The sequence below is a fragment of the Bermanella marisrubri genome, from assembly GCF_012295615.1.
Taxonomy (GTDB): domain Bacteria; phylum Pseudomonadota; class Gammaproteobacteria; order Pseudomonadales; family Oceanobacteraceae; genus Bermanella; species Bermanella marisrubri.
Genome location: NZ_CP051183.1, coordinates 577843 through 622500, shown reverse-complemented (window position 1 = coordinate 622500; position 44658 = coordinate 577843). Strand labels below are relative to the sequence as shown.

Here is a 44658-nt window from a genome sequence, read left to right as displayed (position 1 = left end):
CACTATCGGTCAACTAGGAGTATTTAGCCTTGGAGGATGGTCCCCCCATGTTCAGTCAAAGTTTCACGTGCTCCGACCTACTCGAATAATACTGGATAAGGTTTTAGATACGGGGCTATCACCCACTATGGCGGCACTTTCCAGAGCCTTCTCCTACCTACACCAGCACTTTAGGGCTGGTCCCCTTTCGCTCGCCGCTACTCAGGGAATCTCAATTGATTTCTTTTCCTCCGGTTACTTAGATGTTTCAGTTCACCGGGTTTGCCTCTTGTCACCTATGTATTCAGTGCAAGATACTCCCTAAGGAGTGGGTTTCCCCATTCAGAGATCTACGGATCAAAGTCTGTTTGCCGACTCCCCGTAGCTTATCGCAGGCTACAACGTCTTTCATCGCCTCTAGTTGCCAAGGCATCCACCGTGTACGCTTAGTCGCTTGACTATATAACCCAAAACCAACTCAGTTGATTCCAAGTTATTAAGATCATGCAACTGTTCGATATGTGCTTAATGCACACCGGATCGCTTGATTGCTACTTGGTTTGAAAACAAACAAGTCATCACAACTTATTTGATTTTCGAGAAAATTATCCAAATTTTTAAAGAACATAGAACTGAATCTTGCCTTCTCTTTCGAGAAACAATATTCAATTCAGACAATTCGTGTGAGCACTTAACCGAAAGCCAGTGCTATCGTTTAAGGAGGTGATCCAGCCCCAGGTTCCCCTAGGGCTACCTTGTTACGACTTCACCCCAGTCATGAATCACTCCGTGGTGACCGCTCTCCCGAAGGTTAAGCTAGCCACTTCTGGAGCAACCCACTCCCATGGTGTGACGGGCGGTGTGTACAAGGCCCGGGAACGTATTCACCGCGACATTCTGATTCGCGATTACTAGCGATTCCGACTTCATGGAGTCGAGTTGCAGACTCCAATCCGGACTACGACCAGCTTTCTCAGATTAGCTCCGTCTCGCGACTTGGCAACCGTTTGTACTGGCCATTGTAGCACGTGTGTAGCCCTACTCGTAAGGGCCATGATGACTTGACGTCGTCCCCGCCTTCCTCCGGTTTGTCACCGGCAGTCTCCTTAGAGTCCCCAACTAAATGATGGCAACTAAGGACAAGGGTTGCGCTCGTTACGGGACTTAACCCAACATTTCACAACACGAGCTGACGACAGCCATGCAGCACCTGTCTTAGAGTTCCCGAAGGCACCAAGGCATCTCTGCCAAGTTCTCTAGATGTCAAGAGTAGGTAAGGTTCTTCGCGTTGCTTCGAATTAAACCACATGCTCCACCGCTTGTGCGGGCCCCCGTCAATTCATTTGAGTTTTAATCTTGCGACCGTACTCCCCAGGCGGTCTACTTAGTGCGTTAGCTGCGCCACTAAGATCTCAAGGATCCCAACGGCTAGTAGACATCGTTTACGGCGTGGACTACCAGGGTATCTAATCCTGTTTGCTACCCACGCTTTCGCACCTCAGTGTCAGTATCAGTCCAGTGAGTCGCCTTCGCCACTGATGTTCCTTCCCATCTCTACGCATTTCACCGCTACACAGGAAATTCCACTCACCTCTACCGTACTCTAGCCTGCCAGTTTTGGATGCAGTTCCAAGGTTGAGCCCTGGGCTTTCACATCCAACTTAACAGACAACCTACGTGCGCTTTACGCCCAGTAATTCCGATTAACGCTTGCACCCTCCGTATTACCGCGGCTGCTGGCACGGAGTTAGCCGGTGCTTCTTCTGCAGTTAACGTCACACTTGATGGGTATTAACCAACAAGCTTTCCTCACTGCTGAAAGTGCTTTACAACCCTAGAGCCTTCTTCACACACGCGGCATGGCTGCATCAGGCTTGCGCCCATTGTGCAATATTCCCCACTGCTGCCTCCCGTAGGAGTCTGGGCCGTGTCTCAGTCCCAGTGTGGCTGATCATCCTCTCAGACCAGCTAGAGATCGTTGCCTTGGTGAGCTCTTACCTCACCAACAAGCTAATCTCACGCAGGCCCATCCAATAGCGAGAGCCGAAGCCCCCTTTCCCCCGTAGGGCGTATCCGGTATTAATCCAAATTTCTCTGGGCTATCCCGAACTACTGGGTAGGTTCCTACGCGTTACTCACCCGTCCGCCGCTCGACGCCTGATAGCAAGCTATCATCGTTTCCGCTCGACTTGCATGTGTTAAGCCTGCCGCCAGCGTTCAATCTGAGCCATGATCAAACTCTTCAGTTTAAAAATTTTACATCCTAAGATGTGCTCAAGTATTAAAACTACTGTTAAAATAAATTTGACAGTGTTTGACTTACTCGAAAAGTCTTTTGTTTGCACTAAGACTTTCGGTAAGCACCCACACGAATTGTCTGAATTCGTTTTTAAAGATCTCGACTTGCCGCTCGGGCTTGTCGTTGCTTCTCTCGAAGCGGGATGCGCATTTTAATGATTCGCATCCTTTTGTCAACCCTGAATTTAAACTTTTTTGTTTATTTTCAGGAGCTTAGCGAGACTGAAAAGTTTCTTTTCAAACCCTCTTTCAAAGGCCTCTCGTCCAAGCGAGGCGCGCATTTTACAGTGTTTCGTTTCAGCGTCAACCTCTTTTTGAAAGTTTTTATCAAGTTAACCAGTCGGTCAAAATCTTGAAGTTTTTACTTTCAAATCAACCGGTTACAAACCCTTTCGAACTCGCTTCCCGTTGAAGAGGTGGCGCATTCTACGCACTTTAAGATTCTTGTCAAACCTTTGTTGCAAAATAATTTCAAAAAGATTTCACAGCACGGATTAAGAAGATTAGACGGCTTTTATGGGGACGCAAGCCGTGAATAGAAAAAACGTAGAAATAATATCAATGCGAACAAAGCACTGGTTACCAGCGCCAATAGAAAGTCCGCTTTAACTTGCCACCATATATGAACAAGCACCAATCCACTGGCCGGATAGACTAAGAAATGCAGTTGTTTCCAGCGCTGCCTTAAACGACGCATCCACCCTTTGGTCGATGTTGCCGCTAGAGGTAGCAATAATAAGAGCGCCAAAGCGCCCGCTATAATGTAAGGACGCTTAAGCAAGTCCTCCCATAATTCTTGCCAGACGAACCCCTGGATGAAAGCGAAATAAGCAAAGACATGTACCAGTCCATAAAAGAACGCAGCCAGTCCAACGCGACGACTATAAGGACGTAGTTGAATAGCCGTTAGCTTATGGATGGGACGTATGGCGATCACTAATAATAAGAAAGCAATCGCCCACTCCCCGAGAAAATGAACGATAGCTTTGCCAGGCTCAGGCCCGTAATAGAAAATATTGCCCACAAATTGTACTTGGTAAAAACCATAGAAAGACATTAATAGGGGCAACAAAACCAGACCCCATATAGCAAAGTTAAATCCAGCTGTGCGGCTGTTGAGTTTAATATCCATTAATAGTACTTCGTCAGATCCATGCCTTTATATAAATGCGCCACCTGCTCTGCGTAGCCATTAAACATTTCTGTAGGTATGCGTTTGGGGTTAAAGAAGCTACTCGGAAGACGGCGCTCAGTAGCCTGACTCCAGCGCGGGTGATCGACTTTGGGATTCACATTGGCATAAAAGCCATATTCATTAGGGGCGATATCATTCCATGTTGTTTGCGGCATGCTTTCTACAAAGCGTATATTCACGATGGATTTAATGCTTTTAAAACCATATTTCCAAGGCACGACCAAACGTATAGGGGCGCCATTTTGATTAGGTAAGCTTTTGCCATACAAGCCAGTGGCCATAAAGCTCAACTCATTCATGGCTTCATCCATTCGCAAACCTTCTACATAAGGCCAATCAATAGTCGAAAAAACACTGCGCTGACCTGACAGGTTTTCAGGGTCATGAATCGAAACGAATTCGACATACTTGGCTTTGGATGTCGGTTTAAACTGTTTGAGCATGGCCGCAAGGGAAAAACCAACCCACGGAATCACCATGGACCAAGCTTCAACACAACGCAGACGATAAATTCGCTCTTCCAATTGTTGCTTCTTAATCAAGTCCTCTAAGGCAAATTTCCCGGTGACCTCTGCATGACCCTCTACCTCTATATGCCAATCGTCTGTCTTTAACTCATCGGCATTTCTAACCGGATCATTCTTTCCTGTGCCTAGCTCATAGAAATTGTTATAGCTGGTCACCACATCTTCTGGCGTTAAGGTTTCATTTTTACCAAAAGCCGTTTTCTGGAAATCCAGCGCTTTAGCAAGCAGTGCGCTAGGCATCGAAGCCATGGATAAGCCAAACAACCCGAGAGCGCTGGCTTTCATAAATTTACGACGGGCTAGATAAACAGATTCAGGCGTAACATCTGCTTCAGTGAGATCTGTATTGGACTTAATAAGCATGGGAACACCTAATCAAGGGGATACTGTTTAGACTAGGAGATAGGGGAAAGTTCGTCATCTGGACCACCACTTGGAGTTAAGGTAATACAGATGACGGTTAACACTAGGGAATTATTACACTGATTTAGCTTTACGCTCTTTCAGCCACAACCAGGCGGTCCAAACAGGTCCTGTCAATCCGTAAAGGAGGAATACCGCTAATAGGACCACTGGCGGGTCGATGGAGATCACAGCGAACACACCCACAACCGCAAGCATGGCGACAAATGGCACCTTACCTTTTAGGTCAAAGCCTTTGAAGCTGTGGTATTTCACATTACTCACCATAAGAATACCAGCAAGACCTACTAACACCGCCATGAGCGCAGCCACATCTATTCCAGCAATACCGTTGTCATTGAAGACCCAGACAGTGCCCGCTACGATCGCGGCCGCAGAAGGACTAGCAAGACCCGTAAAGTAATTTTTATCCGCTGTTTCAATTTGGGTATTGAAACGGGCAAGACGCAAGGCCGCACCAGCAACATATATAAATGCTGCTATCCAACCAGCTTGGCCTAAGGACTGCAAAGACCAACTAAAAGCCACCAGCGCCGGAGCCACGCCAAAGCTCACCATATCCGCTAAAGAGTCGTACTCAGCACCGAATTCACTTTGTGTATTGGTCATACGAGCAACACGGCCATCTAGTCCATCCAAAATCATTGCTACAAAAATTGCGATAGCCGCCTTGTCGAAGTGTCCATTCATGGAGGCAACTACGGCGTAGAAACCAGAGAATAATGCGCCTGTAGTAAATAGGTTTGGAAGCAAATAAATACCTTTGCTACGCAGTTTCGTTTTTCCTGGTACCGAATCGTTTTCTTGGTTCAAGGGAATAACCTTTTTCTCTTGTGGATCTGACATATATCACCTAAAAAATCATAGGCTGAGCATTCTAAAATAATTCTGATAAAAATGCTGCACGTCGTAAGGTAAACGTGAACATGTGCAAACTCAAATAAATTTAGCGATGACTGAGTTTTGCCACAGTATAGTCTATTGACCTGTCAGCCACTCCTCCGTCACCTGCCAAAACGCATCAACAAGCGGGTGATTAAGGTGGCTATTCAATGTGCAGAGCCCCACCGAAAACGGCTCTAGTTCTGGTTGTACAGGCAAAATCCGCACTTTTTCCATCATTGGACTATTGCTTAATACCAACTCTGGCACCACTCCGACACCAAAGCCTAGCGCCACCATGGCGACAATCGCCTCATGACCACTGACTTGACCATAAATCTGTGGTTTGATTTGTCGTTGCTTGAACCAGTTATCCACGCGAACCCTGCCGAGTCCGGTTTCAGACAGAATCATAGGGATTTTTTTCCAATCCACATCGATTTGACTCAAGGCATCACTGACTGGACCAGACTGGTTTGGAGCGATAAACGCAAGTGGCACTTGCTTAATAGGACGAAACGCCAAACGAGGGGAAAGTTGATCGGGGCGCGCAGCAATGGCGATATCCACCTCTCCGTTTTTTGCCATATCCACAGCCTGCGCAGCGTCCCCTGTACGCAAACGAATATCCACCAGCGGATGACGCTGTCGAAACAACGCCAGTAATTCTGATAAAAAGCTGTAGGTGGCCGTGACCGAACAATAAAGACTTAACTCCCCCTCTAGCTCACTGGTGCGGGTATGTAATTGATCTCGCAGCTGCTGGTATTGCTCAAGGGTGCGAATGGCATACTCTTTAAAACTCTCCCCAGCACGGGTCAGCTTCACGTCTTTACGCTCTCTATTAATGAGCTGCTGGCCAAGCTGCTCTTCTAAGCGCTGCACAACACGGCTTATAGTCGATGCAGAGGTATGACACTGCTGCGCAGCTCGTCCGTAATGCAACGTCTCACTCAATACCACAAACTGGTTTAAATCTTTGAAATCCATCGAGAAATCAACACCTGAATTGTCTCAGCTCAGTATATTGCATTTTCTGCAATGTTACATTTCAAATATCGCGTTTTACGCAACGTGCTTTTTTCCTTACACTGCACGGGTTTTGAATATCTATCGAATTGTGAGCGGATAGATAAAGCGTCAGCGGCGACGCCGTAGCAAGGCAAAATGAATTGAGGCTTGGGAGTTTACATGTAGTAAATGACTGAGCCGAGATTCATTTAACGCAGCTAGGGCGAGTAAGCTAGCTTTTATCTGTTCGCGACGAATATCGAACCCCAAATCCATTAGGAGAGTAAAGATGGGTCAGAATTACTTTAATACACTTAACCTACGTGAACAGCTAGACCAACTTGGTCAATGCCGTTTCATGAACCGTGATGAATTCTCTAACGGTTGTGAATTCCTTAAGGGCAAGAAAGTCGTGATCATCGGCTGTGGTGCTCAAGGTCTTAACCAAGGCCTTAACATGCGCGATTCTGGTCTGGACGTTTCTTACGCTCTACGTGAAGCGGCTATCGCTGAAAAGCGTCAATCTTGGAAAAACGCGACAGATAACGGTTTTACTGTTGGTACTTATGAAGAGCTAGTACCTACTGCAGACCTAGTATGTAACCTAACGCCAGACAAGCAACACACTGACGCCGTATCTACTGTTATGCCTCTAATGAAGCAAGGCGCAACTCTAGGTTACTCTCACGGCTTCAATATCGTTGAAGAAGGTATGCAAATCCGCGAAGACCTAACGGTTGTTATGGTTGCGCCTAAGTGCCCAGGTTCTGAAGTACGTGAAGAATATAAGCGTGGTTTCGGTGTACCAACGCTAATCGCTGTTCACCCAGAAAACGACCCTAAAGGCGAAGGCCTAGACATCGCTAAAGCGTGGGCGTCTGCTACTGGTGGCGACCGTGCTGGTGTCCTAGAAAGCTCTTTCGTTGCCGAAGTTAAATCTGACCTTATGGGTGAGCAAACTATCCTTTGCGGTATGTTACAAACTGGTGCCATCCTTGGTTACGAAAAAATGGTTGCTGACGGCATCGACGGCCCATACGCAGCTAAGCTGATTCAATTCGGTTGGGAAACAGTGACTGAAGCATTGAAGATTGGTGGTATCACCAACATGATGGACCGTCTATCAAACCCAGCCAAAATCAAAGCGTTTGATCTAGCTGACGAATTGAAAGGCCTAATGCGCCCTCTATTCCGTAAGCACCAAGACGACATCATGACTGGCGAATTCTCTCGCACCATGATGGAAGACTGGGCAAACGACGATGCGAACCTATTAAAATGGCGCGCAGAAACAGCCGAAACGGGTTTTGAAAAAGAAGGCCCATGTGATGTAGAAATCGACGAGCAAGAATTCTTCGACAAAGGCATTCTACTGGTTGCTATGGTTAAAGCCGGTGTTGAACTAGCATTCGAAACCATGGTTGAGTCTGGCATCATCGAAGAGTCTGCATACTACGAGTCTCTACACGAAACTCCACTTATTGCTAACACTATCGCTCGTAAGAAACTTTACGAAATGAACGTGGTTATTTCTGATACGGCAGAATACGGTTGCTACCTGTTCTCTCACGCTGCGGTACCTCTGCTACGTGAAGAGTTCATGCCTAACATCGGTACGGATGTAATCGGTAAAGGTTTAGAGCTTAAGTCTAACTCTGTAGACAACGCTCGCTTGGTAGACGTTAACGAAGAAATTCGCGAACACCCAGTTGAGTGGATCGGTCAAGAACTACGTGGTTATATGACTGACATGAAAAAGATCGTTGAAGCTTCTAAGTAATAATTAGAAGATTAAACGATTAAAGAAACCGCTGCGGAAACGTAGCGGTTTTTTTGTGCCCAGCACATTCGATCTTGAGCGAAAACGACTCGACATTGAATAAAAACCCTATCCAACTGCATGCGCCAAATAATCCCATAAAAACAATATTGCCAGAACCCAGAGAAGCGATTAGAGTAATAACTCTATTTATTGAAAATACAGGAATAGTCTCATGCTGGCCGACTCATTATCTCTTCCATGCGGGACAACAATAAAAAACCGTATGATCAAAGCGGCCATGACCGAAGGCATAGCGAATAAACACGATCAGGCCACCGAATCACATAGACAACTCTATAAAACTTGGGCTCAAGGCGGTGCAGCGGTGTTGATCACTGGCAACATTATGATCGACAGACGTTATTTGGAACGCGCAGGCAATGTGGTGGTTGAAAGCGAAGACTCATTAGGTGAGCTTTCACTGTGGGCAAAGACAGTTGAAAGCGAGGGCTGTCAACTTTGGGCTCAAATAAGTCACCCAGGTCGACAATGTCCAAGGCTGGTTAATACCAAACCTCTGTCTGCCAGCGATATTCAACTGAAACTCGCCAGTAATTTCGCAAAACCAAGAGCAGCGAGCCTTGAAGACATTAACGATATCATTCAACGCTTTGCAACTACCGCCGCCATTCTGCAAAAGTCTGGTTTTCACGGCGTGCAAATTCATAGCGCTCATGGCTACTTACTAAGCCAATTCTTAAGCCCTGTCACCAATCAACGAACCGACGATTACGGCGGCAGTTTAGAAAATCGTGCTCGGTTATTACTAGACGTTGTAAGGGCAGTCCGCGCTGCGGTAGGCAAAGAGTTTCCAATCTCCGTCAAGCTTAATAGTAGTGACTTTCAGAAAGGTGGTTTTACTTTAGAAGAAAGCAAACAAGTGGTCCTCTGGTTAAATGAGCTCAACGTCGACTTATTGGAAATATCAGGGGGTACTTATGAGCAATTGGAGTTCTTTAAAAAGAGCTTTGAACAAGGCGATTCCAGCGGAATGCGAAAAAGCACAATCAAACGAGAAGCCTTTTTCTTGGAATACGCCCGAGAAATACAAGCAATCGCTCAAATGCCGATTATGGTTACCGGGGGCTTTCGATCAGTGGAAGGTATGGAAAACGCTTTGCAGTCAGGAGATACAGACGCCATCGGTCTAGCACGCCCATTTTGTATTGATCCAAAGTTTCCGAAAAAAATGATGAATGGTGAGCTTAAAGAAATATCAGATATGGATAGCCAGCTCAAATTGGGTGACGGGTTCTGGGGACCGACAAGTCGGTCCAAATCCATTCAAGCCTTAAATAACCAAACCCAAGCAGGTTGGTATTATCATCAGATTGAATTGCTTGCTAAAGGCAAACCCAGCGACTCAGATTTTTTTCCACGCAAAGCCTTATTTTCTCATTTACGTAAAGACTTCACTCGAGCACTCAAGCGAAAATTTGCGTAACAAAAACGCTCAAGGATATCCTTGAGCGCCCTCTCCCACTCAACCTAAGTACTTACTATTCAAACAATCCCTTTACTGGCCAAACATCATCAAACTCAGCTTGAGTTTTAGTGGATTTTGCAGCGAAGGTTTTCATCATATCGTTAGGGCGAAACATACCTGATTGCCAAGTAGCCATATATTTCAAGCTGTCCTCAACCGAATGATCTCGGCTGTAGTTCAGCATCTCTTTGCAACCCACTACAGCAAGAGGAGAGTTTTTAGCAATACTGGCTGCGATCGCCATGACCCCCTCCAGCAGAGCCTCGTGACTTTCATAGATTTCATTTACGAAACCTAAGTTTTTTGCTTCTTGAGCCGTGAATTTTCGTCCAGTGTAGGCCAGCTCTCGCACAACGCCTTGTGGCATAAGTTTGGGCAAACGTTGCAGGGTGCCTACATCCGCAGTCATACCTAGCTCTGTTTCTTTAATTGTGAAATAGGCATCCGAGGTGCAATAACGACTATCACTGGCGCACACCATATCCAACGCACCTCCTATACAACCGCCTTGAACCGCACTTAATACAGGAATCCTTACTTCTTCTAATGAGCTTAAACTGGCTTGCAACTGCATGACCACTCGACGCAGATTTTCCCCCATACGACCGGGGTCGCCAGACATAGGTGCGGCTTTAGGGCTACTGAACACACTCAGATCCATGCCAGCACTAAAATGCTTACCTGTGGATGAAATCACGATAACTCGAGCCTCACCACTAGCATCAATGGATTTTACGCACTCTGGCAACTCTAACCAAAAGTCCATATTCATAGAGTTTATAGCTTCAGGACGACTGAGCTGCACGTGGGCAATTTGGTTTTTAATCTCAACGTTGAAGGACTTGTAATCCATATTATTCTCTCTAAACGCATTTTTATTTTAATTTAGACACCGTCAAGATAAGCCAGCATTTGGACATCGTCAAGATTAGGTTTAGAATCAATTCACTTTTACCCGTACGCTCACAAAAAGACCGTAAAAATGAAAGACACCTCACGGACAAGTAATCTCAAAGCAAGCGCTAACCAGCCATACCATCACGGCAACCTGCGCTTAGCTTTGTTGAACGCCAGTGTGGAGATCATTCGCTCCCAAGGTGTATCTGCTCTGTCTTTGCGCAAATTAGCAGATATGGTTGGAGTTTCCCGAACAGCGCCTTATCACCATTTTAAAGATAAAGGAGCACTACTGGCCGCCGTGGCAAGCCAAGGATTTGAGGAATTAAGTCTATTGTTGAGCAAAGTCGTCGATGATGATGAAGCGCCGCTTAATGCGAGGTTACAACAGGCAGTAATGGACTACTTAGATTTTGCTATCCAACACCCAACCCAATACGAACTTATGTTTGGCCAAGCACTGTGGCAAGACTCGGAAAACGCCCGCTTTCAGCGCAATGCAAAAGATTGCTTTCGACAATATGTCAGGTTATTCGAATTGTTTGCAGATCAAGGCTTGATTAAAACCCAAGAGCCTCCCCTACGTCTCGCTCAAATGACATGGGCCAGTTTGCACGGTCTAGCACGCCTAGCCAGCGACGGGATTTTCGCCAAGCAAAAAGACATCAAAGAAATTGCGCAAACCACCGTCCGCCATTTAGAAATCATCCTACAAAAATAATTTCTCTGCATTTTTCAGACTATGTTTCTGTCTGACATGTTACGCCACTGTTAACGGCATTTATGGCCATTGGAGATCTCAAGGTGCCTCATGTACTGTTAATTTCACAATGACGAAACTTGTCGACACCATTGATACAGTCAGATAACAATAAAAAGGTCCGATATGAGCAACCCAGCATATATATACGACGCCATACGTACTCCCCGTGGCAAAGGCAAAAAAGACGGCGCGCTGCACAGCACCAAACCCGTATCACTAGTTGTGGGCTTAATGAAGGCCCTTGAAGAACGAACAGGCCTAGATACCAGCAGAGTAGAGGACGTGGTTTTAGGTTGTGTGACCCCTGTTGGCGATCAAGGTGCAGATATCGCGAAAACCGCTGCGTTAGCGGCGGGTTGGAACGAACAAGTAGCAGGTATGCAGCTTAACCGCTTTTGCGCTTCCGGTTTAGAAGCCGTCAATACCGCCGCCATGAAAGTCGCCTCGGGCTGGGAAGATTTGATTGTTGCTGGTGGTGTGGAGTCCATGAGTCGTATCCCCATGGGTAGTGATGGCGGCGCTTGGGCCATGGACCCAGAAACCAATATGATGACGCACTTTGTTCCACAGGGTATTGGTGCTGACCTCATCGCCACCTTGGAAGGTTTTTCGCGCGAAGATGTCGATGCATATGCCGCCGAATCACAACGCAAAGCGGCCGCCGCGCAAAAAGCGGGTCGCTTTGATAAATCACGCATTCCTGTTAAAGATCAAAATGGTTTGACCATTTTGGATCATGATCAACTCATTCGTGAAGAGACCACTGTCGAATCTCTATCAGCCCTTAAGCCTTCATTTGAGATGATGGGCGCCATGGGCTTTGACGATACCGCCAAACTAAAATACCCGCAGGTCGAAAACATAAATCATATGCATCATGCCGGTAATAGTTCAGGCATTGTCGATGGCGCTGCCTTAGTACTCATTGGTAGTGAAGCCATTGGTAAAGAAATGGGTATGAAACCTCGCGCTAGAATTGTCAGCGTTGCACTGACCTCAACTGAACCCACGATCATGCTAACCGGCCCAGCCCCTGCCGCTCGTAAAGCACTCGCTAAGGCTGGTCTAACGGCAGAAGACATTGATCTATTCGAAGTAAACGAAGCCTTTGCTTCTGTTGTAATGAAATTCCAGAAAGAACTGAATGTGCCTTGGGAAAAGATTAACGTAAATGGCGGCTCTATTGCTATGGGGCATCCGCTAGGCGCAACCGGTGCCATGATATTAGGCACATTGCTAGATGAACTTGAGCGTCAAGAAAAACGCTACGGCCTAGCAACATTATGTGTTGGGGGTGGGATGGGGATTGCCACCATCATCGAACGACTATAAGCGAACCTAGTTACGTTGCTCTAGCGTCGTTATAAATTTTATCGGGATCGTTATTTAGGCTAGCTAAACGCCTCCCCTCAAAAATTTATGCCTTGCTAAATCTACCTCACTAACGGTTCTTGCAATTAAAATTCGTCACAAAAATAAAATGAGCAAATTAGGTAAGTTATAAAGCAGTTTTAAGCCTAATTTTTAATGACTAAAACAGAAATTTAAAAACGCAGCCGAGGCGGCTAAGACAAAGCATTACAATTTTACAAGTAACACCGCTTTAGCAACGCAGGTCGTTTTTAATCTTAGGAAGAAAGAATATGACAGACGCAATTCGATTCGAAAAAGACAGCGACAATATTGTCACGTTAACAATGGATATGCCGGGACAAAGCGCTAATACCATGAACGCGGATTTCCGTGAATCCATTTTGGCCATTGCTGACCGTTTAGAAAGTGAAAAAGATAGCATCAGCGGTGTGATATATGCCTCTGCAAAAGATACGTTTTTTGCTGGCGGTGATTTAAAAGAACTCATCGCAGTCACCAAGGACGATGCTGAAGAATTTTTCAATATGGTAGAAAAAATCAAAGCGCCTCTGCGTAAGATTGAAACATTAGGGGTTCCTGTTGTCGCAGCCATTAATGGTGCAGCGCTGGGCGGTGGTTTTGAAATTTGCTTGGCGAGTCATCATCGCATTGCATTAAATAATCCAAAGTTAAAAGTGGGACTACCCGAAGTTACCTTGGGTTTGTTGCCTGGTGGTGGCGGTGTTGCGCGTATGGTGCGCCTAATTGGTCTCGAAGCTGCTTTTCCTTTCTTAATGGAAGGTAAACAGGTTAACCCGCAAAAAGCATTGAAAGCAGGGTTAATCCACGAGATAGCAGAGAACCAAGACGATCTCATGGTAAAAGCCAAAGCATGGATTAAAGCGAACCCTAAATCCACACAGCCTTGGGATGTTAAAGGTTATAAATTGCCAGGAGGCGCTCCCAGTCATCCTGCGGTGGCACAAAAACTTGCCATTGCACCCAGTGTACTGCGACAGAAAACCAAGGGATGCTATCCAGCACCGGAAAAAATTCTGGCAGCAGCAGTTGAAGGCGCACAAGTCACATTCGATGAAGCTTGTACCATTGAAAGCCGCTACTTTACTGAATTAACCACTTCGCAGATTGCCAAAAACATGATTGGCACATTCTGGTTCCAACTTAATGAAATCAAAGCAGGTGGCTCTCGCCCTAGCGGCATAGATAAACAAGTCACGAAGAAAGTAGGTATTTTAGGCGCAGGTATGATGGGCGCAGGCATCGCTTATTCCACTGCCATGAGCGGTATTGATGTGGTTCTGAAAGACGTTTCTATGGAAGCGGCTGAAAAGGGTAAGTCCTATAGCGAAGGACTGTTAAAAAAACGTATCAGCCGCAAGCAGATGTCTGAAGAAAAAGCCAAAACCATTCTAGATCGCATTCTGCCTTCGGACAAAGCGGAAGATTTAGACGGTTGTGATCTCATCATTGAAGCCGTGTTTGAAAATCGTGAGTTAAAGGCCAAAGTAACACAAGAAGCAGAAGTATTTATGAGCAAAGACGGTGTATTCGCTTCGAACACGTCAACCCTGCCTATTTCAGGGTTGGCTATCGCCTCAAAGGCACAAGAAAAATTCATTGGTCTGCACTTCTTTAGCCCTGTGGATAAAATGCCATTAGTAGAAATCATTATGGGTGAAAAAACCAATGATGAAACTCTAGCTAAAGCCTTTGACTATGTATTACAAATCAATAAGACCCCTATCGTCGTAAATGATAGTCGCGGTTTCTTCACCAGCCGCACCTTTGGCACTTTTGTGAATGAAGGGTTGCGGATGTTGGCAGAAGGCATTGAACCACAATTCATTGAAAGCGCCGCACTACAAGCAGGTATGCCAGTTGGCCCACTGGCGGTGCAAGATGAAGTCAGCTTAACCCTAACCAGAAAAGTCACTCGACAAACTCGAGAAGACTTGCGAGCAGAAGGGTCTGATCTTGAAGTCACACCGGCAGAATCGTTAACTGATCGCATGATTGATGACTTCAAGCGTGAAGGCAAAGCAGCAGGTGCTGGGTTTTACGACTATCCTGCCAAAGGTAAAAAACAACTTTGGCCAGGGTTACGTGAACACTTTGTAAAAGCAGACGTCAGTATTGAGTTCGAAGAAGCTAAAGAACGTCTACTTTTTGTTCAAGCTATTGAAACCTTACGCTGCTATGAAGAAAAAGTGCTGACCAGTGTACGCGATGCAAATATTGGTTCGATTTTTGGAATTGGTTTTGCACCTTGGACCGGTGGCGCTATTCAATACGTTAATCAATATGGCGTTCGCAACTTCTATCAACGTGCGAAAGAGTTAGCCAATACGTATGGGGATCGTTTTACACCACCGAGTATATTAGAAGCGCAAGCAGAAAAGGATGAAGCGTTCGTTTAACTCTTAGAAGACTGACAATCAATAAAGCCCGTTCCGATGCATTCGGATATGAACTGCACCCCAAAAGTTGGACACCAATCCAGCCTTTGGGGTGTTTTTATGAGTAAATACAGTAAAGAGCAGAAGATCAAAGCAATTCAGCAGTTTCTTAAGAGTAATGAATCACTAAAGAGTGTTGCAGACAAACTAGAGATTGACCTTTCGTCGCTTAAGAAATGGGTAAGACATTACCAGCAGCACGGGCTAGCTGCATTTGAAAAGAAGTACACCGTTTATAATGCTGCTTTCAAATTAGATGTCTTGAAGTACGTTTATTCTCATAACGTGTCCCACCAACAAGCTGCAGCCATTTTCGATATACGAAATCACGGTATTATTGCGAAGTGGCGACATCAGTATCAAACTGGAGGCTTTAACGCATTAGCATCCAAGCCTAAAGGTAGACTACCCATGACACCCAAGAAACCCGCTAATAACCCCGATAGTAGTCTAACTCGTGAGGAGCTGATGAAAGAGTTAGAGTACCTGCGCGCGGAGAATGCCTTTCTAAAAAAGTACGATGCCTTACTCCAGAAAAAGGAAAGGGTGGCCAAGAAAAAGCCCTCACCATCCAAGGATTAAGGCATAAGTATCCGTTAGCGGCGTTATTAAAAGCAGCAAAACTGTCTCGTAGTACGTTTTACTATCACAATAAACCCAAAGCGGTAAACATAGATAAAGCTAAGCTAGAAGGTCAAATAAAGCGTATCTATCACAGACATAAGGGACGCTATGGCTATCGCAGGATTACTTTGGCTTTGAATGGAAAAGGGTATCGAGTAAACCATAAAAAGGTATTACGACTAATGCGTGACATGGGCTTGAAATCCAAAATACGAGTTAAGAAATACCGATCTTATAAAGGAGAAATCGGGCGTATAGCTCAGAACCATCTCCAGCGAGATTTTAAGGCGAGCAAGCCAAACGAAAAATGGGCAACAGATGTCACAGAGTTCAACGTTAAAGGGGAAAAGCTCTATCTATCACCAGTGATAGATCTTTATAACGGTGAAATAGTGTCTTATCAGGTCGCGAAAAGACCAACCCTACCGTTAGTGATGAATATGCTTCAAAAGGCATATAAACGCCTCTCAGGCCAACAAGCACCTCTCTTGCATTCAGATCAAGGCTGGCAGTATCAGCATGTATCTTATCGTGAAAAGCTAGCGGAGCGTGGGCTTACTCAAAGCATGTCCAGAAAAGGGAATTGTTTAGACAATGCAGCGATGGAGAGCTTTTTCGGTACGCTAAAAAGCGAGATGTATCACTTAAAGCGGTTTGAATCACTAGAAGAACTCGAACGAGATATTAAAAGTTATATTCGCTATTACAATCGCTATAGAATTAAGCTAAAACTAAAAGGCCTGAGTCCGGTAGACTACCGAAATCAGACCTTAAACCCGTAAAACAAACTGTCCAACTTATGGGGTTCAGTTCAATACGGGCTTTTTTATGTCAACAATCACTGAGTCTTAAATCGGTAAGGAATGGTAAATTCAAAGTCCGTTTGATTGTTAGCCAACAACACAGGCACCTTTGGATACGGCTGCGCTTTTTTCGCAGACATAACAGCCGCTGCATCAAGTATATTGATCTTTGATGATTGGATCATTACGGCGTTTTTAACATTGCCATCTTTATCGATATTGATACGAACTTTGACCAAACCTTCCTGACCACGCTCATAAGCCCTTCTTGGATAAACAACTGCATCCATGGCTTTACGTAGTACCTGCTTATAATATATATTTTCGGCAAGTTGGATCTCTTTAAGACGTTGGCGTTCTTCTTCTTGCTTTTCTTTCAAAGCAGCTAATCGCTGACGTCGTTTACGTTCATTTTCCTCACGTTTTTTCTCAAGCTGGCGCTCTCTTTCCTTTTGCATGGCCAGTTTTCGTTGTTTCTCAACTTTGTCAAGCGCCTGACTCTTGGCTTTTTTTTCTAGTTTTTCTACTGCTATTCGCGCTAGTGTTAGGGCTTCTTGTTCTTTTTCAAATTGTTGTTTTTCTAAACGTAGCTGTTCAGCCTCTAATGATTGAGAACGTATAGGAGTTTGCCATTTTTCAACCAAGGTTTTACGAGAGGAATCCCAATCTAAAGTTTCATATGCCAAAACATGAGGCCCGGTATCTCCGCTCAAAACATCTCTCTTGTATGAAGGTGTGGGAGGTAATAGGCCAATCCATCCTCGCAATAATACATTCAAGAATTCAGAGTTATCAGTAGTCATTACTGGAACACTATTGATAAAAAAAGTGACTCCCCCATTAATACGTTCCACCACAAGTCGATCACCATATATTAGATCATCTTGCACGATCTGAGTTAGATCTATAATTTCATCTGTATATTGATTTATGGTTTTAGTTGGATTGTTAATCGCAATCATGTCGTTAAAGAGCTTATTAAATCGACGAGGACTCACTTTTTCAGAGATGAATCGCATTTCCATGCGCATATCGCTTTTACTGTCTAAAAGCTTATTCTCATTAGTTGAGTTATATGTGCTGTATAATGCACCATAATAATACTTGGCACTCAAATCACTATATAAGCCAACTCCCATTCTAGTTAGGTTACTGGCTGATATTGATTGTGAGACCATACATATGATGATCGATGTGAGAAGAAACTTCATATCACTTTCCTAAAGCATTCGAGTATTGGTTAGGCCAATTTCTTATTCTTATCTCGCACACTCTTTTGGGTAGTCAATTGGAATCTCCAAATGACCCAAACGAACAGCTATATTGAATAAAAGCACACCAAATTACATCCTGATTTTGTCACTTTAATGAAACATTCTACGATTGCGTAAAACTTTTGTTGTCATTCAATCATCATCGACTTGCAATAGATATGTCATAATCACTGACTACCTTTATTGTTATGAAGATGCTCAGTGGATTATATGCATACGATCTTCGTATGCTTTTATGGTGCGGTCGTTACCGTGTATACCCGCTTTTCATGCGGCTGATTCGAATGATTTCACGGTCAGGCGACGGCTATACGCAGATAATCTTACCGCTAAGTTTATTCTTAGTAGCTCCTATACTCGCCCATCAGTTCATACTATTAGTATTAACAGCTTTTGCTATCGAGCGTCCGCTTTATTTTGTATTAAAGAACATACTTAAGCGTCGTCGTCCCCCTGAAGTCGTACCCGATTTCACAAGTATAATTCGTGCTTCCGACCAGTTTAGCTTTCCATCCGGTCATACTATGGCGGCATTCTTATTGGCTGGTTTATGTGTATCTCAGTTTGGCGCTGTCGCTTGGCCGATTTACATATGGGCAAGTTTAGTGGGATTCTCTCGAGTCATGCTGGGCGTGCATTTCCCCTCGGATATTCTTGCCGGCGCTTGTTTAGGCAGCAGCATTGCCTATCTTGTCGACACAGGAACCATTGCCCTATGAAGATACTGTACGCAATACAGGGTACTGGAAACGGGCACATATCACGCGCTAGACATTTGGCTCACCACCTAAATAAAAGCACTGCGGATATGACCTATATGTTAACAGGTCGGCCTCGGGAACATTTTTTCGAAATGGAAGTATTTGGCGATTTTTGGTATCGCCCTGGTTTAAGCTTTGTTAGCCAAGCAGGTCAGTTGAATTACTGGCAAACCTATCGCCAAAACCAGCTCGCTCAGTTTATGAAAGATGTTGCCACCCTGCCTGTACAGCAATTCGATTTAATCATCAGTGATTTTGAGCCCGTCAGTGCTTGGGCAGGTAAATTAAAAGGCGTACCGGTTTTAGGTTGTGGCCACCAATATGCGTTTAGCGAAAACACACCAGTCGCTGGCGATAACTGGTTAAGTCGAAAAATCATGCAGCATTTTGCACCCGCTGATTTTGCTGTCGGCCAGCATTGGTTCCCGTATGAATATAATGTGCTACCGCCCATTATTGACTCGACGCTCAAACCGAAAGAAAAAAGCGGTAAGTATTTAGTCTATTTACCATTTGAAGATCAGCAAAAGGTCCTAGCTATATTGAATCAGATTAAAGACCATCAATTTATTCAATACAGCAGTGAGCTAAAACCGCAAAGCCGAGGCAACGTAGAACAAAAAACCGCTTGTGTGCATGGCTTTAAGCAAGACTTGATGGCCGCCGAAGGGGTTATCTGTAATTCAGGATTTGAACTGAACAGCGAATGTATTCATTTAGGCCTGCCTATTTTAACCAAACCACTTAGTGGCCAAATGGAGCAAGCCTCTAACGCCCTCGCTCTTGAGCAGCTGGAATTGGGATCTATTTTAGAGACGTTAGAACCTCAAGCCATCACATCATGGTTAGACAACGAAAAAACAGGGTCAGCCAAACCCTGGCCTGATGTGGCAAAAGCCTTGAGTGAATGGATCCTCAATGGTCAGTGGCACGACGTGCAAGACCTGGCTCGGTCGCTTTGGTCCGCACAATACCTGCCACCCAATCCTCCCATATTATCTGATACCGTCGACACAGCTAACACTTCCCGAGCAATTTCGGCATAATTGGTTTAATAGTATCTAAATTGGTATCTGAAGTATGAACATCTGGGTCGATGCCGACGCCTGCCCTGTGGCTATCCGTGAAATCATCTGCAAAGCCGCGATCCGCACAGAGATTCCCGCTACCTTTGTCGCTAACCATAATGTACCTGTGCAAAAGTCGCCGCTGATCAAAAGCGTGCAAGTGCAAAGCGGCTTTGATATTGCCGATGATGAAATCGTGCAGCGCTGCAGCGAACAAGACTTGGTGATCACATCCGATATTCCACTAGCAAACGATGTATTAGATAAAGGCGCCATGGCCATCAACGTACGCGGTGAAAGCTATACCAAAGAAAACATCAAAGCCATGCTGGGTATGCGCGATTTCATGGATACCATGCGTGCCAGCGGTCATCAATCGAAAGGTCCTGCTCCATTGGACAACAACGATAAGCAGCGCTTTGCTAACGCGTTGGATCGCATACTGACGAAATACAAGCAACACAAAAAATAGGCTGCTTCCGATACCGTTAGCCTAAGCGTTTTGTGGCATAGGCAAAGCTCATCTGCGCTGGCATAGTAAGTGCCTCGGCTTGCTACACGTTGGACATTATGGATTCTCTAGACTCACAGCAAAATACGCAGTTCAATTCTCAATTGCATGGGAAACTACAAGCCAACTTTGGCTTTAATGAGTTTCGCCCTGGGCAAGCGCAAACCATTAATCAACTACTTAACGGCCATAGCTCGTTGGCAATCTTTCCGACCGGATCTGGCAAATCTCTGTGCTATCAATTCACCGCGCTGCAATTGCCAAACCTCACACTAGTAGTCTCTCCCCTACTGGCTTTAATGAAAGACCAAGTGGAATTTCTTAAACAGAAAAATATTGCTGCAGCCAGTTTAGATTCTAGTTTGAGTCAGGATGAATATCGCCAAGTGATGCAAGACGTGCGCAATGGTTCGATCAAGATTCTTATGATCAGTGTGGAGCGCTTTAAAAATGAACGCTTTCGCCAGTTCATTCAAACTGTACCTATTTCCATGCTGGTAGTGGATGAAGCTCACTGTATTTCCGAATGGGGGCATAACTTCCGCCCCGATTATTTAAAACTGCCCAGCTACCGTAAAGATCTGAATATTCCGTTAACGCTATTGCTTACCGCCACCGCAACCAAAGCGGTAAAGCGCGATATGGCTGAAAAGTTTGATATCCAGCCTGAACATATTGTGCAAACAGGATTCTATCGACCGAATCTGGACCTATCTGTATTGCCCGTAAAACAAGCTGAAAAACTTCCCACTCTCGTCAATCAAATAAGACAGCAACATGGTTCCGGTATTGTCTACGTGACTTTGCAGCACAGTGCAGAAACCGTTGCCTCGTATTTGCAACAATGCGGAATATCAGCGACGGCCTACCATGCCGGTTTTGATAGCGAAAAGCGCCAAGCCATCCAGAACGATTTTATGCAAGATAAGGTACAAGTCATTGTGGCAACGATTGCCTTTGGTATGGGCATTGATAAAAGCAATATTCGCTTTGTGATTCACTATGACTTACCTAAATCCATTGAAAATTACAGTCAAGAAATCGGCCGCGCTGGACGTGATGGGCAGCCATCAAACTGTATTACATTGGCCAATCTCGATGGCCTCAATACGGTTGAGAATTTTGTTTATGGAGATACACCTGAGCGATCTAATATTCAAACTCTGATCCAACACATACTCGATGCCGCCAACGGCAGCCAGTGGGAAATGCAAACCTTAGCACTTTCTAAGCTTTGTGATATTCGTGCATTACCACTAAAGACCTTACTCGTTCAATTGGAGATACTGGGCGCCATAGAACCTGCGTACAGCTACTACGCTGAATATCGATTTAAGCTGCTTGAAGAGCAAGCCAATATACTTCAACGCTTTGATGAGCGTCGCCAGCAGGTGTTGAAAAGTATCTTCAATCAGACGAAGTTCAATCGAACTTGGGCCGTACCAGACTTGCATGCTTGTTTTCAAAGCGAGCAACTAGAACGGGCGAAAGTATTGGCTGCCTTGGAATACCTGCATGACCAGCAACTTATTCAATTAGAAAGCAAGCAAATGACGGAGGTCTATCATATTAATACTCAAGCTTTGCAGGATGATGCGCTTGTTACGACACTTTTTAATTACTTTAAAGACAAAGAACAAAAAGAAATAAAACGTATTGCGGCGTTAGTACGCTTTTTCGAATTAGATCAGTGTCTTAGTCAGATGCTGGCTCGATATTTTGATCATCAAGATGTGCCACAGCAATGTGGACATTGCTCAGTGTGTCGCGGTCAAATAGCCAAGCTTGAATACTCCGAGCCTGTTCAACGGCCAACGGATAGTGACATTAACAATGCTGTATCAGAGCTCAAGCAATACCTGAACGAACAAGGACTAAATGACACCAGTGTCGATACTGTCTGCCGGTTTTTAGCAGGTATGACGACACCGCTTTTTACTCAACATAAAGTCAAACAATTAGACGGTTTCGGCTTATGCGAACAGCTTCGCTATCGAGATTTAAAAGAGACGATTTCTAGACTCGATCATCTATGAAGATCGTCTTATATACACTTAGAATATCGCATCATTAGTCATTGCTATTATGAAGATTTATGCAATGACCTTTTCGGACTTTAATACGTTGATGGATTCTTGATCAAAGCCTAGAGATTTCAACGTCAACTCTGTATCAGCTCCAATCTTTCCGCCAGTATGCTGAATGTCATGATCATGTAAAATTGGATTGCTCAACTGTTCAATACCATCTTCGCTTGCCGTAACCCAACCTCGATCTTTAGCGTGGCTCTGTTGAGCTGCCTCAGCAAAGGTTAAAACAGGTTCAACACAACAATCCAACTTGGCAAACACCTCACACCAATGCTCAAAGCTTTCTGATTTGAATGCATCAGATATTTTCCCTTTAACAAAGGCCACATCCTCAGGTTTTTGACTACCGGCTTTTGCCAAGACATCTGGTAACTCTAGCGCTTGGCACAATTGCATTAAAAAAGGTGGCTCCAGCGACCCTACAGACATATAGCGCCCATCATGCGTCTCATAGTAGTCGTAAAAACTGCCACCATTTAACATTGTGCTTTCAGCTTTAGGTTCAATGCCACCGCCTAAATAACCGGATGCAAACATAGCGTTCATACTGAATGCGCAGTCCGTCATACTGATATCTAGGTGACGACCCGCACCGGTTTGAGTTCGCTCATAAACCGCAGCCAGAATTCCCATGACGGCATGATGTGAGCCACCAGCAATATCAGCAATTTGCACACCTTGAGGAACAGGCTTCTCCCCCTTGCGACGGCTGTAATCTGCAATACCGGATAAAGCAAGGTAATTGATGTCATGACCAGCACGATCTTTCAAATCACCAGTTTGTCCATATCCCGTGATAGAACAATAAATAATGTTTGGATTGATTACTTTAAGGCTATCGTAATCCAATCCTAGTCGTGCCATTACACCAGGACGAAACTGTTCAATGACAATATCGTATTCTTGCAATAGGGCTTCGATAATGCCTTTTGCTTGTGGTTTTTTCAGATCCAACGCGATGGCTTTTTTATTACGGTTTAAGTAGCTATGGGCAGCACTTTGTCCGCTGCTATCTTTTGGTGGCAGGGCTCTTACTAAATCAGGACGTGTAGGGCTCTCAATACGCAATACTTCTGCTCCCATGTCCGCTAACATTAAGCTGGCATACGGACCCGGCAGCAAAGTCGAGAAATCTAAAATTTTAAGGCCTTCAAGCATGGGGAAATCCATTATTATTTTTGAATCATGGTAGCAAAGCCGAACTAAGCACTCTATTTCTACATCGTTCAAATTGGTTGGCCAATTACTCCAGCTTTCCCCAAAGACTGAATAGCATACATCAGACTATTATGTTCCAAATCCCATATTGCGCAGATTGCCCAATAGGTTATGATGTTGCATTACGTGAATTGGGATTCAGTCTTTCATGAGAACCTCGACCATTGCTAGCCACTACGTCAGCTGCGCCATCGCTGGTGCCAAGAGGCAAGGATTAGATGTCCATGACATCCTGCGTCGCGCAGATATAACACCCGATATTCTCAATGAACCCAAGGCCCGCATCTTTCCCGACAAAATGGCCAAGTTGCTTCGAATTCTAGTATCCGAGCTCAATGACGAATTTTTAGGCCTAGACGATAAACCCAGCCCACGGGGCAGCTTTGAAACCCTATGCCAGCTGATTGTGCCTTGCTCCACACTGCGAGAGGCGTTGCTACTGGGCACCCAGTTTTATGGGCTATTCGATATGGCATTGGAAACCCAATACGCCGATTCTCAATATGGCGGCATGCTCAGAGCCGTTGAAAAACGCCCCTGCCTAGACGAACACCACTATTTAACCGAATTTCAATTAGTGCTTTGGCATCGCCTTGCCTGCTGGTTGACGGGCAAGCGTATTCCTATTGAGTTGGCCGAGTTCAATTACGCTAAACCAGAACACAGTGACGAGTATCGCTTATTCTTTTATGGCGAACGCTTGTTTCAGCGCCCGCAAACTGCACTGCACTTCAAGTCTAGCTATCTAGATTTACCCATTGTGAGGACACGCAATGATCTGCCCGAGTTATTAAAAGAAGCACCCTACGTGTTTTTGGTTAAACCGAACAATACCACCAGTATTAACGCCCAGATTCGTCGAATTTTGCAGGGCAATATGGATGACAGTGAATTGCCCGACTTTGAGACCGTGGCCCATAAGCTCAATACTTCGACTCAAACCCTACGTCGTCGCTTAAAAGAAGAGAACACCTCATTCCAGGCCATCAAAGATCAGGTGCGCAGAGATATGGCCATCTATTATTTGGGCGACCCTAACATTAGCATTAACGAGATCGCTCTCAAGGTTGGTTTCACCGAGCCTAGCACCTTCCATCGAGCGTTTAAGAAATGGACTGGCATGACACCCGGTGATTATCGATCTGAACAAGCCCAGCCAGCTTAACTGGCGCTTTTTGGTCATTGCTTCTGGTCTATTTGACCATTGAGCGCAATTTGCACCACTGCCACACTGCCTCTATCAATCGTGCTTTTTTCTCATAAGCAACACAATAATAAAGACATAACCAGAGGTAGAGCTATGCTTCCACGTAAACTGTTTGATAGTGATTTAGAAGGCTTTCGCGACAGCGTAAGAAAGTTTCTCGATAAAGAAGCCGTGCCGTTTCATGAGCAGTGGGAAAAAGACGGGCAGGTAAGCCGTGAGCTCTGGTTAAAAGGCGGTGAAATGGGTTTCTTATGTCCCACCGCCCCTGAAGCTTATGGTGGTTTGGGCTGTGATTTCCGCTATAGCGCGGTAGTTATGGAAGAAATTTCGCGTACCGGTTGCTCAGGTATCGGCTGGCCTTTGCACAGTGATATTGTTATGCCCTATATCCAGAACTGGGGTAACGAAGAACAAAAGCAAAAATACATTCCAAAACTCATTACCGGTGAAATGATTGGCGCTATCGCCATGACAGAGCCAGGAGCAGGCTCCGATTTACAAGGCGTTAAATCCACTGCAGTGAAAAATGGCGACCATTATGTCTTAAATGGTTCGAAGACTTTTATTACTAATGGCCAAATGGCAGATTTGGTCATTGTCGTGGCTAAAACCGATCCGTCAAAAGGCGCCGCAGGTATCAGCCTATTCTTGGTAGAAACCCAGTGGGATGGTTTCGAAAAAGGCAGCAACCTGGATAAAATCGGTATGAAAGCTCAGGATACCTCAGAACTCTTTTTCAACGATGTAAAAGTACCTGCGGAAAATTTATTAGGTGGCCAAGAAGGCACAGGATTCATGGCACTGATGCAAGAGCTTCCACAAGAACGCCTTCTGGTCGCATTAACCGCAGTGGCTGCCTGTGAAGCGGCGCTTGATTGGACCAAAGATTATATTAAAGAGCGTAAAGCATTCGGTAAGCCAATTTGTAAGTTCCAGAATACGCGCTTTAAAATGGCGGAACTGATTACCGAAACCAATGCCATGCGAGCTTATACGGATTTTTGTCTTGAACTTCACTTGGATAAAAAACTTGATATACCAACCGCAGCAGGCTTAAAACAAATCACTACCGACTTGCAGTTTAAAGTTATGGATGAATGTGTGCAGCTGCATGGCGGTTATGGTTATATGACCGAATACCCAATCGCACGTGCGTGGGCCGATAGCCGAGTGCAAAAAATCTATGCTGGCACTAACGAAATCATGAAAGAAATCGTTGCCCGTGCAGAGCTTGGTTAACAGACTCTAGGATTCCAAAGATCCAAAGCAGTATTTGCAAAGCCTATAGGCATTAAAAAAGCCCTTCGAATTTTTTCGAAGGGCTTTTTTTGTTTGTGGCTTAGATGATGATTAAGACTGCTGGTTTTGCTGAGCCTGCATCATTTCCTGCATTAGCTCTTTATACTCAGAACGCAATTCTTGCAGCTCTGCGAATAGCTCTTCGCTGGTTTCATCTATTTCACTCATACCCGCTTTTACTGCCTCGCTTAGCTCTTGACCGGCTTCTTGAACGGTTTCGTTTTGCATTGCTTGCTGCTGCACACTACGCAATTGCTGACGCTTTTCTTGATACTCTTTTTGCAATGCTTGACGTTGCTCTTGCGTCAGCTCTTGTGCTTGCGTTTTTGCCTGCTGAGCGATTTCTTGCAAACGACCTTGTACCTGTTCGATGTCAGTGCCTAGCTCTTGCATCGTATCTTTCACAAGCTGGTCATATTCTTCCGCTTGCTTTTGCAGATCCGGATCAGCGTCTAAAGCTTGTTTTTGAATGGCCTGTAGTTCTTTGCCAATACTTTGCATGCGACTTTGAATCTCACCCAGCTCTTGGCGAGGGTTTGACGCTTGTTCTTCAGATTGTGCACTTTCTGCATGAGCAAAACTCATGGTCGCGAATGCACATACCAGTACCCATGTAACCTGTTTAGTAAACTGTAACACTGATGTCATCGTTTGCTTCCTAATGATGTATTCAGTTAATACGCTAACAGACACCCCCGGGGGGCTGTCAAACTAAGCAGCGTTCTCATCACTACGCACTTTGTGGAGTGTGTCACGATATTGGCCTAGTAAGCTTTGCTGGTTCACTACTCCCACTAATTTGTTATCACTACTCAGGACGGGAATACTCTTTTGAGGGCTTTGCTGCAAGATAGTCAAACCCTGTTCTACAGAAGCATTCTCTTCTAAAATTTTTGGCATAAATCGATTAACATCTTCAACATGAACGCCCTGTACTGAGCACGCCATCGCCATATCACTTAATAGTACAGCCCCTTGATACTCATCATTTTGGTCAACCACATGAGCAACGTTCGTATTGTTAGAGGTCATAAGATTTAATACATCACTGGGCTTATCTTTTAAACCCACTTTCACGAAAGCCTGATGTACCGACTCACTAATACTCGTATTTGCAATAAGTAATGCATCTCTTCCTTTGGTTAAATCTAATCCACGTTTTTCTAAAACATGATCAAAAAAGCTGCGACCAAATAATCGATAGGAAACCAGATTGGAGAACACCACACTCAATAACACCGCTGTGGTTAGCTCGTAATTTCGTGTTAGCTCTAAAATAATTAGAATAGTACTGATGGGAGCACCTATGACTGCCGTAGTCACCGCGGCCATTCCGCAGATAGCAAACACACCAAGGGAATCGGCAGCACCAGGCATAATCGGCGCTAACACCAAGCCCACCAAACTGCCAAATAAAACACCAATAACCAGCGACGGACTAAATACACCGCCAACAAAACCAAAACCTAAACACATAGCCGTTACGACCAGCTTGCCCACTAGCAACATGGCCATTTGTGGCGCTTCAATACTCTCTGGAATCATTGCGGATTGTAATAACGCTGTACCTAACCCAAGCAATTCAGGTAGCTGTAATGCCACTAAACCCAATGCAAACCCCGCTAATGCAGGTTTTAACGTATTTGGCATGTTGAGACCTTGAGCTATTTTCTGGCTTTTTAAAAGTGTACGCATAAACACAACGGCCAACATGGCACCTGTCACACCAATCAGCATGAAGGATGAATATTCCCATGCATTAAGATGACCAATTTGATCTATTTGAAATAAAGGTGGGCGCTCTAGAATAACGGCGGTCACAATATAGCCCATGGTGGCTGAAACCGTGATAGGAGCGAATGCGCGCAACGAATAATGGCGCAGCACCACTTCATGAGCGAAGAACATACCCGCTAGGGGCGCGTTAAATGCGGCAGCGATCGCTCCAGCAACACCACAACCGATACCGATATTGGCAATATGACCACCGCCGCCATAAGCGAACTTACGAAACGCTACACCAAGCGTCGCACCTAAATGAACAATAGGTCCATAACCACCAACCGAAGCGCCCGAGCCTAAAGACATAAAAGATGCGAGTGCAGTGGACATACCGCTTTTGAACGGCACTTGAGAATGACCCAACTGAGCTGCAGCAATGACATCAGGAGGACCTTGGGGTTTATCAGGATTAATATAGCGATTAAATAACCCTACCACTAAACCACCAATACATGGCACCAGCAGTATCCACCAAAAAGAAATACTTTCATGCTGAGAGGCAGCACTAATATTAAGAATCTGATTTAGATATTTAAAACCATAAACGAATAAGTCAGCAAAAATAGCGGAAACAACGCCGACCACGCTGCCAAATAAGACGACAAATAATGCGTTTTTAATAACCTTCATCATGCCTTTTTCAGCAACTTCCGACCGACTTGTCTCAAAGGGATGTTCGTTTTCTGTCGTTAATCCGTCCATGGAACCTCCTATTTTTTCAGCGCAATACTTTGGTGAAAATTTTATTGACTTAAAAGCATAGGATTAAATTTCAGGCAAAACTCAGCATTACGCATGAGTCGAAAACTGCATTTCTAATACTTTACTCTGTTTTTACATCAAGAATAATTGATCACTATATGTAAACTGTTATTTTTCACCGCCCCATTAATCAGGATGATGTGAAGGAACCCATGAAAAAAATCGTATTAACAATAGCTGCGAGTCTATTGGCTCTATCAATGGTTGGTTGCAGTTCTTCAATGGTAAAAAGGGATGCTAATCAGGAATTCCCATTAAATGTAAGCAAAAATCAACCTGCTTTCATTTTCCCAATAAGCTTACACGGTGTACCAGGTGACACAACACAGGTCGGCCTAGCTATTTCTTCAGGCGCAGTATCTGAATATGGCGCATCTGTTATTTCCGGTCAGCAGCTTTATAGCGTAGTTGGCAATCTTTCTTGGACACTCGGCGAAAATATGCGTCGCCAAGTAAATCGAGACGAAATGGCCATGACTGGTTCAGCTAAAAAATACGCTACTCAGCTTGATCAGAACATGAAGAAGCTGACCTCTAAACTAAAAAGCGCTGGCGTATTAAGTGATCCTAATTACGACTTCAAATATGTCATCGTATTGCACGTTGATTCAGCCGGTGGCATTCCTATTCCATTTGTGAAGAAAGTGACTGCTTTCGGTGGTGTGCTTGATTTAGAAACCAAGAAAATTGTTTCTTATATCGAGAAAGATCTAACTCTGTCTGAAGATGCTGTACTAGCGCAAATGCCAGCTGAGATGAATAAAATTATCGCTGAGCTTCTCAACAAGCCAGAAGACACAAAAGCTTAACCTGTGATTTAGGGTCAAATGACCTTCTAAAAGAGCCGCTTTTTAGCGGCTTTTTTATGTCTACTGCTCAAGGTTTTGAAGATGTTGATTAATACTTTTTACGTGTTGATCATCAAAGCCGAGTTCTTCAAGCGCTTGCGCTAACTTGATTGCATACTCTCGGTTAGGACCACTAGGACCTTTACTGTGGTGAATTTGGTTCGCAATTTCTTGAATAGACGCATCACCTAAAAAGGCTGCGTTATCCGGATCCGCTATATAAACTATCCCCTTTGTGCAACCAGCATCTGAATCTAGAAAATGTAAGTTTACTTCATAGCGGAGATAGCCGTTTTTCTCTCGATGATCTAGATGCTCGAACACGTCAGGCCTCACCCGATAGGCGACACCAAAACACTTTTTTGTTGATTGGGCCTCTACTAAAGTTACCACCCTGCCCGGTGATTGCGGTGTACCTCGATGATCATGGCTTCCTTGCCAAAACTTTCTATTCCAACCACGGATATACGCAGAGCGCTTTTGAATATAAGGAAAGTCCACTTTATAAATTAGTGACCCATAACCAAACAACCATACATCATCGTATGATGATAAATCTTGTCTCTGCTTGTTTATATCTATGGTATTGAAGCTCATTTTGTTAATCGAGTCTGAAACCGATTTTTAAGGTAACCTGCCAATGAGCAACTTGTCCATCCTTGATATGTCCGCGAGTTTCAACCACCTCAAACCAGTCCATATTGTGTACCGTCTCACTGGCCTTTTTGATGGCATTGCGAATAGCATCATCCGTACCCTGCGTTGAGCTCCCGGTTACTTCTAGTTTCTTATATACATGATCAGTCATGACTACCTCCTTTTATCAAGCGTGTATTCAGTGTAGTTAGAACCTACCTATGTTACGAGGTAAGTTAGGCAGCAGAGCCACCACTGATGAAACGTTTTAGACTCGATAACAAGCTGTTGTTGGGATTTTGTTGGGTTCTTACTTGCCCATTTTGACTTAGCAAAAGCATTAAATCTCTTACTAAATGCGGGGAAAACTCAAACGGTGTAAAGCGCTCAAAACCGTTTTGTGATAACAGAGATCGTATTTCGCTTTTGCTCGGAACAAGATGCATTGACCAATCCCCAAACAAGGCTTCGTCTATGGGTTCTTGGTAAATAATGCGGGCATTCGTGTGACGATCATCTCTAGATATGATGTCATAGAGAGTCCGCACGTCGGCCTCATCTCCCTCCAAAACTTGGAAAAAATGACCGTCTCCGTAATAAAGCACGCCTCCAATGTTTCGCTTGGGATTATTGCGTTTGGATTTACTCAAAATACGGCCAATCTCGATGCCGACACCAGATTCACCTAGCCGAATATTGGACTCACTGGCGTATATTAGCCGATACATCACATGCCCCTAGTTCAATTTCTTTATCCAATCGCTTACGCGATGCTAATTGAACTGGATCACAAATCGGTATTAGCGATACCGAGTACGTCTAATTCTTGTTGAGTTAAAGAGCGGTATTCGCCAGGCGCTAAATTAGGATCCAACTCAAGGGGCCCAATACGTTCTCTGTGCAGTCTTACCACGCGATTACCCATGGCAGCAAACATACGCTTAACTTGGTGATAACGACCCTCCGATATTGTGATCAACACCTCTGTGTCTGTTATCCGATTTAATTCAGCAGGTAATGTAGGCTTGGATTCAGATCGCAGTAGTAACCCTTGCTCACATTGAATCTCTGCATCCGCAACGAGTGGCTCATCTAACCAAACCCGGTAAGTTTTAGGGATATGATGTTTAGGAGAGGTCAAACGATGAGACCATTGGCCATCGTCAGTAATAAGCAATAGCCCGGTGGTATCCAGATCTAAGCGTCCCACTGTATGTAAAACGTAGGTACTCGCTTCGTCAATTAAATCAAAAACAAGGGCATGCTGTGGATCGGCGTTCGCACAAAGATAATTGGCCGGTTTATTCATCATGAAATACACGGCTGTGTTCATTTCAATCCGTCTACCATCAAGCCAAACTTGATCGTCATTAGCCACTTTGTGGGAGCCGGTTTTGACAAGATCGCCATTAACTAAAACGCGTTTCTGCTTTAGCGCCTTGGTAGCTTCAGTTCGGCTGAGGGATGAGTAGTTAGCAAGGAATTTGTCGAGTCGCATGCGGCTTTGGCGATACCTTTGATACACTGGCTTTGCAAGCCATAGTGTATCAAGTTATGGTCCGCTAACCTATCCTGCTTTTCGATTATAGAAAGCGTTGGGACCTGCTAGCATGGACTCTACATCACTTCGTAACTCAAGCAGGTGGTCCTCAGCAATTTTCCATTGCGGACCCAATTCCATACTTTTATAACGATCCCTTGCGAATGGCAGTAAATCACTCTTCACAAGCATGGTCAGCGCAAGTAGCGGACCAACCATTTGAGCATTGGGATTTTGCTCAGCAATATAGTGATTTTGCAGTTTTTGTAAGCGATTATATAATTCTTCTACATATTCATCGTATGATGGGTTGGCCATTGAAACTCCGTTTCCTATTCAACATTGGCAGACAATTTTAAGTGTAGAAGAGTTTTGTCTGCTTGCTATACCAACCCCTAAAATTTATCCCTCGGATAATAATCGGCGTAGATCAATAATCGCTGCGTTAGCCCGTGCAATGTAGGAGGCCATAACCAAAGAGTGATTTGCCGTCAAACCAAATCCACTGCCGTTAAGAATGACAGGAGACCAGATTTCTTCCTGTGTAGCCTCAAGCTCCCTAACAATTTGCTTAACACTGACCAGTGCATTTTTCTTATGCAAAATATCTGCAAAATCGACTTCCACTGCTTTGAGGAAGTGCATCAGTGCCCAAGTGGTTCCCCGTGCCTCATAGAAAACATCATCAATCTCTGTCCACGGGGTTTTTGCAACAAATTCATCATCGTTTTCTGTACTCTGATGATTGGCAGTATTTCCTGCTAAGTCGATGTTGATTCTCTTTTGTCCAACGCTTGCACTCAAACGCTGGCTTAGAGAGCCTAGTCGAGTTTCAACATCTTTAAGCCACTGCCGTAAATTATCGGCACGAGCAAAGAACTGAGCGCTTTGTTGATTATCGGCGAGATCGTGAGCATAACTCGCTAATTTATCTATACCACGCTGATACTCTCCCTCACTATCAGGTAAAGCCCAAGAATTGTTGTCAAAGTGGAATTGGGGCTCTGCAACGGCTAAATCTAGGTTCTCTGTGCTTTGACTTTGGCTTCGACTAAAATCTTTACGCAAAGCTCGACTCAAGTCTCGCACTTGAACCAATACTCCGTACTCCCAGTGGGGAATATTATCGAGCCACAACCCCGGGGGTAAAATATCATTCGTCAAGTAGCCGCCCGATTTTTGCAGCAGTGTTTCTGCTACTTTCATCAACGTAATCGATGTGGTGTAACCAGTAACCACTGATTGCTGTTCTTGTTCTGCGTAATCCGCTGTCACGTTTGTAACAGAAAACGGTTCAGGTTCATCCGACCAAATAAAACCGAGCACCACGGCGACCAAAAGATAAACGGCAATCGATCCTACGAATGCTCGTATCATCCAACTGGCGTCTAACCAATTCTCTAGACTTTGTTTATTCACAATAAACCTCTAATGGTGGTGATGATGTTGATGGTTCTGTTCGTCCATAGGACTTTTCACTGGCAAGGTAATTGGATATTCGGTTCCAGATTGTGACACTAGAGTTATGTTCACTTCATTACCGCTTTTCAGAGGCTTCGTTAACCCCATAAGCATAATGTGATAGCTACCAGGCTTAAAAACAAACTCCGCGCCGGGAGCAATAGTGATGCTTTTCTCTTGACGCATAGCCATCATACCTGATGCTTGTTTTTTGTGGCTATGATACTCAACTTTTTTAGCGGCCTCAGATCGAACATCGACAAGAACGATAGACTTTTCACCACTGTTACTAAGCGTTAAAAACGCCGCTGTATTAGGTTGTGTGGGCGGTAGTGCTCGTACCCAGCCGTCTTTTGCCGTTAAATCTGCTACAGCCTGATTCGTACCTAAAAGGGAAAAAAATACCAAACAAAAGGTAGCGATTCTTGAATATCGTTGATTCATAAAGCGTGCTCTCCAGTCTCAAGGAAGTGGCCCCACTATAGCAAACTTCTATTCAACTGAGCCAGCACATGGCATAAGCACTAGCGCCAGTGTTCAGGTTCGGCCAAACCGTACCCCATAACACCGTCAATTCCCAACTCGATCAACATGGATTTTTCTGCATGGGTTTCGACACCTTCGGCAAGACACAGAGCCTTCTGTCCATGGAGAATTTGAATCATACCCGTGACGAAAAAACGATGTTCAGTATGTTGGTTTATATTGTGTATATAGCGTCTCTGGATCTTGCCTTGAGTAATAGGAAAGCGCGAAAGGAAACTGAAATTCCTACCTGACGTGCCTAAGTGATCAACACTAATACGCAGACCTTGATCGGCCATTTTATGCAACCAATTCTCTGCACCACCCGATAGGTTAGCAAGTGTATACTCACTGAACTCCAACATGATTTTTTTGCGCAAGTCCGCCGTTAAGGTTTCTTCAACCCACGCCCTAAAAGAAAACTGATTAATGCTGGCGCCGCTAATGTTAATGACCCATGTATCAACTGATTGCCACTTGTCGAACTGTTTAATAAATAGCTCGATCACACGCTCATCGAACTCTCGAGTCATCTTCAAGCGCTCGACGAGGGGCCAGAATTCGCCCGCGGCCATGACGCGATCATCCATTTTAAGTCGGCTATGCAGCTCGTATTGGATGATCTCACCTTCAATGTTAAATAGAGGTTGACGATACAATTGCAAATGTTGTCCATTCAACGCCTCGACCAAAGCCTTTTGCCAATGAACCCAATTGGTAAAGGTGTGATCCGTCATTTCTCCAATCAGTAAAGTCTTATGCTCAGTTCTAGCTCGGTTAAAAAGCAGATCCAACTGATGTTTGAGACTCGCTGGAGCAATAACGCTCTGCACCGGTAACGCCGCGGCGTAAATTTCAGCGCAAAATTGTTCAACAAAACTGAGCCTGGTCAGCGATTCGACAAGTTCACTAATATGTTTAGTAAATTGTTTGTCTAATGGGTCTGGGCAGAATATCCAGAACTCACCACCACCAGTGCGGGCAATAGAAACATGCTCTTGATTAAGTGAACCATGGGTTTTGAGGAATATGGCAATTTGCAACAAAAGCTCATCGACTTTAGTTTGACCAAATTCACTGTTTAGGCTTTGCAAATTGTCTATACGGATAAGCATCGCCCATCCAGGACGAAAGCTATTTTCAGTCATCCATTCTTGTAAAAACTGCTCCCAACCTCGGCGATTTTTTAGTTGTGTTAGGGCGTCATCGAAGTTGGCCTGTTGTAATCGCCCAACGGTTTCACTATGGGCAACGAAACTCGCATTGAGACGATCACTCAAGCGATTCATCGCAGATACAAGGTCAACCAATTCTTTTGATTTGGGTTGCTTATGAATATGCACAAATTGATTACGGGCTAACTTGTCCACCAGCACCAAAATATCTTGTAAAGGCTGTAGCTGCCAATTAAGTAATAAGCGAATGCCATAGACGACAATTAACCCCATGATAGCAAACCATGCCAATTCGGCCTTAAACATTATCCACAATTGCTGATACATGGGTGCGGTATGCATTTTTACTGATAATATTCCGAGTTGTTGCCAGCCTTTGCTTACTTGTTCTTGCGCATACCCTGCTTGCATATCAATAACGGATTGAAACCAATACGGCACATCATGGACATCTTCTTCTGGAGCGTAGCGTGCAACAAATTTATCGCTATCAACATAATCAAAACGGACCTGCTTGAATTGGCCACGATCAAAGATTACGTCCACCATAGATCGTAAGCTCGCATCATCATACCGTTCTGCACTTTGCGTCATACTCAATGCCAGCGTGGTCGCTGTTTCATCTGCGCGCGCTTGCAATTGCGCTTCGTAATGCGCAACCAGTTGCTTCACATTAATAATGAAATTACCGCCCATAATCACAATCATGAGTAGGCCGATACCAATGGCCAGTTGCCGTCGAATACTCATAGTTATTCCTTGTTAATTACCTAACTGTGGTGGCTTAAACCACGCTTCCAAACCTTGAGATTTCATACGTACTAATAAATCCGTCCAGCGATTAAGTCGATTAGGGTTCCCCACCTTTATACTATTACCTCGCATACGCTCAAGCCAGAGACCTGATGCATTAAAACTATATACTGGGCTTAAATCACGACGTTTGCCTGCTGGCTTAATTTGATCGATCAAGTTATCCAAAATTAATGGCTGTGAGCGAGGTGTAGCGTAATAGGCTAGCACCATGTGTGCTTGATTTAACTCTAGGGCTTTGACATACATGATGCGTAGCTTTTCTTCAGCAATACCTGCTTGAACAAGGGAAAAGTATTTCGCAATGACATAGTCTTCACAATCAGCCGCCCCTTGTGCAAACGCTTCCAACGGAGTCGCCCAATAGTCCTCTTGTTTCCAAATATCGATGTCGTCCCGAAAACGTAGTTGCTCATTAAAAAAGACATTCAAGACTTGTAGCTTTTGTTGTTCTGAATTGGGCTGCTGTGCAACCACAGTTTCACCCCAAGTATGTAGTTTTTTTACAACTGAGTTGCCATAGCGGTCGCTGGCGTATTCGATCAATTTTTTATCAATTAGCTGCGAGACACTTTGCGCCAAGCAAACCCCTACGAGCAGCATTGCTATACAGGTCAAGCTTGTCATGCCATCCCTATGCCTAATCATGCTACTCACCTATCCACACTGCCTTTGGCTGAAAATTACAAATGACCATTTAATAACTATAGGCACCAAAATTGACTTTATGTGGATTTTTAGCGGATCAATACGCAAAACCTATATTGCGTTCAGGAAATTAGTCAGAAGCTTGCTATGGTTTAAGGAGTAGAGGATGCGAATATGAGTCACTTAGAACAAGAAAGTGCTTCTGAAGCCATGAAACGTCATTTTGCTAGCCGGGTATCCAATCAGGCTCGCATTATCTTTGACCGCTGGCGCAGTTTAGAAAACCAAGCTCTGGATGCACGAATGGTTCACGAGTTAATCCTAGGAGTCGAAAAGCTTCTGCGACATGCCCAACGATTTGATACACCTCAGTATGAAGAGCTAGCAAAGACTCTCATTACTCAACTTAAACTCTTACACAATAATAAAGGTAAAGGCACCCACGAACAGCTCAGTAAACTCAATACCCATATGCTTAAATTGGGTCAAAGCAGTCTGCGTCACGGAGATAATAACAGCCCTGATGCCATACCCAAGGTTAGACCAGTGGTCTTACTACTGAACCCTGAGCTGGGTGTTAAACTCACCGAGCAGCTTGAGCACTTCAGTATTAACAATATTTTGGTGACGTCTGAGAGTCACTTTTATCAAGTCTTAGGGCAAGAAGACATTGCTCTTTTTATCGCCGATGTCGATTTCGCACAAAGCAATCATGGCCTAGAACTGATGCAGGCATTGCATAATACTGATAACGCATTACTTCCCAAGATCTTTGTAAGTGAAAGCGGTAACGCCACGCTGCAACAGAGATTGGAAGCCAGTCGTGCCGGTGGCATACGCTTCTTAGCAAGGCCTCAGGTGCCGCAAATTATTCGTGCTGTTGAAAAGTTCTATAATCCGCAACCTGAAGCCCCTTACAAAGTACTCATTGTCGACGATTCCAAAAGCCAAGCACTCTTCACTGAAAAAGCGCTTAAATCTGCAGGTATGGAAACAGAAGTCATCATCGATCCTATGGTTATGCTGGACACCATGACTGCATTCCAACCTGAAATAATTGTCATGGACATGTATATGCCCGGCTGCACAGGTACAGAGCTTGCCTCAGTTATTCGCCAACAACCAGAATATGTGCGCATCCCCATCATCTTTTTATCCGGTGAAGAAGATATTGATATCCAGCTAAACGCCATGAGCCACGGCGGAGATGATTTTCTCACTAAACCTGTCGATCCCGGCCACTTAGCCACCACAGTGCAAAATCGCGGTCAGCGTGCGCGGGTATTAAATAATTTGATCGTAAAAGACAGCCTTACAGGACTGTACAATCACACCCATATACTTGAGCGTCTCTATCAAGCTTGTCAGCAGTCTTGTGAAAATGACGAGCCACTCAGCTTTGCTATGATCGACATCGACTTTTTCAAAAAGATCAACGACAACTATGGCCATCCAGTGGGCGACAAGGTTATCTCTGCACTGTCTCTTTTTCTTAAACAACGATTACGACGTAGTGATAGCATTGGTCGCTATGGCGGTGAAGAATTTGCCATCGTCATGCCCAACACCAAAGGCCATGATGCCCTCCACGTGATGAATGAAATTCGCAAAGTATTCAGCCAACTTGTTCACAGCACATGGGAAACGGAATTTACCGTCAGCTTCAGTGGCGGCGTATGTGAATTTACGGGAAGCAATAGTGAATTCATTATTGAGCATGCTGACGAAGCTTTATACGAAGCAAAAAAACAAGGGCGCAATAATGTTCAGCTCTATGTCGAGGACGACTAATACCCGCATTTTTCAGGACTTTACAGAGTGACAGGCATTAGGCAAACTCGTTTTATTTCTGAAGAGTATAATAATGGCGTCCATACTGGTACTAAACGGCCCCAATCTCAATTTACTCGGCACTCGAGAACCCGATATTTATGGTGCAGATACGCTGGACGATGTATCACAGCGCCTCATTCATCAGGGTCAAACCGCAGGCCATCATGTACTGACCTTTCAAAGCAATGCCGAATACGAATTGATTGAACGTATTCATGAAGCAAAGGGTGAAGATATTGATTTCATCATTATCAACCCGGCCGCTTTTACCCACACGAGTGTTGCGCTGAGAGATGCTCTACTTGGAGTGGCAATACCATTCATTGAACTGCATATATCCAACGTTCATCAACGCGAGGCGTTTCGTCATCACAGCTACTTTAGTGATGTCGCCGTGGGTGTCATTTGCGGATTGGGTGTTCAAGGCTATGATTTAGCGTTGCAAGCGGCCATACAGCAAGTAGAACGCGCCTAGCGCACCGTCGGTAAAGCCGCTATAGTGGCGCCCTTTTTAAGTTGAAGCAAAAGACACAAACATGCCGTGGATTCAAGCCATCGTTGATATCAACGCCCAACAAAGCCAAGAGATCGAAGATTTGCTCATGGCTATTGGTGCCGACGCCATCACTCTCAAAGATGGTGCAAATCAACCAATATATGAACCGCCATTGGGTACGACACCGCTTTGGGATCAATTGAAGTTAGTTGCCCTATTTGATGCGGAAAAACCACTGCAATTACAGATGCAACAGCTTAAAGCCTTGTACGAGCAAGAGACCCAGCAAACGTTTCCTAATTACAAACTCGAACTGGTTGAAGATAAAGACTGGGTTCGTGAGTGGATGGATACGTTTAAACCTATGCCGTTTGGACAACGTTTATGGATTTGCCCAAGCTGGTTAGAACCTGAAGATAAAAACGCTGTGAATCTTAAACTGGATCCAGGCTTAGCTTTTGGCACCGGCACACATGCTACAACTTCTCTATGCCTGAAATGGCTAGACGGACAGCAGCTGGATAATCGCTCCATTATCGACTTTGGTTGCGGCAGTGGTATCTTAGGCATCGCTGCGATGTTATTGGGGGCCCGTGATTTACTGGGTATCGATATCGACCCACAAGCGATCCTTGCCAGCAATGAAAACAGTGAGCGAAATGGGCTTAACCCAGACAGTTACCACTATTGTTTGCCAGAAGACGCCCCTCAACAACAAGCAGATTTGGTGCTCGCCAACATTTTAGCTGGCCCCCTTGTAGAATTAAAAGACAGCATTCTGAGTTATTTGAAACCAGGCGGCGACCTAGTACTCAGCGGTATTTTAGCCAGCCAAGGACAGACCGTTGCCACGGCCTACGACTCGGAATGCGACATATTATCCATTGATGAAGAAGATGGCTGGGTGCGCATTTGCGCAAAAAAACGAGTGTAATCAATAATTAGCGCTTTAAATCATAACAACAAGCCATAATAATAGCGCCCATGACAAATCAGGCCCACATTACAAAGTGTCCAAAATGTGACACCACATTTCGCGTCACCGATGCTCAGCTAAAAGTAGCCAAGGGTGCGGTGCGTTGTGGTGCCTGTTTACAAGTTTTCCGTGCGAGTGATCATTTTCAAGAAGAAAAACCATCTGATACGCCAGTAAGCAAAGATGATCGAACACAAGACATGTTTGCCGAGGAGAGCGAAAACCATCCAAGTGCCAGTGAAAACAAATCCAGTAACCATTTACTAGACAGCGATGACGATATTGTTTTTGCCGATGATCCAGATGAAGACCTTATTGATGATGGTGATGTGCTGATTCAAGACGAAGAAAAAGGCTTGGAAATCAGCGAAGACTTTCTATCTCTCAATCCTGAAGAAATCGAAGACCCATTCTTCTCTGACAGCGATAAACTGAAAGAAAGTGTCAAAGACGACAGCGATACCAGCAATGATGAAAGCTGGGCGGAAGCCTTATTAGATGACAGTGATAGCGACGCTAATGATTTCGCAATGCCTGTTAGTCAAACACCGAAGCAGCTCAAGCAAAACGCTCCAGATCCAGTGGCGAAGCAAAACTTTGCTTACATTGACAATGATCCTATTGATCTAAGCTTGCCGCAAAAAACCAGCAAGGCAAGGCTGATCGCCCTATTCTCTGGCTGCATCGTTTTAACCTTAGTCTTGATAGGCCAGGTTTTCTTTTTTAATTTTGATTCTTGGTCTCGCCAGGCTGAGTATCGACCTTTATACCAACAATCCTGCCAAGTGTTAGGTTGCGAGTTACCGTCCACGTACGATCTGAAAAAAATTCGCACTACCACGAGCCCACAGGTTAGCAGCCATAGTGATTACCAAAATGCTTTGGTAGTAGACATTCTGTTTATGAACCATGCAGATTACCCACAGGCGTTTCCCAAAGTGGAACTCAGTTTCACCGATAAAAATGGAAAAGTAATGGCTCAGCGACTTTTCCTACCCAGTGAATATTTAGCTGGCGAAGCGGCTGGCTTGGATCGCATGCCCTCTAACACACCGGTTCATATCGCATTAGATATTCAAGACCCCGGTCCTCAAGCAAGCAGTTATCGAGTGCGATTCGTCGCTCCGTAAGGCGACTGTTGTAAGAGCAACCGCGTTTGTAAGCACTCGCAAATAAAAATCAACTGTTGACTTTTTCATAACTACTGGCTGGAGAAAAAATCATCAATTTTTGATGAAAACAGGCCCTGTCAAGCCTTTCGCCTTCCCTACTTTGCGAGTATCATAGCCGCCTCTTAAAACGAGCAAAAAACAACCAACTTGTCACCCATGTTCCAGATCGGTCAATACACTATTCAACACCCTGTGGTGCTTGCACCAATGGCGGGTGTCACAGATCGACCTTTTCGACAGTTATGTCGTCAATTGGGGGCGGGATTGGTAGTCAGTGAAATGGTGACTAGCGACGTTAAACTGTGGAACAGTCGCAAGTCTCGGCAGCGCTTGGATCATGCAGGTGAAGCTGAACCCATTTCAGTACAAATTGCCGGTGGCGATCCTGAAATGATGGCGCAAGCGGCCATTATGTCGGCTGCTCATGGTGCTCAGATTATTGATATCAACATGGGTTGCCCTGCCAAGAAGGTGTGTAACAAAGCCGCAGGCAGTGCGTTAATGAAGGATGAAGTCTTGGTAAGAGACATCCTTCAGGCTGTTGTGGATAGCGTTGACATACCAGTAACGCTGAAAATGCGCACTGGTTGGGCGCCAGAGCATAAAAATGCGCCCGTTCTTGCAGGAATGGCAGAAGAAATAGGGATTGCCGCGTTGGCGATCCATGGACGCACCCGTAGCTGTGGCTACAAAGGTGAGGTGGAATACGACACCATTAAAACCATCAAGCAGAATGTAAACATTCCGGTTTTGGCCAATGGCGATATCACCAACGCCGAACAGGCCAAATTCGTATTAGATTACACAGGCGCAGATGGGGTAATGCTAGGTCGTGCTGCCCAAGGACGTCCTTGGATATTTAGAGAGATAAACCATTTTTTAACCACGGGTGAACCGCTAGCAGCACCTTCAATCAAAGAAGTAGAAGCCATTCTGATCGGGCATTTACACGCTCTATATGGGTTCTACGGTGATTACTTAGGTGTACGCATCGCGAGAAAACACGTGGGTTGGTATCTTCAAGCGCATGATCACGATCGTGCTGTACGGAAACAGTTTAACCAACTGGAATCCTGTGAAGACCAAATAGCATTAATAAAGACTTTTTTTAATCAACACCTGGGGAAGGAACAAGCGGCATGAGTACCCATGAAGCGCCAGAACTAAACAACCCTCTTGAGCAAAGCACGGTATCACCAGCAGGTAATACAGGCTTATCTACAGAGAACACTCAGACTTTGCGTGACAGCGTTGAACAAGCTCTAGAGAGTTATTTTGCTCAACTAGACGGACAGCCTGTAAGTGACGTCTATGAAATGGTTTTATCAGAAGTAGAGGCGCCTTTGTTGGAAGTGGTAATGCGCTACACTCGCGATAACCAAACAAAAGCATCGGTATTACTTGGCTTAAATCGCGGTACGCTGCGTAAGAAGCTAAAACAGTACGGTATGCTTTAAGCCCTATCACATCGACACACTGGACGCTGCTTTTGCAGCGTCTTTGCTTTTAACCTCTTGAAAAATTGACTAATTGATCAACTATGGCAAGTGCATCCGCAATTACTCCTGTTCGTCGCGCGCTTATCAGTGTTTCTGATAAAACCGGCATCGTAGAATTCGCTCAAGCCCTAGCGGCACAAAATGTAGAGATTCTCTCCACTGGTGGTACCTTCAAACTGTTACGCGAAAATGGTGTTGATGCCATTGAGGTAAGCGATTACACAGGTTTCCCTGAAATGATGGATGGCCGTGTCAAAACGCTTCATCCTAAAATCCACGGTGGTGTTTTAGGACGTCGCGGACAAGACGATGCCGTCATGAGCGAGCACGGAATCAACCCTATTGATCTAGTCGTAGTCAATCTATACCCGTTTGAAGCGACCACAGCGAATCCCGATTGCACGTTGGAAGATGCCATTGAAAACATTGATATCGGTGGTCCAACCATGGTTCGAAGTGCGGCGAAAAATAACGCCCACGTAGGTATTGTGGTGAATGCATCAGACTACGATGCTGTTCTAGCGGATATCGAGAATAAAAAAGGCCTAAGCTCGAAATTGCGTTTTGATCTAGCACTAAAAGCGTTTGAACACACTGCTGCGTACGACGGTATGATTGCTAACTATCTTGGTCGCATTAATCAACAAGCAGACGAGCTGACTACAGCAGATATGTCTGAATTCCCGCGTACGTTCAACACCCAATTTGTTAAGGCACAGGACATGCGCTATGGTGAGAACCCTCACCAAAATGCAGCGTTTTATGTGGAAGCCAATCCCAAAGAAGCCAGCATTGCAACGGCTCAACAAATTCAAGGTAAAGAGCTTTCATTCAATAACGTGGCTGATACAGATGCAGCGCTTGAGTGTGTAAAATCCTTTACTAAACCTGCCTGTGTCATCGTTAAACACGCCAACCCTTGTGGTGTAGCCGTCAGCGAAAATGGCATCAAAGAAGCCTACGACTTAGCCTTCGCCACCGATACTGAATCTGCATTCGGCGGCATCATTGCTTTCAACCGTGAATTAGATGGCGAAACGGCTGCTGCCATTGTTGAGCGTCAATTCGTAGAAGTCATCATTGCACCAAGTGTTTCCAGCGATGCTCGCTTAGCTGTTGCAAGCAAGAAAAACGTTCGCTTATTGGAAACCGGCGAGTGGTCAACCGAGCGCGTCAATGGCTTAGACTATAAACGCGTAAACGGCGGTCTATTGGTGCAAGAACGCGACAACGGCATGATTACAGAAGCCGACCTAAAAGTGGTTACTCAACGTCAGCCTTCTGAAAAAGAAATGCATGATCTTATCTTTGCATGGAAAGTGGCCAAATTTGTGAAATCGAATGCCATTGTTTATGCCAAGAATCGTCAAACTGTCGGAGTAGGCGCGGGTCAAATGAGCCGAGTTAATTCTGCTCGTATCGCTGCCATTAAAGCAGAGCATGCTGGTCTTGAAGTAAAAGGTTCAGTCATGGCATCGGATGCGTTCTTCCCATTCCGTGACGGTATCGATAATGCTGCAAAAGCGGGTATCGCAGCAGTCATTCAGCCAGGCGGTTCGATTCGTGATGAAGAAGTGATTGCCGCTGCAGATGAGGCGGGAATGGCAATGGTATTCACCGGGATGCGTCACTTCCGCCATTAATTAATTGGGGAGGCTCTTTTCCTCCCTGACTTTGTTGTAGAACCTTTCGCCCATGCTCATGTAGGTCCCCTACACTGCGCTGAGCAAAAGAACCTACGCCGAGTCAGGAAGAAAAATACCACTCCCCTAGAAGCGTTTGCGAATATTCAATGCCGCTTACGCTTTTTACGATTAACTATTTATAAAGGTCGTTTAGAGAAACAACCTTGTTATTTTTAAACGATTCATTTTAAGCTCTCTTTTAGTGTTAGGACGCAGAGATATTTGCTCCTAACGAGGCGCAAGAAAATTTAAAGAAGGCGTGTAGCTTGCCTACATAACTGATTTAAATTTTCTTGCAACAAAGTTAGGGGCAAAAAGATCAAGTCCGAAAGGTAAAGATGATGAATGTATTGGTGATAGGCAATGGCGGCCGCGAACACGCCCTAGCCTGGAAAGCCGCTCAAAACCCAAACGTAAAAACCGTTTTCGTTGCACCCGGCAACGCCGGCACGGCCATCGAGCCTAAACTGGAAAACGTCGACATCGGTGTTTTAGAGTTCGACAAACTTGCCAAGTTTGCCAAAGAAAACGGTTGTGAACTGACCATCGTTGGTCCAGAAGCACCCCTTGTTGAAGGGGTTGTCGATTTCTTCCACGAGCAAGGTCTAAAAGCATTTGGCCCAAGCAAAGGCGCGGCTCAACTTGAAGGATCGAAAGCCTTTACGAAAGATTTCTTGGCTCGTCATAAGATTCCAACCGCAGATTATCAAAACTTTACAGAAGTTGAGCCTGCTCTAGCGTACCTAGAAAAAATGGGCGCGCCGATTGTAGTCAAAGCCGATGGCCTAGCAGCCGGTAAAGGCGTGATCGTTGCAGAAACTCTTGAGCAAGCACAAGACG

The 44658-nt window shown here is 44.8% G+C and carries 39 protein-coding genes and 2 rRNA genes (2 of these 41 cut by a window edge); 21 read left to right on the top strand and 20 right to left on the bottom strand.

All coding sequences use genetic code 11. The annotated features are described in order from the left end of the window. The 6 genes from HF888_RS02820 to ilvY form a co-directional block, all read right to left on the bottom strand. Nucleotides 1–439: ribosomal RNA gene (locus HF888_RS02820) — 23S ribosomal RNA — on the bottom strand; it reaches 2445 nt to the left of the window's first position. A 256-nt stretch (nt 440–695) separates the two neighbouring features. Continuing rightward, a 16S ribosomal RNA gene (locus tag HF888_RS02815) occupies nt 696–2228 on the bottom strand. The 16S and 23S rRNA genes sit together here, the layout of an rRNA operon. Nucleotides 2229–2791: 563 nt before the next feature. Then, the gene (locus HF888_RS02810) at nt 2792–3409 is read right to left on the bottom strand and encodes a protein-methionine-sulfoxide reductase heme-binding subunit MsrQ (RefSeq protein WP_168367032.1); all 618 of its coding nucleotides are present in this window, start codon (nt 3407–3409) and stop codon (nt 2792–2794) included. Beyond that, nucleotides 3409–4362 carry a protein-methionine-sulfoxide reductase catalytic subunit MsrP gene (gene msrP / locus HF888_RS02805; protein ID WP_007018798.1) on the bottom strand — a complete coding sequence of 318 codons (954 nt, stop codon included), beginning with the start codon at nt 4360–4362 and terminating at the stop codon, nt 3409–3411. Before msrP ends, HF888_RS02810 begins: the two co-directional genes overlap by 1 nt. A 114-nt stretch (nt 4363–4476) precedes the next feature. After that, nucleotides 4477–5268, bottom strand: a complete 792-nt coding sequence (pssA, locus tag HF888_RS02800; protein ID WP_007018797.1) for a CDP-diacylglycerol--serine O-phosphatidyltransferase — start codon at nt 5266–5268, stop codon at nt 4477–4479. Nucleotides 5269–5400: 132 nt separating this feature from the next. Next, entirely contained in the window at nt 5401–6294 is an 894-nt protein-coding gene (ilvY, locus tag HF888_RS02795) for an HTH-type transcriptional activator IlvY (RefSeq protein ID WP_007018796.1), read from the bottom strand. Nucleotides 6295–6604: 310 nt separating this feature from the next. On the opposite strand from ilvY, the gene ilvC reads away from it, so the two are divergent. Both ilvC and HF888_RS02785 read left to right on the top strand, forming a co-directional pair. Continuing rightward, the gene (gene ilvC / locus HF888_RS02790) at nt 6605–8095 is read left to right on the top strand and encodes a ketol-acid reductoisomerase (RefSeq protein WP_007018795.1); all 1491 of its coding nucleotides are present in this window, start codon (nt 6605–6607) and stop codon (nt 8093–8095) included. Between the two features lie 214 nt (nt 8096–8309). Then, nucleotides 8310–9581 carry an NADH:flavin oxidoreductase/NADH oxidase family protein gene (locus HF888_RS02785; protein ID WP_040298129.1) on the top strand — a complete coding sequence of 424 codons (1272 nt, stop codon included), beginning with the start codon at nt 8310–8312 and terminating at the stop codon, nt 9579–9581. Nucleotides 9582–9636: 55 nt separating this feature from the next. On the opposite strand, the gene HF888_RS02780 is transcribed toward HF888_RS02785, so the two are convergent. Next, the gene (locus HF888_RS02780) at nt 9637–10476 is read right to left on the bottom strand and encodes a crotonase/enoyl-CoA hydratase family protein (protein ID WP_007018793.1); all 840 of its coding nucleotides are present in this window, start codon (nt 10474–10476) and stop codon (nt 9637–9639) included. Nucleotides 10477–10605: 129 nt separating this feature from the next. On the opposite strand from HF888_RS02780, the gene HF888_RS02775 reads away from it, so the two are divergent. The 4 genes from HF888_RS02775 to HF888_RS02760 all read left to right on the top strand — a co-directional run bounded on the left by HF888_RS02775 (nt 10606) and on the right by HF888_RS02760 (nt 16519). Then, the gene (locus HF888_RS02775; RefSeq protein WP_007018792.1) at nt 10606–11241 is read left to right on the top strand and encodes a TetR/AcrR family transcriptional regulator; all 636 of its coding nucleotides are present in this window, start codon (nt 10606–10608) and stop codon (nt 11239–11241) included. Nucleotides 11242–11406: 165 nt separating this feature from the next. Then, a complete protein-coding gene (locus HF888_RS02770; protein WP_007018791.1) occupies nt 11407–12615 on the top strand; it encodes an acetyl-CoA C-acetyltransferase in 1209 nt (402 codons plus the stop codon). 311 nt (nt 12616–12926) lie between these two features. Further along, entirely contained in the window at nt 12927–15074 is a 2148-nt protein-coding gene (locus HF888_RS02765; protein WP_007018790.1) for a 3-hydroxyacyl-CoA dehydrogenase NAD-binding domain-containing protein, read from the top strand. 99 nt (nt 15075–15173) lie between these two features. Further along, nucleotides 15174–16519 (top strand): IS3 family transposase gene (locus tag HF888_RS02760; RefSeq protein WP_133308514.1). Its coding sequence is split into 2 segments (ribosomal slippage): nt 15174–15630 and nt 15630–16519, totalling 1347 coding nucleotides; the frame shifts between segments, so codons are not numbered across the junction. Between the two features lie 56 nt (nt 16520–16575). On the opposite strand, the gene HF888_RS02755 is transcribed toward HF888_RS02760, so the two are convergent. Continuing rightward, on the bottom strand, nt 16576–17751 hold the full coding sequence (locus HF888_RS02755; RefSeq protein ID WP_083771939.1) for a TonB family protein: 1176 nt from the start codon (nt 17749–17751) through the stop codon (nt 16576–16578). Between the two features lie 347 nt (nt 17752–18098). Between HF888_RS02755 and HF888_RS02750 the strand changes: the two genes are divergently transcribed. The 4 genes from HF888_RS02750 to HF888_RS02735 all read left to right on the top strand — a co-directional run bounded on the left by HF888_RS02750 (nt 18099) and on the right by HF888_RS02735 (nt 22189). After that, nucleotides 18099–18533: a phosphatase PAP2 family protein gene (locus HF888_RS02750; RefSeq protein WP_007018787.1), complete on the top strand. Its 435-nt coding sequence runs from the start codon at nt 18099–18101 to the stop codon at nt 18531–18533. Continuing rightward, on the top strand, nt 18530–19621 hold the full coding sequence (locus tag HF888_RS02745) for an MJ1255/VC2487 family glycosyltransferase (protein WP_083771938.1): 1092 nt from the start codon (nt 18530–18532) through the stop codon (nt 19619–19621). The genes HF888_RS02750 and HF888_RS02745 overlap by 4 nt, the downstream gene beginning before the upstream one ends. Before the next feature lie 34 nt (nt 19622–19655). Next, nucleotides 19656–20114: a YaiI/YqxD family protein gene (locus tag HF888_RS02740; protein WP_007018785.1), complete on the top strand. Its 459-nt coding sequence runs from the start codon at nt 19656–19658 to the stop codon at nt 20112–20114. Between the two features lie 98 nt (nt 20115–20212). Continuing rightward, nucleotides 20213–22189, top strand: coding sequence for a RecQ family ATP-dependent DNA helicase (locus HF888_RS02735; protein WP_007018784.1), 1977 nt, complete (start codon nt 20213–20215; stop codon nt 22187–22189). A 57-nt stretch (nt 22190–22246) separates the two neighbouring features. Here the strand turns inward: HF888_RS02735 and HF888_RS02730 are convergent, their stop codons facing one another. Next, the gene (locus tag HF888_RS02730) at nt 22247–23401 is read right to left on the bottom strand and encodes a CaiB/BaiF CoA transferase family protein (RefSeq protein WP_007018783.1); all 1155 of its coding nucleotides are present in this window, start codon (nt 23399–23401) and stop codon (nt 22247–22249) included. A 208-nt stretch (nt 23402–23609) separates the two neighbouring features. Here HF888_RS02730 and HF888_RS02725 point away from each other — a divergent pair, with 208 nt between their 5' ends. Next, nucleotides 23610–24626: an AraC family transcriptional regulator gene (locus HF888_RS02725; RefSeq protein ID WP_007018782.1), complete on the top strand. Its 1017-nt coding sequence runs from the start codon at nt 23610–23612 to the stop codon at nt 24624–24626. 135 nt (nt 24627–24761) lie between these two features. After that, nucleotides 24762–25907: an acyl-CoA dehydrogenase family protein gene (locus tag HF888_RS02720; RefSeq protein WP_007018781.1), complete on the top strand. Its 1146-nt coding sequence runs from the start codon at nt 24762–24764 to the stop codon at nt 25905–25907. Nucleotides 25908–26018: 111 nt separating this feature from the next. Here the strand turns inward: HF888_RS02720 and HF888_RS02715 are convergent, their stop codons facing one another. Together HF888_RS02715 and HF888_RS02710 are read right to left on the bottom strand one after the other, a co-directional pair. Beyond that, complete coding sequence (locus HF888_RS02715; protein WP_007018780.1) at nt 26019–26615, bottom strand: hypothetical protein; 597 nt, start codon at nt 26613–26615, stop codon at nt 26019–26021. A gap of 63 nt (nt 26616–26678) precedes the next feature. Next, the gene (locus tag HF888_RS02710; RefSeq protein WP_007018779.1) at nt 26679–28451 is read right to left on the bottom strand and encodes a chloride channel protein; all 1773 of its coding nucleotides are present in this window, start codon (nt 28449–28451) and stop codon (nt 26679–26681) included. A gap of 212 nt (nt 28452–28663) precedes the next feature. Between HF888_RS02710 and HF888_RS02705 the strand changes: the two genes are divergently transcribed. Further along, on the top strand, nt 28664–29320 hold the full coding sequence (locus tag HF888_RS02705) for a hypothetical protein (RefSeq protein WP_007018777.1): 657 nt from the start codon (nt 28664–28666) through the stop codon (nt 29318–29320). Between the two features lie 60 nt (nt 29321–29380). On the opposite strand, the gene HF888_RS02700 is transcribed toward HF888_RS02705, so the two are convergent. The 9 genes from HF888_RS02700 to HF888_RS02660 form a co-directional block, all read right to left on the bottom strand. Beyond that, nucleotides 29381–29956, bottom strand: coding sequence for a gamma-glutamylcyclotransferase (locus tag HF888_RS02700; protein ID WP_007018776.1), 576 nt, complete (start codon nt 29954–29956; stop codon nt 29381–29383). A 4-nt stretch (nt 29957–29960) separates the two neighbouring features. After that, nucleotides 29961–30167, bottom strand: coding sequence for a dodecin (locus HF888_RS02695; protein WP_007018775.1), 207 nt, complete (start codon nt 30165–30167; stop codon nt 29961–29963). A gap of 64 nt (nt 30168–30231) precedes the next feature. After that, on the bottom strand, nt 30232–30723 hold the full coding sequence (locus tag HF888_RS02690; RefSeq protein ID WP_007018774.1) for a BLUF domain-containing protein: 492 nt from the start codon (nt 30721–30723) through the stop codon (nt 30232–30234). 59 nt (nt 30724–30782) lie between these two features. Then, nucleotides 30783–31493, bottom strand: coding sequence for a 16S rRNA pseudouridine(516) synthase RsuA (gene rsuA / locus HF888_RS02685; protein ID WP_007018773.1), 711 nt, complete (start codon nt 31491–31493; stop codon nt 30783–30785). 69 nt (nt 31494–31562) lie between these two features. Next, a complete protein-coding gene (locus HF888_RS02680) occupies nt 31563–31853 on the bottom strand; it encodes a hypothetical protein (RefSeq protein WP_007018772.1) in 291 nt (96 codons plus the stop codon). Nucleotides 31854–31937: 84 nt separating this feature from the next. Further along, nucleotides 31938–32954 carry a DUF2333 family protein gene (locus HF888_RS02675; RefSeq protein ID WP_007018771.1) on the bottom strand — a complete coding sequence of 339 codons (1017 nt, stop codon included), beginning with the start codon at nt 32952–32954 and terminating at the stop codon, nt 31938–31940. A 9-nt stretch (nt 32955–32963) separates the two neighbouring features. Next, the gene (locus HF888_RS02670) at nt 32964–33440 is read right to left on the bottom strand and encodes a copper chaperone PCu(A)C (protein ID WP_007018770.1); all 477 of its coding nucleotides are present in this window, start codon (nt 33438–33440) and stop codon (nt 32964–32966) included. 80 nt (nt 33441–33520) lie between these two features. Next, nucleotides 33521–35446 (bottom strand): bifunctional diguanylate cyclase/phosphodiesterase, encoded by a 1926-nt coding sequence (locus HF888_RS02665; RefSeq protein WP_007018769.1) that lies wholly within the window; start codon nt 35444–35446, stop codon nt 33521–33523. A gap of 12 nt (nt 35447–35458) precedes the next feature. Then, complete coding sequence (locus tag HF888_RS02660) at nt 35459–36136, bottom strand: transglutaminase-like cysteine peptidase (protein WP_040298122.1); 678 nt, start codon at nt 36134–36136, stop codon at nt 35459–35461. 195 nt (nt 36137–36331) lie between these two features. On the opposite strand from HF888_RS02660, the gene HF888_RS02655 reads away from it, so the two are divergent. From HF888_RS02655 to purD, 8 genes are all read left to right on the top strand, one after another. After that, nucleotides 36332–37948 carry a diguanylate cyclase gene (locus HF888_RS02655; RefSeq protein ID WP_007018767.1) on the top strand — a complete coding sequence of 539 codons (1617 nt, stop codon included), beginning with the start codon at nt 36332–36334 and terminating at the stop codon, nt 37946–37948. A 73-nt stretch (nt 37949–38021) separates the two neighbouring features. Next, the gene (gene aroQ, locus HF888_RS02650; RefSeq protein WP_007018766.1) at nt 38022–38465 is read left to right on the top strand and encodes a type II 3-dehydroquinate dehydratase; all 444 of its coding nucleotides are present in this window, start codon (nt 38022–38024) and stop codon (nt 38463–38465) included. Nucleotides 38466–38526: 61 nt separating this feature from the next. Continuing rightward, the gene (gene prmA / locus HF888_RS02645) at nt 38527–39420 is read left to right on the top strand and encodes a 50S ribosomal protein L11 methyltransferase (RefSeq protein WP_007018765.1); all 894 of its coding nucleotides are present in this window, start codon (nt 38527–38529) and stop codon (nt 39418–39420) included. A 50-nt stretch (nt 39421–39470) separates the two neighbouring features. Next, nucleotides 39471–40592, top strand: a complete 1122-nt coding sequence (locus HF888_RS02640) for a DUF3426 domain-containing protein (RefSeq protein ID WP_007018764.1) — start codon at nt 39471–39473, stop codon at nt 40590–40592. Between the two features lie 198 nt (nt 40593–40790). Further along, entirely contained in the window at nt 40791–41777 is a 987-nt protein-coding gene (dusB, locus tag HF888_RS02635; protein ID WP_007018763.1) for a tRNA dihydrouridine synthase DusB, read from the top strand. Beyond that, nucleotides 41774–42091: a DNA-binding transcriptional regulator Fis gene (gene fis / locus HF888_RS02630; protein ID WP_007018762.1), complete on the top strand. Its 318-nt coding sequence runs from the start codon at nt 41774–41776 to the stop codon at nt 42089–42091. Before dusB ends, fis begins: the two co-directional genes overlap by 4 nt. 83 nt (nt 42092–42174) lie before the next feature. Next, nucleotides 42175–43776, top strand: a complete 1602-nt coding sequence (gene purH / locus HF888_RS02625; protein ID WP_007018761.1) for a bifunctional phosphoribosylaminoimidazolecarboxamide formyltransferase/IMP cyclohydrolase — start codon at nt 42175–42177, stop codon at nt 43774–43776. A gap of 383 nt (nt 43777–44159) precedes the next feature. Further along, on the top strand, nt 44160–44658 hold the start of the coding sequence (gene purD / locus HF888_RS02620) for a phosphoribosylamine--glycine ligase (protein WP_007018760.1). It continues 794 nt past the right edge of the window; the window shows 499 of its 1293 coding nt (coding positions 1–499); its start codon is at nt 44160–44162; its stop codon lies beyond the right edge, outside the window.

Excerpts from the sequence above, each read along its gene's own strand:
- HF888_RS02810 (WP_168367032.1), bottom strand. The coding sequence starts at position 3,409 with ATGGATATTAAACTCAACAGCCGCACAGCTGGATTTAACTTTGCTATA.
- msrP (WP_007018798.1), bottom strand. The coding sequence starts at position 4,362 with ATGCTTATTAAGTCCAATACAGATCTCACTGAAGCAGATGTTACGCCT.
- pssA (WP_007018797.1), bottom strand. The coding sequence starts at position 5,268 with ATGTCAGATCCACAAGAGAAAAAGGTTATTCCCTTGAACCAAGAAAAC.
- ilvY (WP_007018796.1), bottom strand. The coding sequence starts at position 6,294 with ATGGATTTCAAAGATTTAAACCAGTTTGTGGTATTGAGTGAGACGTTG.
- ilvC (WP_007018795.1), top strand. The coding sequence starts at position 6,605 with ATGGGTCAGAATTACTTTAATACACTTAACCTACGTGAACAGCTAGAC.
- HF888_RS02785 (WP_040298129.1), top strand. The coding sequence starts at position 8,310 with ATGCTGGCCGACTCATTATCTCTTCCATGCGGGACAACAATAAAAAAC.
- HF888_RS02780 (WP_007018793.1), bottom strand. The coding sequence starts at position 10,476 with ATGGATTACAAGTCCTTCAACGTTGAGATTAAAAACCAAATTGCCCAC.
- HF888_RS02775 (WP_007018792.1), top strand. The coding sequence starts at position 10,606 with ATGAAAGACACCTCACGGACAAGTAATCTCAAAGCAAGCGCTAACCAG.
- HF888_RS02770 (WP_007018791.1), top strand. The coding sequence starts at position 11,407 with ATGAGCAACCCAGCATATATATACGACGCCATACGTACTCCCCGTGGC.
- HF888_RS02765 (WP_007018790.1), top strand. The coding sequence starts at position 12,927 with ATGACAGACGCAATTCGATTCGAAAAAGACAGCGACAATATTGTCACG.
- HF888_RS02755 (WP_083771939.1), bottom strand. The coding sequence starts at position 17,751 with ATGAAGTTTCTTCTCACATCGATCATCATATGTATGGTCTCACAATCA.
- HF888_RS02750 (WP_007018787.1), top strand. The coding sequence starts at position 18,099 with ATGATTTCACGGTCAGGCGACGGCTATACGCAGATAATCTTACCGCTA.
- HF888_RS02745 (WP_083771938.1), top strand. The coding sequence starts at position 18,530 with ATGAAGATACTGTACGCAATACAGGGTACTGGAAACGGGCACATATCA.
- HF888_RS02740 (WP_007018785.1), top strand. The coding sequence starts at position 19,656 with ATGAACATCTGGGTCGATGCCGACGCCTGCCCTGTGGCTATCCGTGAA.
- HF888_RS02735 (WP_007018784.1), top strand. The coding sequence starts at position 20,213 with ATGGATTCTCTAGACTCACAGCAAAATACGCAGTTCAATTCTCAATTG.
- HF888_RS02730 (WP_007018783.1), bottom strand. The coding sequence starts at position 23,401 with ATGCTTGAAGGCCTTAAAATTTTAGATTTCTCGACTTTGCTGCCGGGT.
- HF888_RS02725 (WP_007018782.1), top strand. The coding sequence starts at position 23,610 with ATGAGAACCTCGACCATTGCTAGCCACTACGTCAGCTGCGCCATCGCT.
- HF888_RS02720 (WP_007018781.1), top strand. The coding sequence starts at position 24,762 with ATGCTTCCACGTAAACTGTTTGATAGTGATTTAGAAGGCTTTCGCGAC.
- HF888_RS02715 (WP_007018780.1), bottom strand. The coding sequence starts at position 26,615 with ATGACATCAGTGTTACAGTTTACTAAACAGGTTACATGGGTACTGGTA.
- HF888_RS02710 (WP_007018779.1), bottom strand. The coding sequence starts at position 28,451 with ATGGACGGATTAACGACAGAAAACGAACATCCCTTTGAGACAAGTCGG.
- HF888_RS02705 (WP_007018777.1), top strand. The coding sequence starts at position 28,664 with ATGAAAAAAATCGTATTAACAATAGCTGCGAGTCTATTGGCTCTATCA.
- HF888_RS02700 (WP_007018776.1), bottom strand. The coding sequence starts at position 29,956 with ATGAGCTTCAATACCATAGATATAAACAAGCAGAGACAAGATTTATCA.
- HF888_RS02695 (WP_007018775.1), bottom strand. The coding sequence starts at position 30,167 with ATGACTGATCATGTATATAAGAAACTAGAAGTAACCGGGAGCTCAACG.
- HF888_RS02690 (WP_007018774.1), bottom strand. The coding sequence starts at position 30,723 with ATGTATCGGCTAATATACGCCAGTGAGTCCAATATTCGGCTAGGTGAA.
- rsuA (WP_007018773.1), bottom strand. The coding sequence starts at position 31,493 with ATGCGACTCGACAAATTCCTTGCTAACTACTCATCCCTCAGCCGAACT.
- HF888_RS02680 (WP_007018772.1), bottom strand. The coding sequence starts at position 31,853 with ATGGCCAACCCATCATACGATGAATATGTAGAAGAATTATATAATCGC.
- HF888_RS02670 (WP_007018770.1), bottom strand. The coding sequence starts at position 33,440 with ATGAATCAACGATATTCAAGAATCGCTACCTTTTGTTTGGTATTTTTT.
- HF888_RS02665 (WP_007018769.1), bottom strand. The coding sequence starts at position 35,446 with ATGAGTATTCGACGGCAACTGGCCATTGGTATCGGCCTACTCATGATT.
- HF888_RS02660 (WP_040298122.1), bottom strand. The coding sequence starts at position 36,136 with ATGACAAGCTTGACCTGTATAGCAATGCTGCTCGTAGGGGTTTGCTTG.
- HF888_RS02655 (WP_007018767.1), top strand. The coding sequence starts at position 36,332 with ATGAGTCACTTAGAACAAGAAAGTGCTTCTGAAGCCATGAAACGTCAT.
- aroQ (WP_007018766.1), top strand. The coding sequence starts at position 38,022 with ATGGCGTCCATACTGGTACTAAACGGCCCCAATCTCAATTTACTCGGC.
- prmA (WP_007018765.1), top strand. The coding sequence starts at position 38,527 with ATGCCGTGGATTCAAGCCATCGTTGATATCAACGCCCAACAAAGCCAA.
- HF888_RS02640 (WP_007018764.1), top strand. The coding sequence starts at position 39,471 with ATGACAAATCAGGCCCACATTACAAAGTGTCCAAAATGTGACACCACA.
- dusB (WP_007018763.1), top strand. The coding sequence starts at position 40,791 with ATGTTCCAGATCGGTCAATACACTATTCAACACCCTGTGGTGCTTGCA.
- fis (WP_007018762.1), top strand. The coding sequence starts at position 41,774 with ATGAGTACCCATGAAGCGCCAGAACTAAACAACCCTCTTGAGCAAAGC.
- purH (WP_007018761.1), top strand. The coding sequence starts at position 42,175 with ATGGCAAGTGCATCCGCAATTACTCCTGTTCGTCGCGCGCTTATCAGT.